A 54,564-nucleotide genomic window follows, 5' to 3' on the forward strand; every position below is an offset into this window, starting at 1 on the left:
AGATTCTGCAGATGGCGCGAGACCACGGTGTGGCTGACCGCGAGCTCGTCGCCGGCGGCGCGCACGCTGCCCTTGCGGCCGACGGCCTCGAAGGCACGCAGCGCGATCAGGGAGGGCAACCGGGGTCTCGTCATGCTCGCACAGTTCTCAGCCTGCGCGGTCTCCCTCCCCGCCCTGAAGCGGAACCGCCACGATCCGTCGGTCGCGCGGCTGATGTCGGGAGCGCCGGCGGCGATGCCGGCGTCCGTTGACCGCACAGGACGCTCCGGGCGGAGCACCCGCATCGCGGATCACGAGGGCGCTTTCGCGCGTCATGCCGCTCTTACCGTCAGCATGGGCGCAACGCCAGCCTTGAGAAAGCCACGCTCGCCGGACCGCGCATTTGCCTTAACGCCGCAGGCGACGTCGCAAGCGATCCTTAAGCGTCCTGCGACGACAGGCGGGATTTGCCTCAAAGTTTCCACAATTCGACTTTGAATCGGGGGTGCTTCGAGCAGGAGAACCCCCAAGATGCGGATCAGCCAAATGATCTACGTCGGTTCGCTGGCAGCCCTCGTCGCGACGGCCGCCCCCGCACTGGCGAAAAGCTCCCAGGCATCCAAGCCGGATGATCAGGCCACGTCGTCCCTGCCGTGCCGCGCCTACCAGCAGGCCGCGGACGGGAGCTGGATGGAGCGGCCCTGTCAGGGGCAGAGCGCAAGCGCCCCGGCGCGTCAGCGCGCGGTCACCAACGGGACCGGCAGCGCGGAACAACGTTAGCGGACTTGGAGCGGACTTGGCGCAAGAGCCGGAGCGCTTGCGCTCCGGCCTGCGCTGATGCCCGCACTCAGTAGGGTGGCGCCCTGCGCGCCCGCTGCTCCCTGCCCGCCTCGACCCACCACAAGAGATCGTCGGCAAAGCGCGGAAACGCGTGCTCGAGCGATTGGCCGGAATCGCCGGTCGGCTTGCCGTCGGCGGACAGCGCCTGACCGATCGGGCCGACGGCAAGCGTGCTCGACACCACCACCATGCCCATCTCCGACAACGTGCCGTGCCACGCCGTGGCGGCCCGTGCCCCGGAGAGGCGGCCGGCGGAATAGCTCGCGATCGCCGCCGGACGCCAGAACCATTCCTCGAGAAAGTGGTCGGTGAGGTTCTTCAGTCCCGGCTGCATGCCCCAGTTGTATTCGCCAGTGACGAACACGAAGCCGTCGGCGGCACGGATCTTGGCCGCAAGCTCGGCCATGGCTGCTGGCGCCTGGCCGGGCGGATATTCCTTGTACATGCGGTCGAGCATCGGCAGGCCGACCGCCTTGGCGTCGATCAGCTCGACGACCTGATCCCTGGCGCGCAACCCGTCCACGACGAATTGCGCGAGCCGGATGCCCATCCGGTCGGATCGATAGGAGCCGTAGAGGACGAGGATGCGGAAGCTCATGGCGGGTCAACTCCTGGCCGTACGATCCGCGCCAAGCTAACACGCCGTCATGTCATCGAGGTAGTTCTGGTCACGCCGCAGATCGAAGGACCGGCGGCGCGTGGCTGGCGGAAACGAGGCGTGGCACGCTCAGCGCGTCACGGTGGCCGAAGCGGAGCGTTCCGATGGCCGGCCGAACACGCTGCGGCAACCGTCGCTGAGGCTGGCGCGCTGCTTCATCATGCAGGCAATGATGCGGTCGCGATCGGGAATCTCCGACGAGCACAGCCGGAAGACGTCGCCCGTGCACAGCCGCCGCTGGTCGTCCTCCGTGAAGGCATGGCCCGCGCGCGGGCTGGCGACCATCGCCAGCGCAAGCCCCGCCATTGCCACATTCCAATTCCGCATCCTGAACAGATGAGTTCGCATCGCCGTCCCCAATTCGCCCGCTGTTTGTCCGGTTCACCCGCTGCCTTCGCTGATGTCGCGAAGCAGTTGCCGCCGCAGAATCAAATGATGACACGTCGCGGCGCGCCTTCAACAAGCGCTCTCGGTCCTGCACCACAATTTTGCGGCCTGTTGCATCTTCGACTCCCCTTGGCCGGCCGGAACCTGTGAGACGCCGCCAAATTGTCATTAGGCGAACGCAATCCGGCCCAGCCGCGCTCACACTCTCACGGCGTAGTGGCGGCGTCCTGATGGTGCTTCGGACCATCACGTGTCCCGAGTTCAGGTGTGGGAGTCAGGTTCATGGCGTACACGATGGTGGCTGAGCGGGAGCAGCAGACGATCCGCAAGCAGCGCGAAAGCGCCCTCATCGTTCTCGCCAACGCACAGGTGATGGAGGCTGAAGGCTGGCAGGTCGTCATCACCGACGAGGACGGCAACAGCCTGCCGCTCGCCGAGTTCGAAGCCGGCCTGTCGCAGAAATTTTCGTCCTGGTACAAGGCCAAGCAGCGGCCGGTGGTGCCCACCACCATCCCCGCCCCCAACCTGTTCGCGACGCCGGCCAATGATGACGCCGAGCCGGAGGCCGTCGTGGCCGCCGCACTCGCCGCCGAGCAGGTCGAGACGGCCGAGGTCGAGACGGCAGAAGTCCAGGAGGCTGCGGTCCCGGAGATCGCCGAGGACGATTTCGAAACGGCCGAGACCGCCAACGCTCCGGCGGCCGAGAAGGCCGAGCGCGAGGAGATCGCGCTCGACGCCGCCGAGATGGCCAACTGATCCGGCCGCCGCGCCGCAACATCGGCGGGCTTCAGTCGCCGCCGTCGTAGAACCCCTCCAGCGGCAGCTCGATCTGGGCCTTGGCCCTGCCGATGCACTCCCGCGCAATGGCGTTGGACGGCCCCACGCGTGCATCGCGGCATGCACGCGAAGGCCATCCCCGGTCGCTTCGCGTGGCGCGCATCGAGCGTGCTTCAGCCTGCCTTCGCTTCCTCGCGCGATCAGCGTGCGCCGGGCAACTAACAAACATGTTCACGCCGCGGCTCTCGGCCGAACAACGATCATCGGAACGACGCGAACGCCTGCCCGCCGGGCAAATCAAGGCGCATGTCCATCTGGTGGCGTCACCTCCGGGGCTTGAATCGGCAACAACGGCGGTGCGCGCGGAAACGATTTTCCGCAGGCCCATCAAGCTGATTTGGCCTGTCCAGTCCCTTCGTCGAAAATATTCTGCTTTTCCTAAATCGAATTCAGTGCTTTTGTCGCGCCATCTCCCGCTCGCAGGAGGGGCGGTTCGCGGTCGTCACGGACGTGGAGCGGGAGGAGCGGTGAACGCGATGGCAGCGCAGCGCATCTTTGCGCCGACGAACGCTGGTGTCGCGTACGGTCAAGTCGCGTGGTCCTGGCATCCCGACGCTGATGCCCCCGCGGTGGCGCGCCCAAAGCGCGTCATCGTGCACGGTGACCAGAACGCCCGGCGCACCGGGGAGCGCGCGAAGCAGCCGTTAAGATCATCGCGCGGGGAATGCCGGTTGCCCGGCTGAACCTGTGGTGACTGCCGCCTGCTTTTTTTCTGCAGGCGGGCCATGGGTTGCGGCCAGCATCCCGGCATTCCCCGCGCCCTCTTTTTATGGAGAGGGCAAGACGGACGGATCCCTCGGGCGCGGAGCGTCGCGAGAGCGCGAGCGCATGCGTGAACATCTCGAAGTCTGCGAAAAGGTGAGGTCATGAGCGGAGCAGCGCTTCCACAGACTCACCGTCATTCCTGGGCGCGCGCAGCGCGAGCCTGGCATCCATACTCACAGGCAGGAATGATTGAGCGAGATGGAGCGGCCAACATGCCTCACACGGCCGCTCGTGGTTATGGATGCCGGGCTCGCGCTGCACGCGCCCCTGCATGACGATGAGGCGAGATGGTGCTTCTCCCACCGCTGTCATGCCCCGCCCCCGCGTCTCGCCTTCGGCGAGCCCGAGGACAGGCTCCGGCGGGGCATCCGGTGCGCCGCGGCCCCTCGCGCAATCACGACGGCCTCGGCGTGCTGGATCGCCCGGTCCCGTCTTCGCCTGTCGGCTTCGACGCGGCAACGAGCGCCAGGGCGCGCCGCAGCTTTAACGGAGGCGGCAAGCCGGGCGATGACACCAAGTGTGAAGGGGCGGACAGTGACGCGAGCAACACGCGCGGCATGGCCCGACACGGCAGCCGTCTCGGACCAGGTTTCTCACAACAGCTTCGCGCTCACGAACAGCGTGCGCACCGCCGTGGTGGCCTGGACCGTCATGATCGCGTTGTCGGCCGCGGCCTGCAGCGCGGCCATGGCCTGGTCGTGCAGCGACTTGAACTCCATCCACTCGACGGCGTTGAGGCTGGTGAGGAACTGATGGGCCTGCCCGACCGTCGAAATCACGACCGGCTTGCCGTTCACCTTGATGTTGAAGGTGGTACGCAGACGCGTTTCCGAGTTTGCGGGATCAATCATGGGGACCTTCCGGAAGATGCGACGGGCGTCACCGCCGAGGTCGCGCCGAGGCCCAGCAACAAAACGTCACTCGGTCTTTTGCGCGGTCCGCGTCGGGGTGCCAGCCTCGAGCCCGACGACGACAACGAGTCGGTTGAACTCGCCATCATCATACGCCTTCAGGAAGCGATCGTAATTCTTGATCGAGACGCAGCCGTTCGAATCACCCTCCGGCCCCAGCATATAGGGGTGGGTCAGCAATCCGCTCCGGCCGAGGGTCGATCCCTCCACCACGTTCATGCGCAGGGCGCGCACGCCGTGAAACGGCTTTTCGCGCGGCTTCAGGTCATAGGTGGCGGGCGGGGTCGCGCCGACCATGCGCTGATTGACGTGCTCGGGGTCGTCGCGCAGGCTGCCCATGCCGGAATGGGCCTCGAGCCCGATGCCCGACGGCAGATACACCATCTTGGCCTTGATGTCGTAGACGGCGGTCTTGTCGTAGCCGAGCGCACCGAGATCGATCCCGGAGCGCACGATGCCGCTATCCGGGCCGAGCGAGGCGAACTTGGTCGGGCTCGGCAACAGGTCGGACAGCTTCTGCAGGATGGAGCGATCGTCGACGCGTCCGACGGCTTCAGGCGCACTGGCCGAAACCAGACTGGTCGGCAGGTTGGCGACGGACGGCCGCGGTCGCGGCAGCGGCACGCCCGGTGCGGGCATCGTGACGGTATTGCCCTCCGTCAACATCGGCCGCCAATCGCTGTTGCTGGGGTCGCGTGCGCCCGAATCGCGCGCTTCCATGCCCTTCACCAGCGCGGCCCGGGCATCGAGCAGTTGGCGGTCGATCGCGCCGCGAAGGGCGAAACGGTCGAGCGCGCGAACCGCGTCTTTTTCCGAATACGCCGTGGCCGAGGCGGAGGCCGGCGCGAAACGTGTTTCGAAGGTCATGGACGGCGCGGCGGCCGGAATCGCCGCGCTCGCAAGGGGCGTCTCATCGCTGTTGGCTCCGACCCATGCGGCCGCGCCCGCTGCGACCGCAAGTGCTGCAAGCACGAGTGCGATCGCTTCGGAGCGCCCGAAGCGGCCTTGCGACAACAGAACGTCTACGCTTGCTTCACTGGAAGCCATCACGTCCCCGATATACCCCCCTTTTCGGACCACCCGGGAAAGGTGCCCGACCCCAAGGGGTACGATTCGACCCGTCATGACATAGGATGGCAAGAGTGCGGCATAATCTAGACAAACGCCAGCCCGGAGTGATGGGGAATGGACCGGGATCCAAGCCTCGCAGGGCCGCACCGCGACGGTCCCAGAAAGCCGATTACATCGATGAATCAGCCGGTTGGAGGAATGGATGAACGCCGAATGGGATGATCTCGGCCGATTTGCCGACGCACAAAGTTCGATTTATTCACGGGTGACCGCCGAACTTGCGGCCGGCGCCAAGCAAAGCCACTGGATGTGGTTCATCTTTCCCCAGGTCGAGGGGCTCGGCAGCTCCGCCATGGCGCAGCGTTACGCGATCCGCTCCCGCGCCGAGGCCGAGGCCTATCTGGCGCATCCCCTGCTCGGCCCGCGACTCGTCGAATGCACCCGACTGGTGCTCGCGGTGCAAGGCAAGTCGCTGCGCGACATTCTGGGTGTGCCGGACGATGCCAAATTCCGCTCGTGCATGACGCTGTTCGATTCGATCAGCCCGAATGGGATCTTCGCGCAGGCGCTCGATCGCTATTGCGACGCGGTGCGGGATCGCCAGACGTTGGCGTTTCTGCAGCGCGGCATGGGATGACCACTCGCTGCAAAGCGCGTCGCGTCCGCGTCATCGGTAGCATGCTGATGAGTTCGCCGGCCGACCCGGCCGGATTTCGGGTGATAGGCCGAACAGGAAACTTGATCACGCCAAGATTTGCGGCTCCCATCCGCCGCATTGTTTGTCCCAAGGAGACACACTCATGAAGAAGTTGTTCCTGATTGCCGCGCTCGCGACCTTCGCCGCCGGCTCCGCCTTCGCCGAGGATAGCTGCGAGACCAAGGCCGTCGGCAAGGACGGCAAGGCACTGGCCGGTGCCGCCAAGACCTCTTTCATGAAGAAGTGCATGGCCGAGACGTGTGAAACCAAGGCGGTCGGCTCCGACGGCAAGAAGCTCGCCGGCGCCGCCAAGACCAGCTTCATGAAGAAATGCGAGGCCGGCGGCTGACCGGACGCCGGGCTGGACGACATCTGGGCCCCGCCATGGGTGGGCGGGGCCGCTCGATGATCGTCGGGTTCCATCGGCAGCGGCCTGACGGACGATCGTTGACATGTTATGACGTCAAGCGATCTCCACATCGAGCTGCATAGGCCCTTCAATGTTCTCCGCTTTGCCTGCCCCGCCTCCTCATCTGCGCGAGGCGGCGTGAGTCCCTCAGAGATCGATGCGCTCCGGCAGCGGCTGCGGGAGCTCGAAAGCGAAAATGCCCGTCTTCAGGCCCTGTTCGCCGCCGATGCCGGCAAGCGCGCGCGCGCCGAGACCGCCCTGGCGGAGAGCGAGGAGCGGTACCGGACGCTGTTCAACTCGATCGATGAAGGCTTCTGCATCATCGAGTTCTTCGACGGCCCGCACGGCCCGCTGAGCGACTACATCCATGTCGAGGCCAACCCGGCCTACGCGCTGCATGCGGGCATTCCGAACGTGGTCGGACAGAAGGTGCGGGAGATGGTGCCGGGCGAGGCCGACGGCTGGGTCGAGCTCTATGGCGGCGTGCTGCGCACCGGCGAGCCGATCCGGTTCGAGCGCGAGCTGGTCGCCACCGGACGTTATCTCGAGCTCGCGGCGTTCCGGGTGGAGCCGGCCGAACGTCGACAGGTCGCGGTGCTGTTCCAGGACATCACCGCGCGCAAGCGCGCCGAGGCCGCACTACAGGAGATCAACGACACGCTGGAGGCCCGCGTGGTCGCCGCGCTCGCCGAGCGCAAGCTGCTCGCCGACATCGTCGAAGGCACCAACGCCTTCGTGCAGGTGGTCGATACGCAATACCGCCTGATCGCGATCAACGGCGCAGCCGTGCAGGAGTTTGGACGTGTCTTCGGCCTCCAGCCCAAGATCGGCGACGACATGCTGGAGCTGTTCAAGGATCTACCGGAGCATCGGGCGGCGGTTCGCGCGGTATGGTCCCGCGCGCTGGCTGGCGAGGAGTTCGTCGCGGTCGAGGAATTCGGCGATCCCGGCCGCGACCGCCGCTTCTACGAAATGCGCTTCTCGGTGCTGCGCGACGCCGCGGGCCGACAGATCGGCGCCTATCAGTTCGCCTATGACGTCACCGACCGGCTGCGCGAACAGACCCGGCTGCACGAGGCCGAGGAGGCGTTGCGGCAGTCGCAGAAGATGGAAGCCGTCGGACAGCTCACCGGCGGCATCGCCCATGATTTCAACAATCTGCTGACCGGCATCCTGGGCTCGCTCGAGATGCTGCAGACCCGCCTGCGCCAGGGCCGCTTTGCCGATGTGGACCGTTACGTCGCGGCCGCCCAGGGCGCCTCGAAGCGCGCCGCCGCGCTGACCCATCGCCTGCTCGCCTTCTCGCGCCGGCAGACGCTCGATCCCAAGCCGACCGATGTCAACCGGCTCGTCATGGGCATGGAGGAGCTGGTTCGCCGCACCGTCGGCCCGCAGATCGCGCTCGAGGTCGTGACGGCCGGAGGGCTCTGGCCGGCACTGATCGATTCGTCGCAGCTCGAAAGCGCACTGCTCAACCTCTGCATCAATGCCCGCGACGCGATGCCCGAGGGCGGCCGGATCACGATCGAGACCGCCAACAAATGGCTGGACGACCGCGCCGCGCGTGAGCGCGACCTGCCGCCCGGCCAATATATCTCGCTGTGCGTGACCGATACCGGCACCGGCATGACGCCCGACGTGATCGAGCACGCCTTCGATCCGTTCTTCACCACCAAGCCAATCGGCCAGGGCACCGGCCTCGGCCTATCGATGGTCTACGGCTTCGTCCGGCAGTCCGGCGGACAGGTGCGGATCTATTCCGAGCTCGGTCAGGGCACCACGATGTGTCTCTATTTCCCGCGGCATTATGCCGGCGCCGTTGAGGCCGCCGATCCCGCGCGCGGCGGCGCGGCGCCGTCTTCCCGCACCGGCCAGACCATCCTCGTTGTCGACGACGAGCCGACGGTGCGCATGGTGGTGATGGAGGTGCTCGACGAGTGCGGCTACGCGGTGGTCGAAGCCAAGGACGGACCGACCGGCCTTGCGGCGCTGCAATCAGACGCGCGCATCGATCTCCTGATCACCGATGTCGGTCTGCCCGGCGGCATGAACGGCCGCCAGCTGGCCGATGCGGCGCGCGCGACGCGGCCGGATCTCAAGGTGCTGTTCATCACCGGCTACGCCGAGAACGCGATCCTGAGCAGCGGCCAGCTCGCGCCGGGGATGCAGGTGCTGACCAAGCCGTTCGACGTCGAGGCGCTGGCCGCCCGCGTCGGCGAGATGGTGGAGAGCTGAATGCGTGATCGCCGCCGTCTTGCCCTCGATCAGCCGCGCAGGCCCGGCGCTTCGTGGCCGCTGCGCGCGACATACTCGGTGTAGCCGCCGCCATACTGGTGCAGGCCGTCGGGCGTCAGCTCCAGCACGCGGTTGGAGAGCGCGGCGAGGAAATGACGATCGTGCGAGACGAACAGCATGGTCCCCTCGAAGTTCGACAGGGCCGCGATCAGCATTTCCTTGGTCGCCATGTCCAGATGGTTGGTCGGCTCGTCCAGCACCAGGAAGTTCGGCGGATCGTAGAGCATCTTGGCCATCACGAGCCGTGCCTTCTCGCCCCCCGACAGCACCCGACATCTTTTCTCGACGTCGTCGCCGGAGAAGCCGAAGCAGCCCGCCAGTGCCCGCAACGAGCCTTGACCGGCTTGCGGAAACGAATGCTCGAGCGACTCGAACACCGTCTCGTCGCCGTCGAGCAGGTCCATCGCATGCTGCGCGAAGTAGCCCATCTTGACGCTGCCGCCGATCGTCACCGAGCCGTCATCGGGCTCCGCGCTACCGGCGACGAGCTTCAACAGGGTCGACTTGCCGGCGCCATTGACGCCCATCACGCACCAGCGCTCGCGGCGCCGGATCATGAAGTCCAGCCCGTCGTAGATGCGGCGGCTGCCATAGCTCTTCGACACCTTCTTCAGCGCCACCACGTCCTCGCCCGAGCGCGGCGCCGGCAGGAAGTCGAACGCGACGGTCTGGCGCCGCTTCGGCGGCTCGACCCGCTCGATCTTGTCGAGCTTCTTGACCCGGCTCTGCACCTGCGCCGCATGCGAGGCCCGCGCCTTGAACCGCTCGATGAACTTGATCTCCTTGGCGAGCATCGCCTGTTGGCGCTCATATTGCGCCTGCTGCTGCTTCTCGTTCAGCGCCCGCTGCTGCTCGTAGAAATCGTAGTCGCCGGAATAGGTCGTGAGCTGGCCGGCGTCGATCTCGATCACCTTGTTGATGATGCGGTTGATGAATTCGCGGTCGTGCGAGGTCATCAGCAGCGCGCCCTCGTAACCTTTCAGGAAATGCTCCAGCCAGATCAGGCTCTCGAGATCGAGGTGGTTGGACGGCTCGTCGAGCAGCATCACGTCGGGACGCATCAGGAGGATGCGCGCCAGAGCGACGCGCATCTTCCAGCCGCCAGACAACAGGCCGACATCCTTGTCCATCATCTCCTCGGAGAAGCCGAGGCCGGCCAGTGCCTCGCGGGCCCGGCTGTCGAGCGCATAGCCGTCCAGCTCCTCGAACCGCGCCAGCACCTCGCCATAGCGCGCGATGATGTCGTCCATCTCGTCGGCGCGGTCCGGATCGGCCATCGCGGCCTCGAGCTCCTTGAGCTCGGCGGCGACCGACGACACCGGCCCAGCCCCATCCATGACCTCAGCCACGGCACTGCGGCCGGACATCTCACCGACATCCTGGTTGAAATAGCCGATCGAGACGCCGCGATCGATCGAGACCTGCCCCTCGTCGGGCTGCTCGCGGCCCGAGATCATCCGGAACAGCGTCGTCTTGCCGGCCCCGTTCGGACCGACCAGGCCGATCTTCTCGCCACGCTGGAGGGCGGCGGAGGCTTCGATGAAGAGAATCTGGTGGCCGACTTGCTTGCTGACGTTATCGAGGCGGATCATGAGGTCTCAGGACATGGACAGGTTGCCGCCGCTCTTAGTCGATGCGCGCCGCCGGTGGAAGGCGCAATTTAGGCGCCCTCCGCCGCTCTGTCCGCCCCATCCCGGTCAGCGGCCCTGAGGCCGAAAATCCTGGTTGCCGAACGGCTTGTCGGTCGGAATGCGGATCGCGACGTAGCCGCGATCCATGGTCGCGTGGCAGGCGTTGCATCCCGACGTCAGCTCGGTCACGGCGGAGGCGAAGCGCTTGCCATCCTTGGCGGCGATGGCGTCCGAGATCGACTGAATCGGCTGGCCCAGCGTGGTGACGTTGTCCACCGGCAGTCCCGAATAGAACACCGCGGCGTCGGTCAGGCTCTGCCTCAGTTGCGCGAGCTCATAGGACGCGAGATCCCAGTTCTTGGCCTGTCCCGCGAACCACAGTTTCGCATGCCTGACTTGGATCAGATTCATGATGTCGCCGAGCCGCGGCAGATATTGTTCTGCATTGGACTGCGACTGTGCCGCCGCCAGGGAGATGGCCGAACAGGCGATCAGAACGCCTGAAACCCACTTGCGATAATTCATTCGACGCCCCGCTTCCATAAACCGCTTCCAGAAAGACATACCGCTGCGATCGGAGACGGACTTGCGATTGATCAAGGCGGCGCCTCCCCGATCACGCCAGCCCGCCAAACGAATGATCCGCCGAAGCGGCTGCTCCGGCGGATCATCATGTCAGCCCCGGCCCCGGGGTAATGTGTTCAGCGTCTTAGGCTGCGGCTTTCGCGCCGGTCGGAACCATCGCGATCGTCTTCAGGACCTGAGACGCGATCTGGTAGGGGTCGCCCTGGGAGTTCGGACGGCGGTCTTCCAGATAGCCCTTATAGGCGTTGTTCACGAAGGAATGCGGCACGCGGATCGAGGCGCCACGGTCGGCCACACCCCAGCTGAAGGTGTCGATCGAAGCGGTCTCGTGCTTGCCGGTCAGGCGCATGTGGTTGTCCGGACCATACACGGCGATGTGGTCGGCGCGCGCCTCCTTGAAGGCGTCCATCAGCTTCTCGAAGTACTCCTTGCCGCCGACCTCGCGCATATACTTGGTCGAGAAGTTGCAGTGCATGCCCGAACCGTTCCAATCGGTGTCGCCGAGCGGCTTGCAGTGGAACTCGATGTCGATGCCGTACTTCTCGGTCAGGCGCAGCATGAGGTAGCGGGCCATCCACATCTGGTCGGCAGCCGTGCGCGAGCCCTTGCCGAACACCTGGAATTCCCACTGGCCCTTCGCCACCTCGGCGTTGATGCCTTCGTGGTTGATGCCGGCCGCGAGGCAGAGGTCGAGATGCTCTTCGACGATCTTGCGGGCGACGTCGCCGACGTTCTTGAAGCCGACGCCGGTGTAATACGGACCCTGCGGAGCCGGATAGCCGTATTCCGGGAAGCCGAGCGGACGGCCGTCCTTGTAGAAGAAGTACTCCTGCTCGAAACCGAACCACGCGTCCGGATCGTCCAGGATGGTGGCGCGGGCGTTCGACGGATGCGGGGTCTTGCCGTCCGGCATCATCACTTCGCACATCACCAGCACACCATTGGTGCGGGCGGCGTCGGGATACACGGCGACCGGCTTCAACACGCAGTCGGAGCTATGGCCTTCGGCCTGCATCGTCGACGAGCCGTCGAAGCCCCAAAGGGGCAGCTGTTCCAGGGTCGGAAACGAGGAAAATTCCTTGATCTGTGTCTTGCCGCGCAAATTCGGCACCGGCTTGTAGCCGTCGAGCCAGATGTACTCGAGCTTGTACTTCGTCATTGAGCCTCTCTGTCTTATCGAAAGGTGGGAGCCCAGCAATCGAAGGCTCCCCGCTTACCCGGCCACGATCGGCCAGCGCACTCTTAAGCATGGAACGTGCCAAGTCCCGCGACGTCCCGTCGCATGGACGAAGGCCAATCAGGGCGGAGCTGGCGCTGGTTTTTGCACGTCAGGGGTGCGGCAAAGCAGCGCGACCGGGATTGCACGGAACGCATGGCGGAAATCAGAAGCTGGTCAAAACCCGCTTGATTCCGTGGCATTTGCGGCGATGCGCAAAAACGTCCGAACAAGCTCTCAGCAAGTCCGGGACATTTTTGAAAAGACCTGAGCCTCTTTCCGCAACCTTTGGTCCAGCCCAAGTGTTGGTCAGCTGCACGTTGCTGCGGAGGAAGCAAAGACAGAAATGCCCGCAAAACGCGCAACATGTGATTTGATTTTGGTCACGTTGCATTCCCTCCGGGCAGAGCCGATATCGAGACCGCTAACCACAAGAGAACGAGTCGGGCGCAGCATGACGTGTGGCCCGATGGAAGGAGACTGAGGAATGGACACTAACGTGCACGAGGGGTCCGCAAGGATCTATCAATTTCCGCGCGGAGGGCGGGCAGGTCTTGCGCCTCGCCAATCCGCGGCATCGCCGGCGCGGCCGATCGCGCCCTCGATCCAGCCGACGATCTACAGCGGCAGCTGGTATCACGACGAGGCGATCCAGGAAGCCAAGCCGGCGTGGGACCGCTGATGTCCGACTGTACCGTGCCGCTCACGCGCCTTTGCTGAAGGGTCGGACCGACAAGGTTCCGGCCCTTTTTCTTGCCCGCTGTCAACCATGTCTACTGCTGGCGGTCACCGACGGGCTCGACGTGGCGGGTGCATACGTTCCGCCGTCCTGAGCCGCTTCATGCTCTCCCCTGCCTTGCCGTCGCGCAGGCGAAACGATGCTTCACATCAAGCCCGCATTCCCTAGAATGCGTTCATGCCCGCCCATCCGCTCCGCCATCTCGGACTTCACGGTGCCAGCAACTTCAGAGATCTCGGCGGATATCCCAGCAGGGATGGCCGGCACGTGCGATGGCGGCAGCTGTTTCGGTCGAACCATCTCGGTCAGTTGACGGAGCCCGACCTCGCGGTCCTGCGGGAGCTCGGCATTCGCGCAGCGTTCGATTTCCGCGGTCGCGACGAGCGCGCGGCCGGCCTCTGCACGATCGCCGAGATCGCCGTGCATTCCGTGCCGATCGAGCCGAGCGTCCTGCCGGCGCTGCGGGCCCTGGCGACAGGAGGACAGCTCACAACCGACCACGCCTTGGAGCTGATGCGCGAGTCCTACCGCAACTACATCCGCAGCTACACGCCGCGCTTCCGCGCGCTGTTCGAACATGTTCTCAACGGGAATGCGCCGTTGGTGATCCATTGTACGGCCGGCAAGGATCGCACCGGTGTCGCCTGTGCACTGGTCCTGCACGCGCTCGACGTTCCGGATGACGTGATCCTGGAAGACTACCTGCTCACGAACCAGCTCTATCGTCGCGAGACTGCAGCTCACGCGGATCTTCCCGCTGATGTCGTCCAGGCGATCGGGACGGTCCAGGCCTCGTTCCTCGCCGCTGCGTTCGACGCCATGCGTGATGATTTCGGCGACGTCGACACCTACCTGCGCGACGGTCTCGGCATCGACGGCGCTGCACGAAAGACGTTACAGGCGCGCTATCTCACGCTGTGAGCCAGGGCGGCGCGAATACGCTTGAGCCCGATCAGGCCGCTTCGATATCGGCTGTCTCGGCGGCTTCCATCGCGTCGAGATCGGCAATCACCTCCTCGAATGCGGAAATCGCCTGTTGAACCGCCGCGATCTGCATCAATTCCCAGCCCGTCACCGGACCTGCACGGTTCTGCAAGGCGACCACCAGATCCCGCCGCTGCTCCTTCAGTTGCACCAGCGGCAAACCGTGGTCCGGCAGATGTCTCATCATGTCAAAGCTCCAACGCCCCTCAAGCGGCATAGCGACAGGCTAGCGGGCGGCGCTGGCAATCCACTTACGAAAGTCCGACTAATTTTATCGATCAGGCCGGCACGACCGGCACCGTCATGATGGCGCTGGCCAAAACGTCGCTGATCTTCGCGGTGGCGGCCTCGCTCACATGCAAGCGGTCACCGTGCCCGTCGTCGAGCGCCGACAACGGAATCTGACCAGCCTCATGCCAGCTCTTCATCAAATTCCAGCGCCTGAAGAGATTGACGTTGGCTGCAGACGTGACCTTCTCGATCCGTCGCTGAATGTCCTCGGCACGCGCCAGCCTGTTCGGCACCGTCACGATCGCCGCCGTATATTGCAGGTCCATCACGATGGCGTCGATGGCCAGCCCCGCCAGCCATCGAAGGCCGACGCGCAGCGCCGCCTCGACCTCATCGGGACTGTAGACCTCGGGCCTGTAGGCGGCGTTGGTGCCGACCTGCCAGATGACCAGCGACGGCTGCTCCGCAATCACGTCGCATTCGAAGCGCGAGAGCTCCTCCGGGGATTCCTGTCCGCCCACACCCCGATTGAGGACGTCGATCAGGCAGCCGAAATTGGTCTTGCGCAGCGACTGCTCGATCCGGGCCGGGAAAGCGACAATTCCGTTGGTGCCGGCGGTGGAAGATGAGCCAAGCGCCACGATCCGGGTCTTGCGCTGCGCATCCAGACTCTGCCTGAACTGTCTGATCGGACGAGTAAAACTGGTGGCGACGTCGGGAAATTCGAGAGAGTCTTTCGCCGTCATGGTCACCTCTGACGAACCACGCTTTCTGATTGCAATTGCATGCCCCGGCCGTCCGGCCATTGCAACTCATCGGCAGGGCCATAGTATAACAAGCGGCGCTGTGGGGCGCGTCAACGGAGACCAGGGACGGAATGAACGGAGCAGTGATTGTCATTACGGGTGCGCAAGGGGCGCTCGGACGCAGCGTGGCCGATCTCGCGCTCGCACGGGGCGCGCATGTGGCCGGGATCGATCATGCCCAGGCCGAGATCCCGGCGAGTGACGACCGCATTGAGCTCGGAGGCGTCGACCTCTCCGACCCCGGGCAGGCAAAGGTCGCGATCGACTCCGTCGCCGCCCACTTCGGCACTCTGGATGCGCTGATCAACATCGCCGGCGCGTTCGCGTTCGAGACCACGGCCGACGGCGACGATTCCGTCTGGGAGACGATGCATGCGCGAAACCTGATGACCGCGCTGCACGCCTCGCGCGCGGCGATCCCGCATCTCGTCCGCTCCAGCACGGGCCGCATCGTCAACATCGGCGCCATGGGCGCGCTCCAGGCCGGTGCCGGCATGGGCCCCTATGCTGCGTCCAAATCGGGCGTGCATCGCCTGACGGAAGCGCTCGCGGCCGAATGGAAGGGCAAGATCACCGTCAACGCCGTTTTGCCGTCGACGATCGATACGCCGGCCAACCGCGCCAGCATGCCCAAGGCCGATTTCGACAAATGGGTGACGCCGCAGGAACTCGCGGAGGTCATTCTGTTTCTCGCCAGCGACGCCGCGAGCGGCGTGACCGGCGCACTGATACCGGTTGTCGGCCGGGTGTAGCGAAGCCAGCCGGTCACCCCGACTTGGCGCTGACATCACCGGACTCGGCGGGCTAGACTCGCGCGCGCTCTGAGTCGCACACATCGGGCAGTCCCTTGGAAACCGCGCTCTACCTTCCCGTCAAACGCTTCCTCGAAAACCTCGGCTTCTCGGTCAAAGGGGAAATCGGCGGTTGCGACGTGGTGGCGCTCAGGGGCGACGACCCGCCGGTGGTCGTCGTCTGCGAGCTGAAGCAGGTCTTCAACCTGGAACTGCTGCTGCAGGCGGTTGATCGGGCTGGGGCCTGCGATGAGGTCTGGGTCGCCGCAAATCTGTCGGCACGTGGCAAGGGTCGTGAAAGCGACTCCCGCTACCGCAATCTGTGCCGCCGGCTCGGCTTCGGCATGCTGGCCGTGACTTCAGCCGGAGACATCGAAGTGCTGGTGCAGCCGCCCACCACCGCGCCGCGCAAGAACCCCAAGAAGCGGTCGCGTCTCGTGATCGAGCATCAGCGACGCAAGGGCGACCCCGTCGCTGGCGGCTCGACCCGGGCTCCCATCATGACGGCCTATCGGCAGCAGGCGCTGGCCTGCGCCTCGGCGCTCTCGGGCGGGCCGAAGCGCGTCCGCGACCTCCGCGCGGAGATTCCGGATGCGCCGAAGATTCTGCAGCGTAACGTCTACGGCTGGTTCGACCGCGCCGAGCGCGGTGTCTATGTCCTCACAAAAGCCGGCCTCGCGGCCTTGCGCCGCTGGCCCCAGGATATCCACATGACGCAGGTACCGTTGCCCAATCGCGACATGGTGAACGCATAGCTGGGCTGCCCCGCGGAATATATATTGCAATGCAACAATCCTGCTTCTAGGTATCCCGGACGATTTACGAGGCCCCCATGAGCGAAGATTGGAACACCAAGTACGGTCCGCGTCGCGTCAGGCGTGATCCCCCGACTCTGGAGGAAGCGATCTTCGCCGCGTCAGGCATCACCGACGACGTGCAGGCCCAGGCCGAGATCGCGTCGGCGCTGATGGGTCTGCCGCTTGAGCAGGTGCTGCCCGAGGTGAAGAAGGCAGTTCGCGTTGCCGCGCGCACCAACACGCGCGTCATCACGGCCGACCAGGGCACGCAGCAGCGTGCCGTCGTGGTCGAGCGCCGCACCGTGCGCCGCTTCAATTTCGACAAGCGCACCGGCACCTGAACGCCTTCCGGGGCGCATCGGCCAATGCAATCAAACGAAAAGGCGCGGCAGCGGTGATCGCTGTCGCGCCTTTGTCATCGCAGCAACGGCTCCGCTCAGGCCGCGCGCTTGTCGCCGTACATCCGGGTCACGAGCTTCCAGCAGGCCCGGTTGAGGGTGAAGAACGCACGCGCGGCCGCGATCGGCGCATCGATCACGAGCTTCGCCAGTTCATCCTGAGGCTGCTCGCTCAGATCGATCGTACCGGTCGATTCGCCGTGACGGAACGCCAGATGCGCGCCGAATTTGGCCGCGAGCGCCCGCATCGCATGGTTCTGCGATCCGGTCGTGACACGAAGCTTGCGATAGCCCTTCCACCGCGCCTCCGAGATCACGCGCTGGAACAGCAGGCTGCCGACCCCGCGGCGGCGCACGCAAGCCTCCACGCTGAACGCAATCTCCGGAAGCCCGTCCTCGGACTGCTCCGGCGGATGCAACTCGGCGGCGCCGCGCACCATGCCGTTTTCCATGTAGGCGACGACGATCGTGCCATCGGCCGCACAGCGGGCGGCATAGCGTTCGATGAAACTGTCATCGAGGAAGCCGTTGAATCGATCGTGCCGGCTTTCCGCATCGAGCCGCAACAGATGATCGCGCAGCAACGGCAGTTCTTCGTGCTGGCTGAGCGTCCGCACATAGCCGAAGCCCGGCCGGGGACGAAAAGTATCTACCTGTGACACTGCCTGAGACTCCTCTCGAGAGCCCTCGCATACAGACGTCTTTCCCTAGACAGAAGCTATATTGTGCATCGCAACATTCATTGCAAGCCCCGCGCTCTACGGAGAGAACATGCGGCCATGCAAGGATCGCGTGAGTTAACAATTCGTTTGTGTACGAATCATCACAGCACGAGCTGAGTCTGGGTCACGATCGCGACCAGGCGCCCGTCCTCGGTCTCCACCCGCGTCTGCCATACCTGAGTGCGGCGGCCGCGGTGCACGGGCGTGGCGGTTGCGGTCACCACGGTCCCCTCCTTGGCGCCGCCGATGAAGTTGGTCTTGCTCTCGATGGTTGTGGTGCCCTTGGCATCCTGCGGCAGGTTGATCACGGTCGCAGCCGCGCCGACGGAATCAGCGAGCGCCATCACGGCGCCGCCGTGGATGGTGTGATGCAGGGTGCACAGATCCGGCCGCACCAGCATCTGCGCCACGACGCGATCGGCGCTGGCCTCGGTGAAGGTGACGCCCTTCAAGTCCGCGAACGGCATCTTCATCGCATTGATCTTGTCCAGCGGCGTCATACCGTTCCGATCCTTGCGCACGGACGACACGTCTCCCCGTGCCTTCACCGCACCCTGGATGCGCCGAGCCCAGACCGCGCGGCAATGACCTCCGAGGTCATTGCCGCGACGGCCTTGCGCTCACGCCTTCTCGACTCCACACCACTCGGCGATGAACAAGGCCATGGTCTTGGTCGCCTGGCGTAGCGAGTCGAGATCGACATATTCGTTAAAGCCGTGCATCGCCGCGCCGGTCGCGCCGAAGCAGAGGCTGGGGATGTTGTAGTTGAGCCCGTAGAAGCGGGTATCCGTGAGCGCCGTGAAGACGAGGTCCTGCACCTCCCCGCCGTAGACGGCGGTGAAGGCCTTGCCGAACGCCGCCTCCGGCTCAGCCGAATTGGTCAACTCGTATCCTTCGGACAGGAATCCGGACCACTCGACCACCGGCGGATTGTTGGAGAGGAAGCGGTGATCGCGCGAAGCCGCGGCGACGCAGGCGAGAATCTCGTTCTGGCAGTCCTTGACCGACCAGCCCGGCAGGATGGCGATGCGGCAATCGACGTCGCACCAGGCCGGCACGCTCGAGGCCCAGTCGCCGCCTTTGATGATGCCCGGATTGAAGTTGATCGGATGATTGAGCGTCTTGAAATGATGGTCGCTCTTGGCGCGCTCGTTCCAGTCCGCTTCGAGCTTCTCCAGCGCATGGATCAGATGATAGCTCGCCTGGATCGCATTGGCGCCGACGCCGGCTTCGAACACATGCGCGGGAAAGCCGCGCACCTTGAGGCGGAACCAGATCACGCCAACCTGAGAGCGCACCATCTTGCCGCTGGTCGGCTCGGGGATGAAGCAGGCATCCGCGCGGTAGCCGCGCTGCAAGGTCGACAGTGCGCCGACGCCGGTGCTCTCCTCCTCGATCACGGACTGGACATGAATGCGCGCCGTCGGCTTGAAGCCGGCCGCCTTGATGGCATCGAGCGCATAGAGTGCGCCGATCGTCCCGGACTTCATGTCGCAGGCGCCGCGGCCATACATTCGTCCGTCGCGGATCACCGGCGAGAACGGCGGCGTCTCCCACATCTCGAGCGGGCCGGCGGGTACCACGTCGCAATGCCCCTGCAAGATCAGCGATCGCCCGGCCGACGTGGCCGGCCGGTAGGTTCCAACCACGCTGCGCGCCTTCGAGAAGTCGTGCTCGATCGGGCCGTAGCCGCGCATGTCCTTCAGATCGTCGAGATCGATGTGCCAGTCGTCGACCTCGTAGCCGCGCACACGCAGGAGATCGCCGAACATGTCCTGGCACGGCCCTTCGGCGCCGCGGGTCGAGGGGATGGCGACGAAGTCGCTCGTGGTCGCAAGCTGCCGGTCGAAGTGGGCATCGACGGCGTCGACGATGCGCTGCGTAGTGTCCTGGGTGATCATGCCTGTCGCGGTTCCAATTGCCGATGACCGCACCAAATCACAATCTGATGCATAGTTGCACCGGATTCGCCGCTGCTTTCAGAATCGCAAGGCCGCTCGTACATTCGCGCATACGAACGACGGTAACATACTTTGGATTTTGGCATGTCGGACCACCGCAATATCCTCTATTTCCTCCTCGGCATTCTCAGCGCGGCGATCATCGTGCTCGGCTACAATTTATATCAGGCCAAGAAGCAGCCCGAGGGTGTCCAGATCAATCTCGGGCCCAAAGGCCTGAAGATCGAAGGGAAGTGATGCGTTCTCAAATCTTCGCGTTCGCGGACGTCGCAGCCTGCCCTCTCGGCGTCCTCGGTATCTTGCTCTTGGTTGCCGCACCCGCACAGGCGCAATATGTCGGGCGCGAGCAGGACATCACGGATCTCCGGCTCGGCCAGCGGGTGCTGGTCGATGACGGCACCTGCCCCGCCGGCCAGGTGAAGGAGGTCTTGGGCTCCAAGATGGCCGAAACCGGCATTGTCCGCACCACGAAATGCGTGCCGCGGTTCGGGCCGAAAAGGAAGTAGCTGATCTCGTTCGATTGGGCCGTCATACATAGCCGGCCTCCGGCACGTGACCTTCCGCACAGTCCTGAATCTGTGCATCGACGATGCTCCTGCCCCACGGACAATCTCGGGGACGCAGCATGTCGATGTCAGCGGTGCAGGATCACGGCTTCTTCGAAGCGGCCGACCGGCCGCAGCCGGTCAAGGCCGATTTCAGCCGCTACGCCCTGCTCGGCTATCTGTCGATTGCGCTGGTGTTCGGCGGCTTCGGCGTGTGGGCGGCCTATGCGCCGCTCGATCGTGCGGCGATCGCACCGGGCACCGTGTCCGTCTCCGGCGATCACAAGGTGGTTCAGCACCGTGAGGGCGGAATCATCAGGGAGATTCTGGCCAAGGAAACTCACGCCGTGCATCGCGGCGACCTGCTGTTTCGGCTGCAGCCGACCGAGGCCCAGGCCAACACCGACCTCCTGCGCAAGCAGATGGACGCGGCGCTGGCCGAGGAGGCGCGCCTCCTCGCCGAGCGCGGCAATGCGCGGATGATCACGTTTCCCGACGCGCTGCTCAACCGCCAGAACGTGCCGGAGGCGGCGCTTGCCATCGCCGACCAGCAGCGGTTGTTCGTCGAGCGTCGCAATGGCCTGATCAGCCAGATCAACATCCTCAACTCGCAGATCGCCCAGCAGCAGCAGGAGCTCGCCGGCCGCGACCGCCAGCGCGCAGCGCTCTCCGCGCAGCTCGCGAGCTTCGAGACGCAGATGAACAATGTGCGCCCGGCCGTCGCCGCAGGCTATTATCCGCGCAACAAGTTCCTTGAGCTGGAACGCGAGCGCGCCCGCGTCGAAGGCGATCTCGGTCAGGCGCAGGCCGACGTCGCGCGGCTGACGCAGACGGCCGCGCAGACGCGCCTGCAGATCGATCAGACGCTGCAGAAATATCTGACCGAGGTCGGCCAGCAGCTCGACGGCACCCGGGCCAAGCTGTCGGACCTGCGCGAGAAGCTGGTCATCGCCGAGGACGTGCTGCGCCGGGTCGACATCCGCGCCGAGCGCGACGGCATCGTCATGAACATGAAGGTCCACACCGTCGGCGCCGTCGTGAAGCCCGGCGATACGCTCGCGGAGATCGTCCCGGTCGGCGAAGGCGTCGACGTGATGGCGCACGTCTCGCCGCGCGACATCGAGAGCGTCGCGATCGGCCAGAGGGCCGAGGTGCGCTTCTCCAATTTCTCCTCGCGCACCACGCCGACGATCTTCGGCAAGGTCTCGAGCGTCTCGGCGGACGCGATGTCCGACGAGGCGAGCAAACAGAGCTACTATTCGGCGCGCGTGGTGATCGACTATTCGACCATCCCGCCCGAGATCGCCGAGAAGATCCTGCCGGGCATGCAGGCCGACGTCATCATCTCCACGGGAGAGCGCACCGTGCTCGAATATCTGGTCGGCCCGCTGCTCAACACGCTCGCCAAGACGTTCCGTGAGAAATGAGCCGAGAGCACCTATGCCGACCGCGCCGGTGGCGTGCCCGCAACGACTGCAAGGTCGCGGGCACGCCGCACGCCGATGGCGTCCAGTTCGCGACCCTGTTCGGGATCGGCAAGCCTCTCACGCATCGCTCCATCCAGATCAACAAGGCCGGCAGCTGTCGCCACGCCCCCGGACATTGCGAGCTGCCAGCCTCTGGTCTCCGCCAATTCAGCCAGAAGCGCCGGCCACTCCGTCCCAAGTCCGAGCACAGCCACCTGCGAGGTGCGTCCAAGGGTCAGTTGCCCGACAACGATGTCGCCAAGGTGAGCACCAATCGCCAGCTCCACGGGCCGACCGATCTCCGCGGCGATCTTTTCGTTGACGCGGTCCATAACCACGTCCATGGCGCCGATCGCCTGCAGCGCATCGCGGCAGCCTTGTTCTGCTCCCTGCTCCTCGCCGAAGACGGCGAGCACGCCGTCGCCGAGGAAACGATCGATGCGCCCGGACCGGGCTTCGATGGCTCCGCCAATGGCGCCGAAGATCTCGTTCATCATGAAGCCGAGGTCGGAGGGCAACCGGTCGCGCGCGATGGTCGCCACCGCGCGGACCCGAACATGAACCAGACACACCGCGCGGCGCTCAGCCTGGAGGCCGTCGACGGCGGGCACCCTCTCCTCTCGTTGGCCGCCGACGAGACGCGTGATCGTCAGCGGCGCCCCAGGGCGGATCTGGCAGGCCAGGCGCACATTCACCGGTGCCGCCAATTCGGCGAGCATGGCACGCTCCGCGTGGCCGGGTGGCGCCAACGTCTCCGCTCCTTCATCGACCCGGACGCGGCAGAGACCGCAGCGGGCGCGGCCGCCGCATTCGGCCTGGAGCGACAGCCCATGACTGCCGACGATCTCCAGCAGCGTCGGACCGACCGCGGCCTGCACCGTCGCGCCGCCCGTGACGGCAACGGCAATCTTCGGCGCTGCGAGCGATGCGACGTGGCGGAACACGATGATCGTCACGCCTGCAACGAGCAGCGCGACGGCCGCGATCTGCGCCGAAACCTGCAGCAGGGCAATCCACTTGGCGTCGAGTTCGCTCGGCCAATGGGTGACCTCGCGCATCTGCTCGGCCATGCCGGGATTGCCGAGCAGCGCGGCGACGGCGCGTCCGGACACCACGAAGCCCATCAGCGCCGCCAACGGCAGCGCGACGGCGAGGACGAACAGCAGCGGCTGCATCACGCGATACCAGCCACGGAATTTCAGCCAATGATGCAGGCCGACACAGCCGTGGATCCAGACCAGCAGCAGCAGCGCGGTCTGAATCCACGCCGCCTTGGGCCACAGCAGCGCCAGCGCATAGAGGTAGCCGTCCTGAACGCCGAACAGAGCATGAGCCATATGGGTCTCGATGACGTGCGGCAGCAACAACAGTGGGATCGCAAATCCGGTGGCGATCTGAACAAGCTCCCACGAGGACAGCCGCCACGTGCCGCGCTCAACCGTCTTGGTGAACGCAAGCACGGCATGCGCGAGCAGTGCCGCCGCCAGCACGATCGTTCCCGGCCACGATCGGGTGACGACCAGTCGCCATTCCTGCACCTCATCCATCGCCTCGAGGCTGAACAGCCCCACCGCATGGTTGAGAAAATGCGTCGCGGCGAACGCAAACAGGACGAGGCCCGACAGGAGCCGGATGTTCTGGGACGTTACGGCAGGCATGAGGTCACTGCGATTCAGGCAAGTGCGAAATCTGAGCACGTCTGATCCATCCGGTAGCGGCTGCAACCGGCCAACTCAAGCGCCGCCAGATCCGCCTCGAGCTATGTGAGGTCAGTCACGGTCGACGACGGGCGCCCAGGCGAAGCTCCCCAGCACCATCGCAAGGGGATCCGACATGACGAGCACCACCCGAAGCCCGCTGGGAACCGCGCTCCGCGCGTGCTTTCCCGCGCTCACCGCGACCTTCGTGCTCAGCCTCTTCATCAATGCGAGCATGCTCGCCTCGCCACTCTACTCCATGCAGGTCTATGACCGCGTGCTCACCAGCCGCAATCTCGGCACGCTGGTCATGCTGACGCTCATCGTCGGTGTTTTCCTCGTGCTGTATGGCGTCCTCGAATTCGCCCGTTCCGGCGTTCTGGCCCGTGCCGGCGTGCAGTTCGAAGGCACGCTGCGCCACCCGCTGTTCGAGACGATGATGAAGGCGGAGCTGTCGCCGCGGCATCGCTTCGGCCAGCAGATCATCCGTGACGCCGAGACCATCCGCGACTGCATCTCCAGCGGCACCGCCGCCATCGCCTGCGATCTGCCGTGGACGCCGGTGTTCGTCGCGCTGTGCTTTCTGCAGCACGCCTATCTCGGAATCCTCTCTTTGCTCGGCGCGACGGTGCTGTTCTCGCTGGCGCTGCTCACCGAATTCTACACCCGCGCCAGCGTCGAGCGCACCAACGCGCTGGCCAACGAGGCCTCGCGCTTCGTCGCGGCGGCGCTGCGCAATGGCGAGGTCGTGCGCGGCCTCGGCATGGGCGACATCGTCATGGACCGCTGGAGTTGCCGTCAGTCGGCGATGGTCGATGCCCACAGCACCCTCGTCGAGCGGGGCGCGGCGATGCATTCCGTGACCAAGTTCGCGCGCATGGCGGTGCAGACCTCGCTGCTGTGCATCGGCGCCTGGCTCGCGATCGAGCAGCAGATCTCGCCCGGCGCGATGATGGCTACGTCGATCATCATGGGCCGCGCGCTGGCGCCGGTCGAGCAGGTCGTCGGGCAGTGGAAGCGCATCATCGCATTCCGCTCCGCCTATCGCCGGCTGGAGGAGCTGTTCCAGGCGCTCCCGGTCACGGCTGCACCGACCGCGCTGCCGACGCCGCGCGGCGACATCGACGTCGAGAACGCCGTGGTGTGGCCGCCGGCGGCCGGCCGTCCCTCGGTCAAGGGCGTCAGCTTTTCGCTCAAGGCCGGCGAGAGTCTCGCGATCGTCGGCGCCTCCGCCAGCGGCAAGTCGAGCATGGCGCGCGCCATGGCCGGGGTCTGGCCGCTGCGCGAAGGTGTGATCCGCATCGACGGCGCCGCCTACAGCCAGTGGGATCAGAACCGGCTGGGCAAGCATATCGGCTATCTGCCGCAGGACATCGAGCTGTTCTCAGGCACCGTCGCCGACAACATCGCCCGGCTTGCGAAGGTCGACGAAGCAGCCGTTGTCGCTGCCGCCAAGGCCGCCGGCGCGCATGAGGTCATCCTGCGCCTGCCCAACGGCTACGACACGCCGATCGGCGAAGGCGGCGTGGCATTGTCCGGCGGCATGCGGCAGCGCGTCGGCCTCGCCCGCGCGCTCTACGGCAATCCGCGGCTCTTGATCCTCGACGAGCCGAACTCGAACCTCGACGAGGACGGCGAGCGGGCGCTGGCGCACGCCCTGGCCCAGGCGAAGACCGCCGGTCGCACCGTGATCGTCGTCACTCACCGTCCGCAGCTGTTGGCGCATGTTGACCGCATCATGGTGATGGCCTTCGGCAAGACGCTGGCATTCGGCCCGCGCGACGAGGTGATCGCCAAGATGCGCGGCCAGCGTGTCGTCATCGCCCACGACCGGGCGACCGCCAGCGCAGCGGCCTGAACGAACCCAGTGCAGATCGCACATCGCAAGGAGCCGGTCATGATCAAGTTCACATCGTCAACGAGGACCCTGCAGCTGGCCTTCGCGACCGCCGTCCTGCTGCCGATCTCGGCTTCGGCGGAGACACCAATGACCGCGCGGCAGATGCTGGCTCACGCGCAAACCCAGGCCCTCAATGTCCCCAGCGATATCAGGAAGCCCGAGTTGGACCGCAGCGAAAAGATCACCAGCGAGGCCGCCTCCGCAGGCAATGCCGCCATCGCCGCCCCGCTTCCGGTCATCGAGCCGCCGGCGGCGATCTCGCCGCCAGCCCCGGCGCTCACCTCACTGGCTGCGCCCGTCCCGGCGCCTGAGGCAGCTTCATCGCAGACGCGTACCAACTCGCTCACGGCCGCCGCGCCCGTTGCTGAAGCTGCCAAGACGTCGAATCCAGTGCTCGCGACATCCCCCGCGGCGGTCACCACCGAAGCACGCCCGATGGCACCAGCCCCGACTCCGCCCGTCACGGCCGCAGCTTCACCGGTGCTGGTCCCCGCGATCGCTGCTGTTGCCGCGCGGCCCCGGTCCGGCCTCCCGGCCGCGGCGGCCACACAGGCCACGGGGACGCAACCGGCCGCTTCGTCGTCCGCCGAAAAGCCTGCTCCTGTACGGCATCAGCCAACCCGTGCCGGCGCGGCAGCGGCCCGTCCTGCACCCAAGCCTGCTGCAAAATCGTCAAGACACAGCGACGAGGATGCCATCAGTACCCGGATCTCACGCATCATGCGCCGGCCGGACGTGCAGTCCCTGATGTCGCAATACGGCCTGGACTGACAACGAGCACCGCCGGACGATCGATGCTGATCGACATCAGGCCCGGCGGCTGATCAGTTGGCCGGATCGAACATGCACTGCAGCGCGGGTTTCGCGATCTTGGTGAACGTGGGACCGATCTCCGCTCGCTTCGGTGCGGGCACCCAATCGGTCTCTATGGTCGGCACGCCGGTCTCACTGATCCCGCGCAGCAGCGCCTCACGCAAGTCGGCATCCTCCACCATCGCGGCCGCATGATCATGCAGGCAGGAGCAGACAGCTTCGGGATGCGTCCACCGGTCGAGCATATGAGGCGCACACAGCCGTACGAACTCGCCGCGCAGATCTGGCAATCGGGTCGTCGTCCGCGCCTCGACGGAGGACCAGAAGAGGCACGACAGCGCGGCAAGCGCCGCAGCATCCAGTCGAAAACACATGGTGGACCGCTGGTTCTTGTTTTTTGTCATGTCATCCACGCGGGCCGGGACGACACGATTCTCATGTCGCTGATGCTTTCATACCCGCTTCACGTTTCAAGCGGTCTGCGGCACGGGCACAAAATGGTTTCATGGCCCCTCCGCTTCGTTTCATCGCGACCACCCGACGACACAGAATACAATCAAAACGAGAGTGACCTAAAGCGCCACCCGCTTTGACCGCGCCAGCGCCATCCAAGGCAACCGTCAATCTGCCGACGGAGAGCTTCTTAACGACCTTGCGTTAATCGTGGCCGGCAGGGCGAACCTCCCAGCTCACCACGGCAACCCAGCAGCGCGGCGCGTTGGGAGACGACGTTGCTCCCTCAGGGTCACCATGGACAAGCGCTTGCACACACCCAAGCCGAAGGTATCTCGCCGCAGCTCCCTGGCTACGCCGATGGCGCAGCAGCGGACCGAGAGCTACGCTGCCTCGGCCCCACAGAGCTTGGTGCGGCTGATCGGCTGCCACGATCCCGCCAAGCACAAATTGCCCAGCGAGGCTTTCGGCAGCCGATCGTCTCTTGGCACATCCCTTATTGAATGAAATCGCCGCACTTCTGGACTGCGCCGTCATCGGCTTTGCCCCAAGGCATGATCGGGACGGAGGAGGTCGAGTTCTTCGGCGAGCCCTCGATCAGCCTGTCCGAGTAGACCATGTAGACCAGCACGTTGCGCTTGGCGTCGCAGCCGCGAACGATCTGCATCTTCTTGAAGAACAGCGACCGCCGCTGCCGGAACATGTCGTCGGCCTGTTCGAGCTTGCGCTTGAACCTGATCGGGCCGATCTGCCGGCATGCGAGCGAGATGTCGGAGACCTCCTCGGCCAGGCCCAGCCAGCCGGCATATCCGCCCTTCTGCGGCACCGTGAAGTGGCAGGCGACGCCCTCGACCTCTGGATCATCAACGCCATAGGTCGCGAGCTTGTCATTCGGGCTGAGCAATTTGAACACGGTCGACCGACGGAAGATCAGATCCGGCTCGTCTGCGGCGTATGCTGAGATGACAGGCGAGGACAATCCGATAAGCAGTAGGTAAGCGAGGGTTTTCAGCCACAGATCAAACCGTTTGGTGGCTCTGAACGACATGTCGGTCTCCGTTATACCGCCGATGCTCGGCATACCGCCCATGTAGGGACACAAATGCCTGCAAGGAAGGCGCTCCAGCCCGTGACCTTCCACTACCCGTTTAACGGGATGTGAGGCTTTTCTGCTACGATTGGAACGAAATCACGCAGGGCAGAAGCCCCAAGCTGGTGAACGCAGACTCCGTCTGCGACACTAAAGACCAGATGGTTCTTGAGGATTTGCCGGAATGCTCTGCGTTCGTGCGGCCGCCAGGGGGCGGTTCTATTGTGCAGCAATCGTTTCAGTTCCGCTTGCCCTCGCAGCGACTTCACAGGCTGACGCAGCGTCTTATTACTACTGGAACGACTCTCAGCCCGTCGCCATTGCTCCGACCTTACGCCCGGCCGCGCCGCGCAAGGCCAAGGCGCGCCACCTCGACAAGCTGAAGACCGAGAAGGAGGCTGCCAAGCCGCAAGGGCCGGTCACGATCGCGGTGTCGATCAACAAGCAGCAGCTCAAGGTCTACGACGCAAACGGTCTGTTCGCGGAAGCGCCGGTCTCGACCGGCATGAAGGGACATTCCACCCCGATGGGCGTGTTCAGCGTCATTCAGAAGCAGAAATTCCATCGCTCCAACATCTATAGCGGCGCCCCGATGCCGTTCATGCAGCGCATCACCTGGTCGGGCGTCGCGCTCCATGCGGGCGTACTGCCCGGCTACCCGGCCTCGCATGGCTGCATCCGCATGCCGCCAAGCTTTGCAACCCGATTCTATGGCTGGACGCGGATGGGATCCCGGGTCCTGGTCACGCCGAACGAGGTGGCTCCTGCGAGTTTCTCGCATCCGATGCTCGCTGCACTGAAGGCGCCGCAGCCGAGCGCATCGGTGCAACCCGATGCGACTGCGCCGGCGGCGATCAAGTCGGACAAGGGCGCGGCCGTCACCACCGCGATCACAGTCGCGACGACGGATCTGCGCGCCACGATCGGTCATGCCGAGAGCCCGCGCTCCGGCGAAGGATCGCCCGCCGCGTCGCGCCAGGTGCAGACCGCCGACGCCGCCAACGCCAACGGACTCCCACCGATGGTCTCGGATGCTTCCCCAAGCGTCGAACCATCGCGCTCGCCACCGGTGGAGGTTCAAAGCAATACTGCCGATCTGAAGCCCAGTGTCGCCGAGACCAAGATTGAGCCTGCGACCGCCGACGCAGAGGCCAAGTCTGCCCCCGGCGACGTCGCTCCGGCGAGCGAGCCAACGAATGCTGCGCAGGTGGCCGCTCCGGCTGTCGAGAAGCCGGCTGAGGCATCGAATGCCGAAGCCACCGGTTCGACCGAACTCAAGCCTGCCGAGTCCAAGCCGCCTGAGTCCAAGTCGGTAGAGTCCAAGCCTGCCGACGCCCCGATCGCGGACCAGCCTGCGTCGCCGTCCACACCGGCGGCAGAGGCACCGGCGAAGGCGGTCGATCCCAACGATCTCGCCAAGGATCAGTCGCGTGTTGCCGCGCCGGACAAGCCGATTGCGCCCAAGCCCGAATTGAAGCGCAACAGCCAGATCGCGATCTTCATCAGCCGCAAGGATTCGAAGCTGTACGTGCGGCAGAACTTCGCTCCGGTGTTCAACACCCCGGTCACCATCGCACCGGGCGACAAGCCGCTCGGCACCCACGTGTTCACCGCGACGGCTGACAAGGCCGATCCGGCGACGATGCGCTGGTCGGTCGTCTCGCTGCCCTCCTCGGCGCGAAGCACCGCGGCGACCGATGGCGCCGCCAAGGCGGTCCGGCGCGGCAAGAAGTCCGCGGGCGCCGATGCCGAGCTGAAACAGGTCGTTCAGCTGAGCAGCGCAGCCGAGGCGCTCGATCGCATCACCATTCCCGCCGACGTGATGGCGTGGCTCGGCGAAGCCCTGTCAACCGGAAGTTCGCTGATCGTCTCCGATCAAGGCATCAACCAGGGCGAAACCGGCGAGGGCACGGACTTCATCCTTTCGCTGCGCTGAAGACCGACGCCGTCCCTCTTTCCGCCCTACGGCAAGGGTATCCCGTGCCGCAACGCAGTCTGATCCAGCGCAACGCCGAAGCCGTTCACGCATCGGCAGGTCGAGCGCGGGCACATTCATGCTGACGGGGCTGGCTCTGCTCAGGGAGATTCACATGATCAATCGCAGGATGGTTGTTCTCGGCATCGGCGCCTCGTTGTCGGGCGCGGCGCTCACGTCGCAGGCGGCTCATGCCGACAATGCGGTGACCAAGATGACCGCCTACCGCTTCTCCTTCCCGGCGCTGGCCGGTGAGCCGATTCGGCTCGCCGATTTCGCCGGCAAGCCGGTGCTGGTCGTCAACACGGCCTCGCAGTGCGGCTACACCCCGCAATACACCGGCCTCCAGAAGCTGTGGAGCGAGTTCCATGAGCGCGGGCTGACGATCATTGCCGTGCCGTCCAACGACTTCAACCAGGAGCCCGGAATCGCCGGCGACATCGCCGAGCTGGCCAACAAGGACTATGGCGTGACCTTCCCGATGACCGCCAAGGCGGTGGTCACCGGTTCCAACGCCCACCCGTTCTACCGCTGGGCCGCCGAGGCGCGGCCCAAAGAGACGCCGCGCTGGAACTTTCACAAATATCTGATCGGCCGTGACGGCTACATCGCCGACGTGTTCGCCTCCTCGGTCGAGCCGACGGAGACGCGGGTCAAGACCGCGGTCGCCCGGCTGCTGGCGAACGGCTGAGCAACACTCGGCAGGAATGCGGCGGAAGCCGGCAACTTCCCCCGTGTTTTTGCCTCGTTTCCTTTTGGCGCCACTCCGGCTGCTGGGCTAATATCCCGGCCGGATGACGGAGCGACTCTCGGCACTGGCGCTCCCGTTGCAACAACCCCGAGGAAACACGATGCGGATTGCAGCAGGATTGGTGTTCGCGAGCTCTTTGGCGGCTTCGCTGTTGACGTCTGGCGTGGCGTGGTCGCAGGCGCAGCGCACGGCGGCGGCACCGACCCCGGCTGCTGCCGCACCCGTACCCGCTCCGGCCGCTGCGGTGCAGACCCAGCCGCCGCGCGCGCCCTGCATGAACCCCGAGGCGCTCGGCGTCGGCCGCACCGTCGAAATCGACACGACCGGCGGTCCAGGCTTCGGCTTCGAGCACTTCAAGGACCTTGACTTCCTGAAGGATCACGAGGTCGTGCTGACCTTCGACGACGGCCCGTGGCCGGAGAACACGCCCAGCGTGCTCAAGGCGCTTGCCGACCAGTGCACCACCGGCATCTTCTTCATCATCGGCAAGCATGCGACCTATTATCCGGAGATCCTGAAGCAAGTCTACAATGCCGGCCATACGGTCGGCACGCACACCTGGTCGCATGCGGCGCTGACCAACAAGAAGCTGACCGAGGATCAGCGCAAGGAAGAGATCGAGCTCGGCATCAGCGCCGTGAAGTGGGCGCTCGGCGGCAACTCGCCGGCGCCGTTCTTCCGCTTCCCGGCCCTGCAGCACCCGCCGGAGATGGTGACCTATCTCGGCACCCGCAACATCGGAATCTTCTCCTGCGATCTCGACTCGTTCGACTTCAAGGCGCGCAATGCGCAGGCGGTGCTCGACGTCACCTTCAAGAAGCTCGACAAGCTCGGCAAGGGCATCATCCTGATGCACGACTTCCACAAGCATACCGCCGAGGCCCTGCCCGAGATGCTGCGCCGCCTGAAGGCCGGCGGCTACAAGGTGGTCGCGATGCGCGCCAAGGCGCCGGTGCAGTCGCTGCCGCAATATGACGAGCAGCTCGCCAAGGTCGCGAAGCTGCCGACGGTGAGCCAAAGGCCGGTCTCGAGCGTTGTGACGACAGTGTCCGAATGAGACAGGATTCCTTTCGTCAGTGACCAAGCTTCGTATCGAAGGTTACGTGATCGTGTCGGCCGACGGGATGTTGGCCGACGCGCACAATGCGATGCCGCCCGCCCTGAAATTCCCCGGCGACGCCGCATTCTTTTCCCAGGCCCTCGATGGCGCCGATCTGATCGTCCATGGCCGCAACTCCTATGAGGACCAGCCGAACTCGCCGAAGCGCCGGCGCATCGTCGTGACCCGCAAGGTCGCGGGGCTGGCGCCGGATCCGGAGAAGCCGCTCTCTACCCTTTGGAATCCGGCGGGCGCCTCCTTCGAAGCCGCCTGTGAAGCCGCGGGCGTCAGCTCTGGCACGGTGGCCGTGATCGGCGGTCCGGTCGTGTTCGAGATGTTCATGGACAGCTACGACAGCTTCTTCCTGTCGCTGGCGCCCCACGTCTCCCTGCCCGGCGGCGCGCCGTGCTTTCCAGGCGTCGGTCCCGACCGATCGCCGCAGCAGGTGCTGACGGCCCACGGCTACACGCCGTCCAATCAGCTGATGCTCGATCCCGCCGACGACGTCAGCGTGACCGCCTGGAAGCGATCCGCTTAAGGCTCCCTCCTAGATATCTCCGTAGGCGCTCTGCTCCGGTGCCTTCGGGCCCTTGCCGTAGCCGAAGATCATGAACAGCGCGCCGATGATCGACAGGTTCTTCAGCGCGTCGATCAGGGTCTTGGCGTTGTCGGGCGGGGTCTGGTTCCAGAAGTCATGGAAGTAGAAGATGGTCGCGCCGACGAACAGGATCATCAGAGCCGCGAAGAAACGCCCGAGAAAGTTGAGCGCGATCATCACACCGGCGAGCACCTCGAACGCGCCGGCCGCGATCGCCAGGATCTGCGGCATCGGCATCTTGGCGGCGGCCTCGAGCTGTGCCGCATAGGGCGCGAGCATCGTGGGAATCGTGACCTTGGCGGCGATCAGATCGGCGGTGGCGGCAATGCCGAACAGCTTGGTCGCGCCCGTGTAGATGAAGATCACGGCGAACAGAACGCGCCCGAACGTAATGAAACCCGGCATTCTCGCCCTCACGGATCAACTTCAAACGATGTGTCGCCGGCCTACAGGGCCGGATATGTGACGTCGCGAACGCTTTTCAACAATAAAGGCGGGCGGAATACGACCGAAACCGGACGAATTCCGCCACACTTCGATCACGCCAACCGCTTTACGCGAACAGCGTCGGCTGCGCCCTCCCCGCCCGCTCCTGGGCCTCGACGGCGGCCACCGCCGTCATGTTGAGAATGCCGCGCGCCGTCACCGATGGCGTGAGGATATGCGCCGGCCTGGCAGGGCCGATCAGGATCGGCCCCACCGGGACCGCATCCGCCAGCACCTTGATCATCTGATAGGCGACGTTGGCGGCATCGAGATTCGGCATGATCAGCACGTTGGCCGAGCCCTCGAGATTGGAATGCGGCAGGATCGCCTTGCGCGCGGTCGCCGACAGCGCGGTGTCACCCTGCATCTCGCCGTCGGCCTCGAGGTCGGGACGATGCTGCTTCAACAGCGCCGTCGCCTGCCGCATCTTGCGCGACGACTCCGTGTCGTAGCCGCCGAAATCGGAGTGCGACACGAACGCGATCTTCGGCTTGATGTTGAAGCGCGTGACGTGGTTGGCCGCCAGCGAGGCCATCTCGGCGAGCTCCTCGGCGGTCGGATCCGGCCGCACCTGGGTGTCGCCGATGAAATAGGCGCCCTTGCTGGTGATGGTGAGCGCCAGCGCCGCGTAGTCGCTGACCCCCGGCATGAAGCCGATGATCTCGCGGACATGACGCAGATGGCTCATGTAGCGGCCCTCGACGCCGCAGATCATCGCGTCCGCCTCGCCCCTGACGACGGCAAGCGCCGCGATCACCGTGGCGTTGGTCCGCACCACCGTGCGCGCTGCATCCGGCGTCACACCACGCCGTCCCGCAATCTCGATATAGCTCTGAACATAGGAGCGGTAGCGCGGATCGTCCTCCGGATTGACGAGGTCGAAATCACGCCCGGCCTTGATCGACAGACCGAAGCGCTTGATGCGGGCCTCGACCACGCTGGGGCGACCGACCAGGATCGGCCGCGCCAGCTTCTCCTCCAGCACCACCTGGGTCGCGCGCAGCACGCGCTCGTCCTCGCCCTCGGCATAGATCACGCGGACCGGCTGCGTCTTTGCCTTGGCGAACACGGGCTTCATCACCAGGCCGGAGCGGAACGCGAAACGCTCCAACAGCGCGGTATACTCGTCGAAATTGGTGATCGGCCGCATCGCTACGCCGGACTCCATCGCCGCCTTCGCCACCGCGGGCGCGATGCGCAGGATCAGGCGCGGATCGAACGGCGACGGGATCAGCGACCCCGGGCCGAAGCCCTGCGTCTCGCCGCTATCGAAGCCGCGGCTCACCGCATCCGAGGGCGGATCCTGGGCGAGCTGCGCGATCGCATCGACCGCGGCCTGCTTCATCGCCTCGTTGATCGCGGTGGCGCCGACGTCGAGCGCGCCGCGGAAGATGAACGGGAAGCACAGCACGTTGTTGACTTGGTTCGGGAAGTCCGAACGCCCGGTACAGATCATCGCGTCGGGCCGTGCGGCGCGCGCCTCCTCCGGCATGATCTCCGGATTTGGATTGGCGAGCGCCATGATCAGCGGCTTCTCGGCCATCTGCTTCAACAGTTCCGGCTTCAGCACGCCGCCAGCGGACAGCCCGAGGAAGATGTCGGCGCCGCCGATGACATCGGCCAGGGTCCGCTTGTCGGTCTTCTGCGCATAGACCGCCTTCCACGGATCCATCAGCGTGTTGCGGCCCTCATGGACGACGCCGTCGATGTCGCAGACCCAGATGTTCTTGCGCTGCGCGCCCATCGACACCAGCAGATTGAGGCAGGCGATCGCGGCGGCGCCTGCGCCCGACGTCACGATCTTGACCTCGGAGAGCTGCTTGCCGGACAGCGACAGCGCGTTCTTGATCGCGGCGCCGACGATGATCGCGGTGCCGTGCTGGTCGTCATGGAAGACCGGGATCTTCATCCGCTCCTTGAGCCGCGCCTCGATCTCGAAGCACTCCGGTCCCTTGATGTCCTCGAGGTTGATGCCGCCGAAGGTCGGCTCCAGCGCCGCGACCGTCTCGACCACCCGGTCGATGGTATCGGCCGCGATCTCGATGTCGAATACGTCGATGCCGGCGAATTTCTTGAACAGGACCGCCTTGCCCTCCATCACCGGCTTGGAGGCCAGGGGGCCAATATTGCCGAGGCCGAGCACAGCGGTCCCGTTGGAGACGACGGCCACCAGGTTGGCCCGCGCGGTCAGCGATGCCGCCTCGGCCGGGTTGTTGGCGATCTCGGTGCAAGCAGCGGCGACGCCCGGCGAATAGGCCAGCGCCAGGTCGCGCTGATTGGCGAGCGGCTTGGAGGCCTGGATCTCCAGCTTGCCGGGCCGCGGCAGGCGGTGATAGGCCAGGGCTGCGGAACGAAGATCTTCAGAATAGGACGACGACATACGTGCTCCAGCGTTTCCGACCCGGATTTTTGGTCTCTTGAGTCTCGGTCAGACGTCGGTTTTTCCGGCCGGTGGAAGCGCATGTGATGCACGCTGGGCGGCTTTCATGCAACATCCGAAACCATGCTCGCCGGCATCCCGGGCCAGCGATTCCCCAATTCGCAGAAGCACATCCCTACTCCATCGATTTCATTGAGACCATCACCACTTGCTGCCTAAGCCTTGGGCGGAGCACATCAAATGACCCGTATCCTGATCGGAATCTTCACGGCTGTCGCGCTGGCCGTCGCTGGCCTTGTCGGCGTGCCCTGGTACGCCCAGAGCCGCGCCGAGCGCGAGGTCGAGGCGAGCTTTGCCCAGATCCGGCAGAGTGGCGCCACGGCAACCCATGGCAAGGTCACCTTCGACCTGTGGAGCCGCAAATTGACAATCGCCGACGTCAAGCTGGAATCGGCGACCCAGCCGCCGGCCAGCGTCACGCTTGGCACCGTCACCGCGACCGGCCTGAGCCAGCCTGATTCCGAGCATGTCACGGCCGCCAGCATCGAGATCGGCGACATCGCCATGGCCGGCCAGATCCCCGGCCCCTCGCCGCTGCGCCTGAGCTACAAGCTGCCGCAACTGGTGGTGAAGGATTACGCCGGCCCGGCGCGGTTCGCGGCGATCCCGGCCGGGGCGGGTGCGCTCGAGACCACCCGCGCCCTCGCCCAACAGCTCGCCACCGTCAGCGCCACCTCGGCCACGGTGCCGCGGGTCACCGGCACGATGGAAGGCGGCGCCGCGGTCGGGCCGACCGAATTCGGCTATTCCGGGCTGGTGGTGGACGGCATCAAGGGCGGCCGCATCGACAACTACAAGATCCAGGAAGTCACCTTCAGCACGGCGGCGCAGCCGCCGAACGGCAAGGTCGAGACGGTGCGCGGCCGCATGCTCGACATCGTGACCAAGGACATCGACGTCAACGCCATCGTCGCCCTGTTCGCGACCGAGTCCGCCAAGGACGATCGTGCCATCCGCCTGAGCGGCTCCGCCGGGATGGGCCTCTACGAGATCACGTCCGATCTCGGCATGCGCATGCACATCGACGCCCTGACGATGGACGAGTTCGGCGTGCGGCCGTCGCGCATCCAGCTGCCCGCGCTGGTCGCTGCCCTGACGCCGACCTCGCCGCGAACGAGCGCCATGACGCCCGACCTCATCGACAAGGTGGCCAGCATCTATGACGGCGTCCTGTTCAAGAACGTCGAGGTCCGAGGTCTGGCGGTCGAGACTCCCGACGGCCCGGTCAAGGTCGCGCTGACGCGGTTCGACCTCGACGACGGCAAGGGCGACGTCGCGTTCGAGGGCTTCGACGGACGGACCCCGAACGGACCGGTCAAGCTCGGCCGCTTCGCGGTCAAGCGCTTCGACATGGGCGGTATGCTGCGCCAGACCGCCAAATTCGCCGTGCCCGGCGCCAAGCCCGGTGCGGCCGAAGCCCTGGCGCTGTTCAAGCTGATCGGCGGCATCGAGCTGAAGGGGCTGACGACCTCCTACAAGGCGAGCACCAAGCCGGTGCAGATCGACAATTTCAGCCTCGACTGGGGCCAGTTCGTCGGCCCCATCCCGACCAAGGCGCACCTCGTGGCCAAGATGGCCGGACCTCTGGATGCGTCCAATCCGGCGCTGCTGCCGCTCCTCGTCGCCGGCATCGACACCGCCGCGTTCGACGCCGATCTCGGCCTCGGCTGGACCGAGAGCTCGGGTGCGTTCGCGCTCCAGCCCTTCAAGCTCGAGGTCAGCAACCTCATCGCAGCCTCGGCCAATGTCTCGCTGTCGCAGGTGCCGCGCGACGTGTTCACCATCGACCTGCAGCAGGCCACGACGGCAGCGGAGCAGATCGAGGCCAGCGGGCTGGAATTGACCCTGCGCGATCTCGGCGCGGTGGACGTGCTCGTCGCCAACTACGCGCGCGGCCATGCGATCACGCGCGATGCCGCGCGCAAGGCGCTGGTCGACAGCATCAAGGCGATCGGCGCCCAGGTCGCCGCCGACAACATCGATGTCGCCAGCGCCGTCGAGGCCATAAGCCGTTTCGTCCAGACCCCGCGCCAGACCTTCACGCTGAAGCTCTCGCCGCGCGCCAAGGTCCCAGCCCTGCAGCTCGCCCAGCTCATCGCCATCGACCCGCCGAGCGCGCTGGCGCAGTTCAAGATCGAGGCCCAGACCGCACCGTGACTTGAGCCGCGAGGTGAGGGGAGAGTGAGTCCCCGCCTCTCTCCTCCGTCATTACGCATTCCGGGGCGCGCGCAGCGCGAGCCCGGAATGACAACGATGGGATTTGTGCACGGGGCTGACATCGGTACGATGGCGAGGACGGCCTTTGTCCGATGAACGTCCGCGTTCTTCGCATCCCTCATTCAAGTCAACTCGCGAGCCACGCGCGTCCCCGATCCCGCGGCGCGAGCGCCCGAGTTGTCCGGTCGTTCGGCCCTCCTTCGACGAAGAGGGCGCAGGGAATGCCGGGTGCTGGCCGCAACCCATGGCCCGCCTGCGAAAAAAATGCAGGCGGCAGGTACCACAGGTGCTGCCGATCAACCGGCATTCCCTGCGCGGTGGGCTTTTCGGCTGCTTCGCACTCTCCTCGGGGACCGGCTTGTTTGCCCCCGTCATCCGCGCGATGCCGGAAGGCATCTTCCGCGAACTTGACACCAGCATCGGGGTGTCAGGACCACGCGACTTGACCGTCTGCACCGTGCCGTTCGTCGACGCGCGCTATCAGCACGTTGCGAACACGATGCAGCCACCGCCTCCCCGCCTCACGTCTCGTGACGACCGCGAACCGTCCCTCTTCATCGAGGCGGGATGGCCGGAAATGTGGAGGTGATTTGCCCGACGGTGCAAGCGGAATGATTGCGACAAACTAACACGACGGGCAGTTTGCGCATGAGTGAGATGCGGAGATTGCCCGTCGGGCTGGCATCGGCACGATCGGCAACTATCAGTCACGTTCCTCGACAAATCACGCACTATGGGTCCCGGCGTTCGCCGGGACGACAGTTGTGTTTGGCGCTCGACCGCGGCCTGGTGAGCCGGCTACGCGCGCCACTCGCACCGAAGGATGATCAATCGCATCAGCCTTCTGCTGAAAAGGGCCGCCTGCGGTGATAATACGAACGTCATGCCCGACCTCCCCACCTTCCTCCTGTTCCTCTCCGCCGCACTCATCGTCGCGCTGACGCCCGGCCCCGGCATCTTCTATATCGTGGCGCGGACGCTGGCCGGCGGGCGGAGCGAGGGGCTGGCGTCCAGCGTCGGGCTTGGGCTCGGAGGGCTCGTGCACGTGACCGCCGGCGCCGTCGGGCTGTCGGCGCTGGTGATGGCGAGCGCTGAGGCGTTCGCGGTGTTGAAGATCGCGGGCGCGTTCTACCTGATCTGGCTGGGCATCAAGACATGGCGGGAAGCGCGGGTCGCAGGGCCGGCCGAGGTGACGACGACCGGCAGCCGGCCCGCTTTCCGCGAGGGCATCGTCGTCGAGGCGCTCAACCCGAAGACGGCGGCGTTCTTCCTCGCCTTCATTCCGCAGTTCGTCGATCCCACGGGCCACGTCGCCGCGCAGTCCATCGTGTTCGGGCTGATCTCGGTCGCATTCAACACCAGCGTCGACCTGGTCGTGACGTTCTGGGCCGCCAGAGCACGGCACGGTCTCGTCACGCGCCCGAGCCTCGTGACGCGGATGCGGCAGGCGTCGGGCGCCGTCATGTGCGGCCTCGGCGGCGCGCTGCTGTTTGCACGCCGCGCAAGCTGACGCAAACCAGCAGCTCGTTCGCTGTCAGGAAGCGAGCCCGCGGGCAGCGGTGCGGTCGGTGCCTCATCAGCCGATGCTGTCGCAACCGCCCTCACCTAGTCACGGTAGCGACAGAACTCGTCGCCATTTTCGTACTCGTAGCAGATCTTGATACGGCGATACGGCCGGTCCTCGTCGAAGCTGCTTGAACGGCGATCCATGTCGTCGTCGCGCTGCATGCGCGAACTCCTTCCCGTGGTGCGATGGTCCATGTCCTGGTCCATCATGCGGCCCATGCGGTGCTGGCGCATGCGATCCATGCCCATCCGATCGTCGTCGCGCTGTTGCGTGGTCCAATCGCGGTTCACCTTGGTATCTTCGGCGCTCTGCCGCTCGCGCTCCCGGGCCTGGTCCGCCTGCTGGGGCGTGCGTTCGGGCTGCACAGGAACGGCTTGGGACTGGCCCGTTCGAGGCGTGGTGTCGGCCTGCTCAGCCAGAGCTGCGGCGGACACGAAACAAGAGGACAGGAACAGAACGGTCGCTGCTGCTGAAACGCGCATGGTTCATCCTCCATGAGAATGCTCTCTAACCGTGCGGCTCAGGGTTGGTTCTAACGAACTGCCGGCTTTCGATATTGCGCCGCAACGACCGTCGCGGCGCCGCTGTGTCGCCCTATGCGGCGGAGTGAAATCGTGGGCGAACGACGCCGGTTTGAGTATTCCGCAGCCGTTCTTTGTTGCCGTGGCCGCGGCGAAGGCCAGGCACACCAGTCCGAAAGCAGCGTTGCACCTGCCGTCCGGAGCCCGGCGTCCCGCGTCAACCCGAGATCAGGTCGTGGGTGGTTCCACGCCGCCGCCAGTATCTCGCACGCAGCCGCGGTGCGATCTGCCAGGAGAGAATGGCGGCCAGCGCCACGCTCGATGCGATCATGACCGGCATCGCGATCATCGCGTGATCGCTCAGCGGCGTGAGGAGAATGGTCAGGACTCCCGCGCCGAACAGCACAGCCTGAACCATCATGAAGATCATCGCCGAAATCTGTGTTCGCACGGACATTGCAGTCGCCCACAGTTGTTGCGCATGCAATCCAAACCCGAAATCCGGCCAACTGTTCCGCCTCACCATGAGCTCAGGACGGCAGGCCGCAGCCTCGTCCGCCCGAACTCATCGCAGCGGCACCGGAAGTCAGCGGGAAGCGTGGGCGACGCGGCAAGGCCCGGCGATGGCCGTCTTGCCGCGCCCCCCTCCGCGCCTCATTCCAGCTCGATCGCCTGGTAGGTGCCGGTCTCGTCGAGCGCGGTGCCCCAGATCTTGTGCGAGGCCTGGTGCTCGGCGCGTCCGAAGGAGAGCTTGCTGCCGAGCCCGAGGTCGATGCTCTGCATCGACTCCAGCGTATCGACCAGCCGCTCGGTCTCGAGCGGCGTGGTCTGCTTCAGCGCCTGGATCAGGATGCTCGCCGAGATGAAGCCCTCGAGCGAGGTGTAGTCCGGCGCTTCGCCCGGGAAGTACTTCTCCAGCGCGGTCTTGTAGTCGAGCACCAGGCTCGAATAGCCTGCGACCGAGGGAACGCCCTGCGTGACGATGACGCCGTTGGTGTATTTCGCGCCGAGCAGCTTCAGCTCGGCCGCGAGCGACGACGATCCGACCGCCGAGATGTTGGCGTAGATCAGCCCTGGAACCGCCTCGTGGGTCTTCTCGATGAATTTCGCCGCCGCGCGGTCGGTCGCGATCATGATCACGGCCTTGATCGGCGGCTTGGTCTGCGCCTTCAGCTTGCCGACGGCCTCGTCGACGTCCAGCGTGCCGCGCGGAAAGCCGTAGCGGATGATCGGATCGTTGATGCCGTTCGCGCGGAACGCCTTGGCGACACCGTTGGCACCGTCGTCGCCATAGGCGTCGTTCTGCGCGAACACGGCGATCTGCTTCGCCGGGATGCGCTTGACCTTCATCAGGTAGCGCACGATCGCCGCGGTCTCTTCGGCGTAGCTCGCACGATAGTTGAAGACGTAGCGGTCGGGCGGATCGCGGCGGACGACGGCGGAGCCGCTATAGGGCGCGAAGAACAGCGCGCGGCGCTCCAGCGCGTAGGGAATCGCCACCGCGTTGTTCGCAGTGCCCATGTTGCCGATATAGCCGAACACCTGGTCCTTCTCGTACAATTGCGTCATGGCGCCGAGCGTCCGCGTCGGATCATAGCCATCGTCGGCAGCGATCAGCCGCAGCTTGCGGCCGTTGATGCCGCCGGCATCGTTGGCGCGTGCGAACGCGGTCTCGATGCCGAGCTTCATCTGGCGCGCGGACTCCTTGCGGACTCCAGAGAACGGGATGACGGTGCCGAACCGGATCTCAGTATCGCTGACGCCGTGCGGAAGCGGAGGCGGCAGGTTGGCCGTGGGCTGCGTCGACGCGGCCGCGGTCGAGGGAGCCAGCGCGAAGGACAGCGAGGGAGCCGCCGACTGCTGCTGGCTGAGCGACCGCTCCAGCTCTGCCAATTGGCGCTCTGCGGTCTGACAGTTCACCTGCGAGGACGCGACCCGCCCGCGGCCCTCGGCGATGTAGCTGTTGAAGGTGCGGATGAGCCCATCGCGCTCGCCGCCGTTCGAAGAGCCCTGGCGGATCACTTCGCTGAATTGATCGATGATGGTCTGGACGCGTCCCTGGGCGATCTCGCGACACGTCGCGGCCTGACCGACGACCGGACCGACGCGGGCGGCGAGATCACGAACGACATCGGGGGAAATGGGGACAGCAGAGGCGGCAGGGACGAAGAAGCAGGTTCCGAGAAGGAGCGCACACCAGCGAACGGTCATTTTGAACTATCCGTCTTCTTGTGATTGGTTGGCTATGTTCACTACATGAGTCAGACAGGCTTCTATTAAGGACAGGTTGCATAACACCGCAACCGCCATTCGACTGATCGCTGTCGCCTGGAACTCATAGCGAGCCGCACTGCTCGATCGCGTTCTGCGTTGGGTCTCGCAACGCGCCGAACTAACAGCCGGCGCCATCGATTAGTTCTCAGAATCAACACTTTGCCGCGGGGCACGACGGCCCGATCCTGTGGCCGTTCGAAGAGCTCGGCGCGATGCGCGAGAGCGCATCCGGAGCCGCCTCGACGCAATCGAAGGCCCGGACGAAGTTGTTCGCAGTGTTAACCAGCATTAACGCGAGAACATCAAATACGGAGCGACGCCTTCAAGGCTGGGTCATCTTGCACCGGCGTGACGTCCTAACCGGCGACGACATGCCGCAGCTCGGGGCCGATAACGACGAGCCGAGACGGATTGCGCTGTTCAGCTGGATCGAGACGCGCTCGGGGATCGCCTGAGAGGCGTTCGAGCCGCCGGTCGACGCGATCCACCATTTTGTCGGCAAATGGATCGCGTGGGTCGTGGTGGCCCTGCACGTCGCCGCCGCACTGTTTCATCACGCCGTCCGCCGCGACGACGTCCTGACGCGGATGCCGCCGGGCCGTTCGGTGGCATAAGGGAGAACACTGCCGTCGGGTGGGCAAAGGCGCTGCCCTGCTCTCTCCTCACGGCAATCTGCTGGAGCGCCGTGCCCTCCATCTCGCGGCGGATGCGCCGATGGATGGTGGGCACGCCGCCGCTTGACGGCGGCCGCTTTGCCCACCCTACATCGAGCCCTGCCGAACTACTTGTTCGGCAGATTGGTCCTGATGTGCAGCTCGCGAAGCTGCTTGGTCGAAGCCTCGGACGGGGCACCCATCAGCAGGTCCATGGCCTGCTGGTTCATTGGGAACAGCGAGATCTCGCGCAGGTTCGTAGTGCCACACAGCAGCATCACGATGCGGTCGACGCCGGCGGCCATGCCGCCATGCGGCGGGGCGCCGTACTGGAAGGCGCGGTACATGCCGCCGAAGCGGTCGACCACCTCCTGCTCGCCGTAACCTGCGATCTCGAACGCCTTCACCATCGCCGCCGGCTTGTGGTTGCGGATGCCGCCGGAGGCGATCTCGTAGCCGTTGCAGGTGATGTCGTACTGGAACGCCTTGATCGTCAGCGGATCCTGGGTCTGCAGCGCCTCCAGGCCGCCCTGCGGCATCGAGAACGGATTGTGCGAGAAGTCGACCTTCTTGTCGTCCTCGTTGTACTCGTACATCGGGAAGTCGACGATCCAGGCCAGCTTGAACTGATCCTTGTCGGCGAGGTTCAGCTCGTCGGAGACCTTGTTGCGGGCGAGGCCTGCGAACTTCCAGAACTTGTCGGGATCGCCGGCGACGAAGAAGGCGGCGTCGCCTTCCTTGGTGCCGATCTGGCTGCGGATCGCAGCGGTGCGCTCCGGACCGATGTTGTTCGCCAAGGGACCCGCGCCCTCGCCGCCCTCGCGCCACATGATGTAGCCGAGGCCTGGCTGGCCTTCGCCCTGCGCCCACGAGTTCATCCGGTCGCAGAACGCGCGGCTGCCGCCACCCGATGCGGGAATCGCCCACACCTGGTTCTTGGGGTCCTCGAGCATGCGCGCGAACACCTTGAAGCCTGAGCCGCGGAAGTGCTCGGAGACGTCGGCCATCTCGATCGGGTTGCGCAGGTCGGGCTTGTCGGAGCCGTATTTGCGGATCGCTTCCGCGAATGGGATGCGCGGCCAGCCCTTGGTGACCGGCTTCCCCTTGGCGAAATCCTCGAACACGCCGGTGATCACCGGCTCCATCGCCGCGAACACGTCCTCCTGCTCGACGAAGCTCATCTCGACGTCGAGCTGATAGAACTCGCCGGGCAGGCGGTCGGCGCGCGGGTCCTCGTCGCGGAAGCACGGCGCGATCTGGAAGTAGCGGTCGAAGCCCGACATCATCAGCAGCTGCTTGTACTGCTGCGGCGCCTGCGGCAGCGCGTAGAACTTGCCGGGATGGATGCGCGACGGCACCAGGAAGTCGCGCGCGCCCTCGGGCGAGGACGCGGTCAGGATCGGGGTCTGGAATTCGAAGAAGCCCTGCTCCTTCATGCGCCGGCGCATCGAATCGATGATCGCGCCGCGCGTCATGATGTTCTGGTGCAGCTTCTCGCGGCGCAGATCGAGGAAACGGTATTTCAGCCGGATGTCCTCGGGGTAGTCCTGCTCGCCGAACACCGGCAGCGGCAGCTCGTCGGCGGGGCCGAGGACCTCGATGTCGGAAACGTAGAGCTCGATCTTGCCGGTCGGCAGATCGTCATTGTCGGTGCTCTTGTTGTCGGCGCCGGCCGGGCGGCGGCGCACCTTGCCCTCCATGCGCACGACCCACTCCGAGCGCAGCTTCTCGGCCAGGCTGAACGCCGGCGAGTCCGGGTCGACGACGCACTGGGTGATGCCGTAATGGTCGCGCAGATCGACGAACAGCACGCCGCCATGGTCGCGGATGCGATGGCACCAGCCGGACAGCCGGACCGTCTCTCCGATGTTGCTCTCGCGGAGCGCGCCGCAGGTGTGGGTCCGGTAGCGATGCATGGTCGTCCTGAATGGTCGTCGTGAGGAAAAGGGAATCGGCGCAGCCGCAAGGGCGCATTGCCGAATGCGCGCAGGGTTTAGCCGAGCCGCCCCGGCGCGGCAACCGCATGCGCGGCCCCTTTTCCGCCTCGTTGCGGAAAAGGCCGCCTCCCCGGCGCACCGGAGCAACCGGCCGCGCTGCCGCCGAATTGAGCTGGCGCTGAAACGCTCATCTGGCAGCCGTTTGGGCTCGAAAAGCGGCCTCAGCGGGCCTATCTTGGAGCCATGACCGTGCATTTCCCCTTCCAGAATTCCTACGCCGCGCTGCCGGACAATTTCTTTGCCCGGGTGGCGCCGACCCCCGTCGCGGCGCCCCGCCTGATCAAGCTGAACCGGCCGCTGGCCGAGGAGCTCGGCCTCAACCCGACGGAGCTGGAGACGCCGGAGGGCGCCGAGATCCTGGCGGGCAAAACCGTGCCCGAGGGTGCCGAGCCGATCGCGATGGCCTATGCCGGCCACCAGTTCGGGCATTTCGTGCCGCAGCTCGGCGACGGCCGGGCGGTCCTGCTCGGCGAGGTCGTCGACCGCAACGGCGTCCGCCGCGACATCCAGCTCAAGGGCTCCGGCCCGACGCCATTTTCGCGCCGCGGCGACGGCCGTGCGGCGCTGGGGCCGGTCTTGCGCGAATACATCGTCAGCGAGGCGATGGCGGCGCTGGGAATCCCGACCACCCGGTCGCTGGCCGCTGTCGTCACCGGCGAGCAGGTCTATCGCGGCACGGCCCTGCCCGGCGCGGTGCTGACCCGCGTCGCCACCAGCCACATCCGGGTCGGCACGTTCCAGTACTTCGCCGCCCGCCAGGACGTGGACGCCGTGCGCCGGCTCGCCGACCACGTCATCAGCCGGCACTATCCTGATATCGCCGGCACCGAGCGGCCCTACCACGCCCTGCTCGACGCCGTGATCGCGCGCCAGGCCAAGCTGATCGCCGACTGGCTGCTGGTCGGCTTCATCCATGGCGTCATGAACACCGACAACACCTCGGTGTCGGGAGAGACCATCGATTACGGCCCCTGCGCCTTCATGGACGCCTACGACCCCAAGCAGGTGTTTTCCTCGATCGACGAGTTCGGCCGCTACGCCTTCGCCAACCAGCCGCGCATCGCTCTGTGGAACCTGACCCGGCTGGCCGAATGCCTGCTGCCGCTGTTCGGGGACGACAAGGACCAGGCGATCAAGGAGGCCGAGGCGGCACTCGACGGCTTCGCCGCGGAGTTCACCGACGCCCACCAGGCGGGACTGCGGCGCAAGCTCGGCCTGTTCACGCAACGCGAGGGCGACCAGCCGCTGGCGCAGGCGCTGTTCGACGCGATGGCCGCGGCCAAGGCCGACTTCACGCTGACGTTCCGCCGTCTCAGCGACGCCGCCGGCAACGGCGATCTCGGCGAGGTCCGTTCGCTGTTCGAGGATCCCGCCGGGTTCGACGAATGGGCGGCGCGCTGGCAGCAGCGCCTGACCGAGGAACCGCAGAGCCCGGCCGAGCGGCGCGCGGCCATGCGCAAGGTCAATCCGGCCTTCATCCCGCGCAACCACCGCATCGAGGCGGTGATCACGGCGGCGGTCGAGAACGACGACTACGCGCCGTTCGAGGAGCTGCATGCGGTGCTGGCCCGGCCCTATGACGACCAGCCGGACCGGGCTGATTATGCCGATCCGCCGCAGCCGGAGGAGCAGGTGTTGCAGACGTTCTGCGGCACCTGACACGCAGTCTTAACCTCGCGTCCACCATCGCCCTGACAGCGCCCGGGTCCTTAAGAAACGATCAACGCAGCCCCGACAAGTTGAACCAACAAGTCGGGGAGGTCTGAGACGTGGAAGCGCTGGTGTTCGAATTCATGGGTCTGGCGATGATCGCCTTGTGCCTGATCGTGCTCGCGGTGCCCTCGGCGCGCCGGCCTGCGGGCCGCGTCCGGCATCACTGACCGGCCCCCTGCCCGCCCATCATCAACCATAGAGCGATCGGCCGAGACACTGGCGCTTGCGTTCGGGGCGGATTGGGCCGACAAGCGGAGACGAATTTCGTCCCTTACCCTTTGCCGACACCCTTGACTTGTCAGCGTTTTCGGACGACGGCGTAAGAGCCTCGTCATGGATCGTTCATGGACTTGATCACCACCACCGCGGACCTCGCAGCCGCCTGCGCCCGCCTCGCCCGCCACCCGGTCGTCACCGTCGATACCGAGTTCCTGCGGGAAACCACCTACTATCCCCTGCTCTGCGTCGTGCAGATGGCGAGCCCGGACGAGGCCGTGGTGATCGATGCGCTGGCCGAGGGCATCGATCTCAAAGCCTTCTTCGAGCTGATGGCGAACGAGAAGGTCCTGAAGGTCTTTCATGCCGCCCGCCAGGACATCGAGATCATCTGGCACCGCGCCGGCATCGTGCCGCACCCGATCTTCGACACCCAGGTCGCTGCGATGGTGCTGGGATACGGTGACAGCATCGCCTACGACCAACTGGTCGAGCGCATCACCGGCCACCGCCCCGACAAGACCCACCGCTTCACCGACTGGTCGCGCCGGCCGCTGACCAAGGAGCAGGCGCATTACGCCGAGGCCGACGTCACCCATCTCCGCGACGTGTTCGCCGCGCTCGATGCCGACCTGAAGAAGCGCGGACGCAGCGACTGGGTCAGCGAGGAGATGGAGGTCCTGACCTCGCCGAAGACCTACGACTTCCACCCCGAGCGCGCCTGGGAGCGGCTGAAGACCCGCGTCCGCAAGCCGAAGGAATTGGCCGTGTTGATCGAGGTCGCGGCCTGGCGCGAGCAGGAGGCGCAGAGCCGCGACGTGCCGCGCAGCCGCGTGATGAAGGACGACGCCGTCGGCGACATCGCCACCCATGCCCCGACAACGATCGAGAAGCTCGGCAATCTGCGCTCGCTGCCCAAGGGCTTCGAGCGCTCCAAATGGGGCTCCGACATCGTTGCCGCCGTGCAGCGCGGACTGGCGCGCGATCTCGCCGCCCTGCCCAAGCTGGAAAAGCCGCGCAACAACTCCAATGGCGCTGCGATCGTCGAGCTGCTCAAGGTCCTCCTGCGCATGACCTCGGAACGGCACGCCGTGGCGAGCAAGGTCATCGCCACCGTCGATGATCTCGAGCAGATCGCCGGCGATGACAATGCCGACGTCGCTGCGCTGCAGGGATGGCGTCGCGAACTGTTCGGCGAGGCCGCGCTGGCGCTGAAGCACGGCAAGCTCGCGCTCGCCATCGAGAAGGGCCGCGTCGTCCGGGTCGACCGGGCCTGATGGGCGTCGCAGCGGCTATGGCCGGCCGCGTCTTCCCCGAGTCTGCCGAGTTGATTGCAGCAGGCGGCACGGGTGTCCATGATCTCGCCAATCATTCGGCGCTGGTCTGCCCCCTCAACTCCGCCTCGATTGTCTGGGACACCTCAACCAGAGCCATCGAGAGAATGTAGACGCTGGTCGGCAGATTGAGCTGGCGCGCCTTCGCGATGGCTGCCCGGAGGCTGCTCGCCAGCTCTTTGAGCTCTTCCTCTCGGGTCATGTCGTGGTCTCGGTCCTGGAGCTGCCGCGTGAGCAAAGACAATTGCGAACCGCCGGAACAGAAGCTGCTGCGGCTGCTCAGCGAGAATCCGGTCGACCTGCACGTCGTCGAGGCCCTTCGCCTCGTCGTCGCGTTCAACAAGATCAGTGATCCGGCCGATCGTCGTATGATTATCGATCTGGCCGAACGACTCGCCTCAGGATGATACCGCCAATAGCCGCCGCGGTCACACCGCGAGCCGGCCGCCAGCGCCGATAAGCTCGGCGCTGTCGAGGACACCGGCAAAATTGCCGATCACCTTGGTTACAACCAACTTGTACAAGGCGGCGTCGCCGGCGCAGGCCTGCCGGCAGGCGACGGCGTCTCCGATCACCTGATAGCGGTGACTGCGGTGAAAGCCGTCCACCACCGTCGAGAGGATCGTCTCGTCCAGCGAGAAGCCGAGCAGCACGCAGCGCATGCTGCGCATGTTCGCCATGTACTCGGCGAACCGGGCCGAACTGTAGGCGGACGGCAGCGGATGCTCGAACGCGAGCTCCCCCGGGGTCGGCTTGAAGTCCGGAAGCCAGTTCGTCAGGTTGGAAGCCGGGTTGAACCAGGCTGCCTGTGCGATCCGCTTGAGATGGACGACCGGCCACAGGTTGTCACGCCAGAGCGCGATCAACTGCCGGCAGCGCGCCATGACGACGTCGCCATCGGCGATCAGATGCCTGCGTCCCTCGGCGAGATATTCGCACTGCAGATCGGCGCAGACGAGAACAGGCGGATCCGCCTCGGTGGCACCGAACAGATCTCGGCCCGACATCATGGTCTCGCTGCGGAGAAGTCGTGCAAGGGCGAGGATGCCGGCCGGCCAGCCGAGAGATCGAGCACGCCCGGCCGATCCCAGTCGCCTTCCGGACGAATGATCATGTAGGGATCGCTGTCGAGCGTGATCGCATCGTCGCACGGCTCGAGGTCCAGCACCATCTCCGTGTAGGAGAAATCGGAGAATGTGAGCTTGCGATTATGGCCGAGCGGCTTGGCGCCGAAATGCGCCCAGAAATCGACGAGACGATCCTGCGCGTGGCCATAGGCCTTCTTGAAGCCCTTGCGCCTGCAATAGTCGAGCGCCTCGCGAACCAGCTTGAACGACAGCCGCGAGCGCCGGTACTGATGGCGCACCGCGAGCCGCTCGACCTTGGCGAAGTCGCCGAAGAAGCGCACACGAACGCATCCAGCCGGCTCCTTGCCGACGAAACCGAGGAAGTGGGCTGCAACCAGATCGTTGCCGTCGAACTCCTCCTCCATGGGACAATCCTGCTCGGTCAGGTAGACCGCGGAGCGGATCGCGGTGACGAGCATGAGGTCATTCGGATCGCGCGCGATGCGCACGGTGATCGCGCGGGGATTCGTCTTTGCTGTCCTGGCCGAACTAATGCTGTGCATCCGCAATGCTCCCTTGTTCGAAACCCTTCATCGACTGGATCGAAGGCGCGATCATCTCGGGCATCCGGTTCCACGGCCGCTGATACCACCAGAGATCGGGCTGAAAGCTCGGCACCGGCGTGAAGCCGAGCGCGCCGAGAAAGGCGCGCCCTTCCGGACTCGATGGTTGCGCGTAGTAATCGGCGGCGCGAAATCTCGCGCCTTGCAGCGCCTGCGCGACGTTGCCGAGACCGATCGCTCCCCGCCCTTGCGCGACGAGCGCCCAGACATAGATGGCGGCTACGTCTTCGTCCGGCCGCGCCAGAAATCTGCGCGGCGGATCATTCAAATTGAACTCATCCAGGAGCAAAGCATCGAGGCCTGAGCAGTTGAGATAGAGGAAGGCGATGCCGCCGAGCAGGTTCCTGCCGCGGTAGAGCGCGAAGATCGAGTCCGGATCGTGCCGCAAGAACTCCGCAAGCTCGTGTTCTGAGGCACGAACGCCCGGTATTTCCCGGCGTGCGAGCGCCGCGAGCTCACCGAGCCGATCGAGCGTGACCGCCCGCGCCGCGACCCGATCCGTCCGCGGCAGCGCGTCGAGCTGATGTCGCGGCGTGAATTCTGTGCTTCCGCGGTAGGGGTTCTGCATCTATGTTTCCAGCTTGGCTTTGATGACGTCATCATACTTGTCGGGGCTGGAGTGTATGCGGCAACATTTGCATCGGGGTGCTGCATCTACGCAGCGCAGGAAGTCTGACGAAACGCTTAACCCCTCGTGGGAGGATTTGAGAGCATTTCTGCTCTGTACGCGTCACCGCAGCTTCCGCAACGCGGCGGATGTGCTCGGACTGACCGGCACAACCCTGATGCGCAAGATCGACCGGCTCGAGGACGAGCTCGGATGCAAGCTCTTCATCCGTGATCAATCCGGCCTGTCGCTCAGCGACGAGGGACGATCGTTGCTGTTCGACGTCGAGCAGATGGAGCGGCTGAGCTTCAACATCTTCCGGCGTGCCTCGCTGTCGACCGACACTCAGGGGTCGGTGCGCGTCGCCGTGACCGAAGGCCCTGGCAATTTCTGGATCCTGCCGCGACTGATCGATTTCCAGAAGACCTATCGCAGGATCACCGTCGATCTGAGCTGCGCGATGCAGCAGGCCGACGTGTCGCGGCTGGAGGCCGACATCTCGATCCAGTTCGAACGGCCGACCAACCCCGACGTGATCGTTGCAAAGCTCGGCCGTCTGCACATCTACGGCTTCGTGTCGGAGGCCTATCGCGACGCGCATGGACTGCCGACGTCGCTGGCGGATCTCAAGAACCACCGCATCATCAAGCAGCACGGCGTGCAGCTCGACGAGACCGGCTATGCGCGCATCCTCGGCCTGGACTCCCTCGAAGGCATCGTCGGCATCTCAACCAATTCGAGCGTTGCCGTGCTCTACGCGGTCGAGCGCGGCGCCGGCATCGGCTTTCTGCCGACATCGGCAGTCGCGCTCGGGGCGCCGCTCGTTCCTGTCGATCTCGGCATCAACTACCACATGGATCTGTGGCTGACCTATCACAAGGAGTTTCGCAACTCCGACCGGCACAAGGTCGTCATCGACTGGTTGAAGCGCATCTTCGATCCGAAGGTCCATGCCTGCTTCCGGGACGAGTTCATCCATCCGCTGAATCTCGTGCCTCTGATGGCGCCCGCGCGGGATGTCGTCGGCTTCAACGGCTACGTCGCGCCGAAACCCGTATGACGGGCTACCATTTGAGCTCGACGCCGAGCGTGCCCTGATGCGATTGCAGCACCGAGCGAAGCTTTGCATCGTAGTTGAGATAGAGGCGTGCCGTTCGGTTCAGGGATAGCGACAGTGCCGCGCCGGCGTCGGCGCCGTAGCGGCCCTCGCCAAGGCCCTGCAGCGTGATGCTTTGCGGACCGAGGCTGACGGTCAGCGCGCCGAGATTCTGACTGAAATTGTCGACCAGCTTGCCATAGGCCGAGACGTCGAGGATCTTGCCGTCGACGATGAAGTAGCGGCCGAACTCGGCGCCGACGAGAACGCGGGCGCGCTCCAGCGAGGTGCCGCTGACCGACAGCGGGTCGAGCCCGCCCGCTTCCTGGAATGCCGCCGTCGTGGCGCGCGTGTATTCGAAGGCGAGCTTCGGAACGATCCGGCTCTCCCCGATGCTCCAGTAGTAGTCGAGCTCGCTCAGCACGCCCGTGACGTGGGCGCCGTAGACCGACGTCGCCGCACCGAGGCTGGTGTCGCGCCGCGCACTGATCCCGCCGACGCCATGGACGACCGCGATCGCCCAGGTCCAGGGTCCCTGGTCGACCGAGGCGTTGAAGCCAAACTGCGTGAGATCGAGCGTCGCCGCTTGCAGCGCCAGCGGCACATCGACCCAGGTCCGGCTCTGGTCGACGGATAGTCCGACATTCACGCCCGGCACGAGGCGCATGCCGATACCGGCGACGCCGCCCCCAGTCGTCCTCTTGTCGCCGACGAAGTCGCGTTGCGCATCGCTACGGACGGTGACGCCATACATCTCGCCCCAGGTCCGGAACCGAGGCTGTTCCGAAGCCTCCGGCGCGCCGCCGCCCCCGGGATTGCTCCGCTGCAGCCGGGTGACGCCCTGCGTGGCCTGAGTCCCGAGCCGTTCGAGGAAGCTCGAGCCGAGATCGAGCACGGCTCGGCCGGCCGAACGTTCGGAACTGATCGCGCCTGGCGCAGGGCTGGGCAGTGGGCTCGGCGTTGGTGTCGGCGTCGGGCTGGCGGCGATGCTCGGCAGGCTGGCCTGCGCGACGCACGGCGAAGACGCGGCGGCCGTGCCGAGCGCGACGATGAGCAGCATCGCGCCCGACGCACCACTACGCATTCGCCGATCCGGCCTGGCTTGAGATGCCCCGCGCATCGATGCCCCGTTTCACCGCCGCTCAAATTCGCTTCAATATTGCCGCGATGATTTGCCCGCAGTTCCCGATCGCGGTCAATGAGGATTGCCCGTGCCGCGGCTTCCCTGCAGGGATTTGTGGTTCCAGCACCACAAGCCTCGCAATTGCAGCAACAGCCGGCGACGCGACGTCGCGACGCGTTCTCATCAGTCCGCCAACCTTGATATCGGCGGAAAATCGTGTTGCAATCTCCCGTACAATCGGATTGGCCGTTCGACTGTGCGTTTCGCGACTTTGGAAATTGAGCAGATCCCGGGAAGCCCGTTTGTGGCGTGGCACGCGTGAGCGTGGCCGCGTCTTTTTTTCGTCTAGACGAGGAGACAGCGATGCCGACCTACAAGGGCAGCGTGAAGTGGTTCAACCCGACCAAGGGATATGGCTTCATCAAACCGACTGGCGGAGACAAGGACGTGTTCGTCCACATCTCGGCCGTGGAGCGTGCTGGACTGACCACGCTCAACGAGAACCAGACGATCGAATATGATCTGGTGGAGAGCCGCGGCAAGACGTCGGCAGAGAACCTGAAGCTCTCGTGAGCATTGTCCCGGCGGAGGTCGCCACAGCGCGGGTTCGTAAACCAACTCACGAGCTCCGCGTCAGGTTCGCTCGCCGCCGATGATCAGACTTCGTCAGCCTTGATGTGCCCCCGGCCCCGCCGGGGATTTTTTTGTCCGCGACAGCTAGCGGACGACCGGCCAGATCAGCGTATGATCGCCTTGCTCCACGGACGACGTCCGGCAGAGATCGCCTTCGAGCCGCACCAAACCCTTGGCCAACAGCTTCAGCGCCTCCGGATAGATCCGATGCTCGACGCCGAGAATGCGCGTCGACAGCGTGTCCGGCGTGTCGTCGTCCCTGACCACGACCGCGCCCTGCATCACGATCGGACCTGCATCCGTCTCCGGGATGACGAAATGCACGGTGGCGCCTGACAGCTTGACGCCGGCGCGCAGCGCCTGGCCATGCGGATCGAGGCCGGGGAATGATGGCAGCAGCGACGGGTGAATGTTCAGCATCCTGCCATACCAGCGCTGCACGAACTCCGCCGTGAACAGGCGCATGAAACCGGCCAGGCAGATGATCTCGATGCCGCGTGCATCGAGCGCCTGCTGCAGTCTGGCTTCGAACCCTGCGCGGTCCTTGCCGAACGGCTTGCTCTCGATGATTTCGATCGCGACGCCGCTCTCCTGCGCTTTCTGCAGCCCGGCCGCATCGGCCCGGTTGGAGATCACGACGGCGATCTCGGCCGGAAATTCCGACTGCGCCGCCGCGTGGATCAGCGCGGCCATGTTCGACCCACGGCCCGAGATCAGGATGGCGACGCGGCGCTTCATCGGCACACTCGTCTCACAGAGCCAGATCGAGGGCGCCGGTGTAGATCACCCGCTCGTCGCCTGTCGCAGCAACGACCTCGCCGAGCCGCGCGACGTGCTCGCCATTCGCGGTGAACACCTCGATGACGGCATCGACGGCCTCGGCCTTGACGATCGCGATCATGCCGATCCCGCAATTGAAGGTGCGCAAGAGCTCGCGCTCGGCAATGCCGCCCTGCTCCGCCAGCCATTTGAAGACCGGCAGCACCGGCAGGCCCGTCAGGTCGATCGAGACGCCGAGATGCTTCGGCAGCACGCGTGGAATGTTGTCGGTGAAGCCGCCGCCCGTGATGTGTGCGAGCCCCTTCACCGCACCGGTCTCGCGGATGGCGCGAAGGCATGATTTCACATAGAGGCGGGTCGGCGTCAGCAGCGCCGCGCCGAGGGTCAGGACCGGCGCGAACGGCGCCGGCGCATCGAAGCCGAGGCCGGACTGGGCGACGATCTTGCGCACCAGCGAATAGCCGTTGGAGTGGACGCCGGAGGATGCGAGCCCCAGCACCACGTCACCGGCCGCGATGTCGGGAGACGGCAGCAGCGTGCCACGTTCCGCCGCGCCGACCGCGAAACCGGCAAGATCGTAGTCGCCGTCCTTGTAGAGGCCCGGCATTTCCGCGGTCTCACCGCCGATCAGCGCGCAGCCGGATTCCCGGCAGCCTTCGGCGACACCGGCCACGATCGAAGCCGTCGCCTCCGGGTCGAGCTTGCCGCAGGCGAAGTAGTCGAGGAAAAACAGCGGCTCGGCGCCCTGCACGACGAGATCGTTGACCGACATGGCGACCAGGTCGATGCCGATGCCGCCATGCAGCCCGGTCTCGATCGCGATCTTCACCTTGGTGCCGACGCCGTCGGTCGCCGCGACCAGCACCGGATCCTTGAATCCAGCGGCCTTGAGGTCGAACAGGCCGCCAAAGCCGCCGATCTCGGCATCCGCGCCGGCGCGGGCGGTTGCGCGCACCATGGGCTTGATCAGATCGACCAGACGGTTTCCGGCATCGATATCGACGCCCGAATCTGCATAAGTGAGCCCGTTCTTGCGCTCGGTCATGGTAAAAACCCCTAATCTGGCCGCTGGTTACGTCGGAATCCAGCCGCGCGCAATGGCTCGCAAGGGGCTCGTCCC

The 54,564-nt window shown here is 65.5% G+C and carries 58 protein-coding genes (1 of these 58 only partly in view); 28 read left to right on the plus strand and 30 right to left on the minus strand.

What is annotated here, in order from left to right:
• Positions 1-134, minus strand: partial view of a LysR substrate-binding domain-containing protein gene (locus tag ACQR1F_RS05915; protein ID WP_434912669.1) — the 5' portion only. 754 nt of this gene lie to the left of the window's left edge; the window shows 134 of its 888 coding nt (coding positions 1-134); its start codon is at positions 132-134; the stop codon falls past the left edge of the window.
• A gap of 376 nt (positions 135-510) precedes the next feature.
• Here ACQR1F_RS05915 and ACQR1F_RS05920 point away from each other — a divergent pair, with 376 nt between their 5' ends.
• Complete coding sequence (locus ACQR1F_RS05920; protein ID WP_434912670.1) at positions 511-759, plus strand: hypothetical protein; 249 nt, start codon at positions 511-513, stop codon at positions 757-759.
• Positions 760-826: 67 nt separating this feature from the next.
• Here ACQR1F_RS05920 and ACQR1F_RS05925 read toward each other — a convergent pair whose 3' ends face one another.
• Together ACQR1F_RS05925 and ACQR1F_RS05930 are read right to left on the minus strand one after the other, a co-directional pair.
• Complete coding sequence (locus ACQR1F_RS05925; protein WP_315800224.1) at positions 827-1,417, minus strand: NADPH-dependent FMN reductase; 591 nt, start codon at positions 1,415-1,417, stop codon at positions 827-829.
• A 129-nt stretch (positions 1,418-1,546) separates the two neighbouring features.
• Positions 1,547-1,783 (minus strand): hypothetical protein, encoded by a 237-nt coding sequence (locus tag ACQR1F_RS05930; RefSeq protein WP_315712310.1) that lies wholly within the window; start codon positions 1,781-1,783, stop codon positions 1,547-1,549.
• A 363-nt stretch (positions 1,784-2,146) separates the two neighbouring features.
• On the opposite strand from ACQR1F_RS05930, the gene ACQR1F_RS05935 reads away from it, so the two are divergent.
• On the plus strand, positions 2,147-2,620 hold the full coding sequence (locus ACQR1F_RS05935; protein ID WP_434883166.1) for a hypothetical protein: 474 nt from the start codon (positions 2,147-2,149) through the stop codon (positions 2,618-2,620).
• A gap of 1,439 nt (positions 2,621-4,059) precedes the next feature.
• Here ACQR1F_RS05935 and ACQR1F_RS05940 read toward each other — a convergent pair.
• Together ACQR1F_RS05940 and ACQR1F_RS05945 are read right to left on the minus strand one after the other, a co-directional pair.
• A complete protein-coding gene (locus tag ACQR1F_RS05940) occupies positions 4,060-4,317 on the minus strand; it encodes a hypothetical protein (protein ID WP_315800226.1) in 258 nt (85 codons plus the stop codon).
• A 66-nt stretch (positions 4,318-4,383) separates the two neighbouring features.
• Positions 4,384-5,424: a DUF2778 domain-containing protein gene (locus ACQR1F_RS05945; protein ID WP_315800442.1), complete on the minus strand. Its 1,041-nt coding sequence runs from the start codon at positions 5,422-5,424 to the stop codon at positions 4,384-4,386.
• A gap of 226 nt (positions 5,425-5,650) precedes the next feature.
• Between ACQR1F_RS05945 and ACQR1F_RS05950 the strand changes: the two genes are divergently transcribed.
• The 3 genes from ACQR1F_RS05950 to ACQR1F_RS05960 all read left to right on the plus strand — a co-directional run bounded on the left by ACQR1F_RS05950 (position 5,651) and on the right by ACQR1F_RS05960 (position 8,789).
• The gene (locus ACQR1F_RS05950) at positions 5,651-6,085 is read left to right on the plus strand and encodes a DUF1810 domain-containing protein (RefSeq protein ID WP_434912671.1); all 435 of its coding nucleotides are present in this window, start codon (positions 5,651-5,653) and stop codon (positions 6,083-6,085) included.
• Positions 6,086-6,248: 163 nt separating this feature from the next.
• A complete protein-coding gene (locus ACQR1F_RS05955; protein WP_008961253.1) occupies positions 6,249-6,494 on the plus strand; it encodes a hypothetical protein in 246 nt (81 codons plus the stop codon).
• 198 nt (positions 6,495-6,692) lie between these two features.
• On the plus strand, positions 6,693-8,789 hold the full coding sequence (locus ACQR1F_RS05960) for a PAS domain-containing protein (protein ID WP_434912672.1): 2,097 nt from the start codon (positions 6,693-6,695) through the stop codon (positions 8,787-8,789).
• Between the two features lie 29 nt (positions 8,790-8,818).
• Here the strand turns inward: ACQR1F_RS05960 and ACQR1F_RS05965 are convergent, their stop codons facing one another.
• From ACQR1F_RS05965 to ACQR1F_RS05975, 3 genes are all read right to left on the minus strand, one after another.
• On the minus strand, positions 8,819-10,441 hold the full coding sequence (locus ACQR1F_RS05965) for an ABC-F family ATP-binding cassette domain-containing protein (protein WP_315800229.1): 1,623 nt from the start codon (positions 10,439-10,441) through the stop codon (positions 8,819-8,821).
• 105 nt (positions 10,442-10,546) lie between these two features.
• Entirely contained in the window at positions 10,547-11,005 is a 459-nt protein-coding gene (locus tag ACQR1F_RS05970; protein ID WP_315800230.1) for a hypothetical protein, read from the minus strand.
• A 184-nt stretch (positions 11,006-11,189) separates the two neighbouring features.
• Positions 11,190-12,224: a glutamine synthetase beta-grasp domain-containing protein gene (locus tag ACQR1F_RS05975; protein ID WP_315712320.1), complete on the minus strand. Its 1,035-nt coding sequence runs from the start codon at positions 12,222-12,224 to the stop codon at positions 11,190-11,192.
• A gap of 544 nt (positions 12,225-12,768) precedes the next feature.
• On the opposite strand from ACQR1F_RS05975, the gene ACQR1F_RS05980 reads away from it, so the two are divergent.
• On the plus strand, positions 12,769-12,963 hold the full coding sequence (locus tag ACQR1F_RS05980) for a DUF2735 domain-containing protein (RefSeq protein WP_315800231.1): 195 nt from the start codon (positions 12,769-12,771) through the stop codon (positions 12,961-12,963).
• A 234-nt stretch (positions 12,964-13,197) separates the two neighbouring features.
• Positions 13,198-13,941, plus strand: coding sequence for a tyrosine-protein phosphatase (locus ACQR1F_RS05985; RefSeq protein WP_316180848.1), 744 nt, complete (start codon positions 13,198-13,200; stop codon positions 13,939-13,941).
• Between the two features lie 31 nt (positions 13,942-13,972).
• Here ACQR1F_RS05985 and ACQR1F_RS05990 read toward each other — a convergent pair whose 3' ends face one another.
• Entirely contained in the window at positions 13,973-14,191 is a 219-nt protein-coding gene (locus ACQR1F_RS05990; RefSeq protein ID WP_012044361.1) for a hypothetical protein, read from the minus strand.
• A gap of 91 nt (positions 14,192-14,282) precedes the next feature.
• Entirely contained in the window at positions 14,283-15,041 is a 759-nt protein-coding gene (locus ACQR1F_RS05995) for an SGNH/GDSL hydrolase family protein (protein WP_434840034.1), read from the minus strand.
• Positions 15,042-15,112: 71 nt separating this feature from the next.
• On the opposite strand from ACQR1F_RS05995, the gene ACQR1F_RS06000 reads away from it, so the two are divergent.
• The 3 genes from ACQR1F_RS06000 to ACQR1F_RS06010 all read left to right on the plus strand — a co-directional run bounded on the left by ACQR1F_RS06000 (position 15,113) and on the right by ACQR1F_RS06010 (position 16,970).
• Positions 15,113-15,793 (plus strand): SDR family oxidoreductase, encoded by a 681-nt coding sequence (locus ACQR1F_RS06000; protein WP_316236615.1) that lies wholly within the window; start codon positions 15,113-15,115, stop codon positions 15,791-15,793.
• Between the two features lie 95 nt (positions 15,794-15,888).
• The gene (locus ACQR1F_RS06005; protein ID WP_434840033.1) at positions 15,889-16,587 is read left to right on the plus strand and encodes a DUF2161 domain-containing phosphodiesterase; all 699 of its coding nucleotides are present in this window, start codon (positions 15,889-15,891) and stop codon (positions 16,585-16,587) included.
• A 77-nt stretch (positions 16,588-16,664) separates the two neighbouring features.
• Positions 16,665-16,970: a hypothetical protein gene (locus ACQR1F_RS06010; protein ID WP_172109527.1), complete on the plus strand. Its 306-nt coding sequence runs from the start codon at positions 16,665-16,667 to the stop codon at positions 16,968-16,970.
• A 95-nt stretch (positions 16,971-17,065) separates the two neighbouring features.
• Here the strand turns inward: ACQR1F_RS06010 and ACQR1F_RS06015 are convergent, their stop codons facing one another.
• The 3 genes from ACQR1F_RS06015 to ACQR1F_RS06025 form a co-directional block, all read right to left on the minus strand.
• Positions 17,066-17,689 (minus strand): GNAT family N-acetyltransferase, encoded by a 624-nt coding sequence (locus ACQR1F_RS06015; protein ID WP_316236716.1) that lies wholly within the window; start codon positions 17,687-17,689, stop codon positions 17,066-17,068.
• 161 nt (positions 17,690-17,850) lie between these two features.
• Positions 17,851-18,249 carry a PaaI family thioesterase gene (locus tag ACQR1F_RS06020; RefSeq protein ID WP_315800237.1) on the minus strand — a complete coding sequence of 133 codons (399 nt, stop codon included), beginning with the start codon at positions 18,247-18,249 and terminating at the stop codon, positions 17,851-17,853.
• A 120-nt stretch (positions 18,250-18,369) separates the two neighbouring features.
• Positions 18,370-19,650 (minus strand): ArgE/DapE family deacylase, encoded by a 1,281-nt coding sequence (locus ACQR1F_RS06025; RefSeq protein ID WP_434840032.1) that lies wholly within the window; start codon positions 19,648-19,650, stop codon positions 18,370-18,372.
• A gap of 144 nt (positions 19,651-19,794) precedes the next feature.
• Between ACQR1F_RS06025 and ACQR1F_RS06030 the strand changes: the two genes are divergently transcribed.
• The 3 genes from ACQR1F_RS06030 to ACQR1F_RS06040 all read left to right on the plus strand — a co-directional run bounded on the left by ACQR1F_RS06030 (position 19,795) and on the right by ACQR1F_RS06040 (position 21,682).
• Positions 19,795-19,947 carry a hypothetical protein gene (locus tag ACQR1F_RS06030; protein WP_315800239.1) on the plus strand — a complete coding sequence of 51 codons (153 nt, stop codon included), beginning with the start codon at positions 19,795-19,797 and terminating at the stop codon, positions 19,945-19,947.
• A complete protein-coding gene (locus ACQR1F_RS06035; RefSeq protein WP_315800240.1) occupies positions 19,947-20,216 on the plus strand; it encodes a DUF6719 family protein in 270 nt (89 codons plus the stop codon). Before ACQR1F_RS06030 ends, ACQR1F_RS06035 begins: the two co-directional genes overlap by 1 nt.
• 119 nt (positions 20,217-20,335) lie before the next feature.
• The gene (locus tag ACQR1F_RS06040; RefSeq protein WP_434840031.1) at positions 20,336-21,682 is read left to right on the plus strand and encodes an HlyD family type I secretion periplasmic adaptor subunit; all 1,347 of its coding nucleotides are present in this window, start codon (positions 20,336-20,338) and stop codon (positions 21,680-21,682) included.
• A gap of 11 nt (positions 21,683-21,693) precedes the next feature.
• Here ACQR1F_RS06040 and ACQR1F_RS06045 read toward each other — a convergent pair whose 3' ends face one another.
• Positions 21,694-23,418, minus strand: coding sequence for an adenylate/guanylate cyclase domain-containing protein (locus ACQR1F_RS06045; RefSeq protein WP_434840030.1), 1,725 nt, complete (start codon positions 23,416-23,418; stop codon positions 21,694-21,696).
• A gap of 136 nt (positions 23,419-23,554) precedes the next feature.
• On the opposite strand from ACQR1F_RS06045, the gene ACQR1F_RS06050 reads away from it, so the two are divergent.
• Positions 23,555-25,276 carry a type I secretion system permease/ATPase gene (locus ACQR1F_RS06050; RefSeq protein WP_434840029.1) on the plus strand — a complete coding sequence of 574 codons (1,722 nt, stop codon included), beginning with the start codon at positions 23,555-23,557 and terminating at the stop codon, positions 25,274-25,276.
• Between the two features lie 39 nt (positions 25,277-25,315).
• Positions 25,316-26,089 (plus strand): hypothetical protein, encoded by a 774-nt coding sequence (locus ACQR1F_RS06055; protein WP_434840028.1) that lies wholly within the window; start codon positions 25,316-25,318, stop codon positions 26,087-26,089.
• 53 nt (positions 26,090-26,142) lie between these two features.
• Here the strand turns inward: ACQR1F_RS06055 and ACQR1F_RS06060 are convergent, their stop codons facing one another.
• Both ACQR1F_RS06060 and ACQR1F_RS06065 read right to left on the minus strand, forming a co-directional pair.
• A complete protein-coding gene (locus ACQR1F_RS06060) occupies positions 26,143-26,505 on the minus strand; it encodes a hypothetical protein (RefSeq protein WP_316181020.1) in 363 nt (120 codons plus the stop codon).
• A 575-nt stretch (positions 26,506-27,080) separates the two neighbouring features.
• On the minus strand, positions 27,081-27,632 hold the full coding sequence (locus ACQR1F_RS06065; protein WP_434840027.1) for a CreA family protein: 552 nt from the start codon (positions 27,630-27,632) through the stop codon (positions 27,081-27,083).
• Between the two features lie 226 nt (positions 27,633-27,858).
• On the opposite strand from ACQR1F_RS06065, the gene ACQR1F_RS06070 reads away from it, so the two are divergent.
• The 4 genes from ACQR1F_RS06070 to ACQR1F_RS06085 all read left to right on the plus strand — a co-directional run bounded on the left by ACQR1F_RS06070 (position 27,859) and on the right by ACQR1F_RS06085 (position 32,037).
• Positions 27,859-29,610 (plus strand): L,D-transpeptidase family protein, encoded by a 1,752-nt coding sequence (locus ACQR1F_RS06070; RefSeq protein WP_434912673.1) that lies wholly within the window; start codon positions 27,859-27,861, stop codon positions 29,608-29,610.
• A 154-nt stretch (positions 29,611-29,764) separates the two neighbouring features.
• Positions 29,765-30,340 carry a glutathione peroxidase gene (locus ACQR1F_RS06075; RefSeq protein ID WP_316180865.1) on the plus strand — a complete coding sequence of 192 codons (576 nt, stop codon included), beginning with the start codon at positions 29,765-29,767 and terminating at the stop codon, positions 30,338-30,340.
• Between the two features lie 160 nt (positions 30,341-30,500).
• A complete protein-coding gene (locus ACQR1F_RS06080; RefSeq protein ID WP_315800249.1) occupies positions 30,501-31,457 on the plus strand; it encodes a polysaccharide deacetylase family protein in 957 nt (318 codons plus the stop codon).
• Between the two features lie 19 nt (positions 31,458-31,476).
• Positions 31,477-32,037 (plus strand): dihydrofolate reductase family protein, encoded by a 561-nt coding sequence (locus tag ACQR1F_RS06085; protein WP_316180866.1) that lies wholly within the window; start codon positions 31,477-31,479, stop codon positions 32,035-32,037.
• 9 nt (positions 32,038-32,046) lie between these two features.
• Here ACQR1F_RS06085 and ACQR1F_RS06090 read toward each other — a convergent pair whose 3' ends face one another.
• Both ACQR1F_RS06090 and ACQR1F_RS06095 read right to left on the minus strand, forming a co-directional pair.
• Complete coding sequence (locus ACQR1F_RS06090) at positions 32,047-32,502, minus strand: DoxX family protein (protein WP_315800251.1); 456 nt, start codon at positions 32,500-32,502, stop codon at positions 32,047-32,049.
• Between the two features lie 148 nt (positions 32,503-32,650).
• Positions 32,651-34,963, minus strand: coding sequence for an NADP-dependent malic enzyme (locus ACQR1F_RS06095; RefSeq protein WP_434880873.1), 2,313 nt, complete (start codon positions 34,961-34,963; stop codon positions 32,651-32,653).
• Positions 34,964-35,203: 240 nt separating this feature from the next.
• On the opposite strand from ACQR1F_RS06095, the gene ACQR1F_RS06100 reads away from it, so the two are divergent.
• The 3 genes from ACQR1F_RS06100 to ACQR1F_RS06110 all read left to right on the plus strand — a co-directional run bounded on the left by ACQR1F_RS06100 (position 35,204) and on the right by ACQR1F_RS06110 (position 38,750).
• A complete protein-coding gene (locus tag ACQR1F_RS06100; RefSeq protein WP_434912674.1) occupies positions 35,204-37,180 on the plus strand; it encodes a hypothetical protein in 1,977 nt (658 codons plus the stop codon).
• Between the two features lie 304 nt (positions 37,181-37,484).
• Positions 37,485-37,829 (plus strand): hypothetical protein, encoded by a 345-nt coding sequence (locus ACQR1F_RS06105; RefSeq protein WP_434912675.1) that lies wholly within the window; start codon positions 37,485-37,487, stop codon positions 37,827-37,829.
• A gap of 294 nt (positions 37,830-38,123) precedes the next feature.
• Positions 38,124-38,750, plus strand: a complete 627-nt coding sequence (locus ACQR1F_RS06110) for a LysE family translocator (protein WP_434872688.1) — start codon at positions 38,124-38,126, stop codon at positions 38,748-38,750.
• 95 nt (positions 38,751-38,845) lie between these two features.
• On the opposite strand, the gene ACQR1F_RS06115 is transcribed toward ACQR1F_RS06110, so the two are convergent.
• From ACQR1F_RS06115 to ACQR1F_RS06130, 4 genes are all read right to left on the minus strand, one after another.
• The gene (locus ACQR1F_RS06115) at positions 38,846-39,289 is read right to left on the minus strand and encodes a hypothetical protein (protein ID WP_315800255.1); all 444 of its coding nucleotides are present in this window, start codon (positions 39,287-39,289) and stop codon (positions 38,846-38,848) included.
• Between the two features lie 256 nt (positions 39,290-39,545).
• Positions 39,546-39,785: a hypothetical protein gene (locus ACQR1F_RS06120; protein ID WP_315800256.1), complete on the minus strand. Its 240-nt coding sequence runs from the start codon at positions 39,783-39,785 to the stop codon at positions 39,546-39,548.
• A gap of 197 nt (positions 39,786-39,982) precedes the next feature.
• Positions 39,983-41,539, minus strand: a complete 1,557-nt coding sequence (locus ACQR1F_RS06125) for an ABC transporter substrate-binding protein (protein ID WP_434912676.1) — start codon at positions 41,537-41,539, stop codon at positions 39,983-39,985.
• A gap of 419 nt (positions 41,540-41,958) precedes the next feature.
• Entirely contained in the window at positions 41,959-42,156 is a 198-nt protein-coding gene (locus ACQR1F_RS06130) for a hypothetical protein (protein ID WP_434840041.1), read from the minus strand.
• Between ACQR1F_RS06130 and ACQR1F_RS06135 the strand changes: the two genes are divergently transcribed.
• The gene (locus ACQR1F_RS06135; protein WP_316181021.1) at positions 42,124-42,216 is read left to right on the plus strand and encodes a hypothetical protein; all 93 of its coding nucleotides are present in this window, start codon (positions 42,124-42,126) and stop codon (positions 42,214-42,216) included. The genes ACQR1F_RS06130 and ACQR1F_RS06135 overlap by 33 nt on opposite strands.
• A 167-nt stretch (positions 42,217-42,383) precedes the next feature.
• Here ACQR1F_RS06135 and aspS read toward each other — a convergent pair whose 3' ends face one another.
• Positions 42,384-44,171, minus strand: a complete 1,788-nt coding sequence (gene aspS / locus ACQR1F_RS06140) for an aspartate--tRNA ligase (RefSeq protein ID WP_434883179.1) — start codon at positions 44,169-44,171, stop codon at positions 42,384-42,386.
• Between the two features lie 264 nt (positions 44,172-44,435).
• On the opposite strand from aspS, the gene ACQR1F_RS06145 reads away from it, so the two are divergent.
• Both ACQR1F_RS06145 and rnd read left to right on the plus strand, forming a co-directional pair.
• Complete coding sequence (locus tag ACQR1F_RS06145) at positions 44,436-45,911, plus strand: protein adenylyltransferase SelO (RefSeq protein ID WP_434912677.1); 1,476 nt, start codon at positions 44,436-44,438, stop codon at positions 45,909-45,911.
• 398 nt (positions 45,912-46,309) lie between these two features.
• Positions 46,310-47,458, plus strand: a complete 1,149-nt coding sequence (gene rnd / locus ACQR1F_RS06150; RefSeq protein WP_315800260.1) for a ribonuclease D — start codon at positions 46,310-46,312, stop codon at positions 47,456-47,458.
• A 91-nt stretch (positions 47,459-47,549) separates the two neighbouring features.
• Here rnd and ACQR1F_RS06155 read toward each other — a convergent pair whose 3' ends face one another.
• Positions 47,550-47,717, minus strand: a complete 168-nt coding sequence (locus ACQR1F_RS06155) for a hypothetical protein (protein ID WP_315800261.1) — start codon at positions 47,715-47,717, stop codon at positions 47,550-47,552.
• A 28-nt stretch (positions 47,718-47,745) separates the two neighbouring features.
• Here ACQR1F_RS06155 and ACQR1F_RS06160 point away from each other — a divergent pair, with 28 nt between their 5' ends.
• Positions 47,746-47,922 (plus strand): hypothetical protein, encoded by a 177-nt coding sequence (locus ACQR1F_RS06160; protein ID WP_315800262.1) that lies wholly within the window; start codon positions 47,746-47,748, stop codon positions 47,920-47,922.
• A 21-nt stretch (positions 47,923-47,943) separates the two neighbouring features.
• Here the strand turns inward: ACQR1F_RS06160 and ACQR1F_RS06165 are convergent, their stop codons facing one another.
• From ACQR1F_RS06165 to ACQR1F_RS06175, 3 genes are read right to left on the minus strand one after another with little or no spacing between them, the layout of a single operon-like run.
• On the minus strand, positions 47,944-48,525 hold the full coding sequence (locus ACQR1F_RS06165) for an isochorismatase family protein (RefSeq protein ID WP_434880867.1): 582 nt from the start codon (positions 48,523-48,525) through the stop codon (positions 47,944-47,946).
• Entirely contained in the window at positions 48,522-49,145 is a 624-nt protein-coding gene (locus ACQR1F_RS06170) for a GNAT family N-acetyltransferase (RefSeq protein ID WP_316180880.1), read from the minus strand. Before ACQR1F_RS06170 ends, ACQR1F_RS06165 begins: the two co-directional genes overlap by 4 nt.
• The gene (locus tag ACQR1F_RS06175) at positions 49,132-49,773 is read right to left on the minus strand and encodes a hypothetical protein (RefSeq protein WP_315800265.1); all 642 of its coding nucleotides are present in this window, start codon (positions 49,771-49,773) and stop codon (positions 49,132-49,134) included. Before ACQR1F_RS06175 ends, ACQR1F_RS06170 begins: the two co-directional genes overlap by 14 nt.
• A 55-nt stretch (positions 49,774-49,828) precedes the next feature.
• Between ACQR1F_RS06175 and ACQR1F_RS06180 the strand changes: the two genes are divergently transcribed.
• Positions 49,829-50,872: a LysR family transcriptional regulator gene (locus ACQR1F_RS06180; protein ID WP_315800266.1), complete on the plus strand. Its 1,044-nt coding sequence runs from the start codon at positions 49,829-49,831 to the stop codon at positions 50,870-50,872.
• Between the two features lie 4 nt (positions 50,873-50,876).
• Here ACQR1F_RS06180 and ACQR1F_RS06185 read toward each other — a convergent pair whose 3' ends face one another.
• Positions 50,877-51,992, minus strand: coding sequence for an autotransporter outer membrane beta-barrel domain-containing protein (locus ACQR1F_RS06185; protein WP_434912678.1), 1,116 nt, complete (start codon positions 51,990-51,992; stop codon positions 50,877-50,879).
• A gap of 402 nt (positions 51,993-52,394) precedes the next feature.
• On the opposite strand from ACQR1F_RS06185, the gene ACQR1F_RS06190 reads away from it, so the two are divergent.
• Positions 52,395-52,604 (plus strand): cold-shock protein, encoded by a 210-nt coding sequence (locus tag ACQR1F_RS06190; RefSeq protein ID WP_284423192.1) that lies wholly within the window; start codon positions 52,395-52,397, stop codon positions 52,602-52,604.
• A 144-nt stretch (positions 52,605-52,748) separates the two neighbouring features.
• On the opposite strand, the gene purN is transcribed toward ACQR1F_RS06190, so the two are convergent.
• Positions 52,749-53,402, minus strand: coding sequence for a phosphoribosylglycinamide formyltransferase (gene purN / locus ACQR1F_RS06195; protein ID WP_434912679.1), 654 nt, complete (start codon positions 53,400-53,402; stop codon positions 52,749-52,751).
• Positions 53,403-53,415: 13 nt separating this feature from the next.
• Positions 53,416-54,489, minus strand: a complete 1,074-nt coding sequence (purM, locus tag ACQR1F_RS06200) for a phosphoribosylformylglycinamidine cyclo-ligase (RefSeq protein WP_315712369.1) — start codon at positions 54,487-54,489, stop codon at positions 53,416-53,418.
• Positions 54,490-54,564: the final 75 nt, after the last annotated feature.

The organism is Bradyrhizobium sp. HKCCYLS3013, from assembly GCF_051167615.1.
Classification (GTDB): domain Bacteria; phylum Pseudomonadota; class Alphaproteobacteria; order Rhizobiales; family Xanthobacteraceae; genus Bradyrhizobium.

Coding starts and splice junctions, on each gene's coding strand:
- ACQR1F_RS05920 (WP_434912670.1), top strand. CDS start 511: ATGCGGATCAGCCAAATGATCTACGTCGGTTCGCTGGCAGCCCTCGTC.
- ACQR1F_RS05925 (WP_315800224.1), bottom strand. CDS start 1,417: ATGAGCTTCCGCATCCTCGTCCTCTACGGCTCCTATCGATCCGACCGG.
- ACQR1F_RS05930 (WP_315712310.1), bottom strand. CDS start 1,783: ATGGCGGGGCTTGCGCTGGCGATGGTCGCCAGCCCGCGCGCGGGCCAT.
- ACQR1F_RS05935 (WP_434883166.1), top strand. CDS start 2,147: ATGGCGTACACGATGGTGGCTGAGCGGGAGCAGCAGACGATCCGCAAG.
- ACQR1F_RS05940 (WP_315800226.1), bottom strand. CDS start 4,317: ATGATTGATCCCGCAAACTCGGAAACGCGTCTGCGTACCACCTTCAAC.
- ACQR1F_RS05945 (WP_315800442.1), bottom strand. CDS start 5,424: ATGGCTTCCAGTGAAGCAAGCGTAGACGTTCTGTTGTCGCAAGGCCGC.
- ACQR1F_RS05950 (WP_434912671.1), top strand. CDS start 5,651: ATGAACGCCGAATGGGATGATCTCGGCCGATTTGCCGACGCACAAAGT.
- ACQR1F_RS05955 (WP_008961253.1), top strand. CDS start 6,249: ATGAAGAAGTTGTTCCTGATTGCCGCGCTCGCGACCTTCGCCGCCGGC.
- ACQR1F_RS05965 (WP_315800229.1), bottom strand. CDS start 10,441: ATGATCCGCCTCGATAACGTCAGCAAGCAAGTCGGCCACCAGATTCTC.
- ACQR1F_RS05970 (WP_315800230.1), bottom strand. CDS start 11,005: ATGAATTATCGCAAGTGGGTTTCAGGCGTTCTGATCGCCTGTTCGGCC.
- ACQR1F_RS05975 (WP_315712320.1), bottom strand. CDS start 12,224: ATGACGAAGTACAAGCTCGAGTACATCTGGCTCGACGGCTACAAGCCG.
- ACQR1F_RS05980 (WP_315800231.1), top strand. CDS start 12,769: ATGGACACTAACGTGCACGAGGGGTCCGCAAGGATCTATCAATTTCCG.
- ACQR1F_RS05985 (WP_316180848.1), top strand. CDS start 13,198: ATGCCCGCCCATCCGCTCCGCCATCTCGGACTTCACGGTGCCAGCAAC.
- ACQR1F_RS05990 (WP_012044361.1), bottom strand. CDS start 14,191: ATGATGAGACATCTGCCGGACCACGGTTTGCCGCTGGTGCAACTGAAG.
- ACQR1F_RS05995 (WP_434840034.1), bottom strand. CDS start 15,041: ATGGCCGGACGGCCGGGGCATGCAATTGCAATCAGAAAGCGTGGTTCG.
- ACQR1F_RS06000 (WP_316236615.1), top strand. CDS start 15,113: ATGAACGGAGCAGTGATTGTCATTACGGGTGCGCAAGGGGCGCTCGGA.
- ACQR1F_RS06010 (WP_172109527.1), top strand. CDS start 16,665: ATGAGCGAAGATTGGAACACCAAGTACGGTCCGCGTCGCGTCAGGCGT.
- ACQR1F_RS06020 (WP_315800237.1), bottom strand. CDS start 18,249: ATGACGCCGCTGGACAAGATCAATGCGATGAAGATGCCGTTCGCGGAC.
- ACQR1F_RS06025 (WP_434840032.1), bottom strand. CDS start 19,650: ATGATCACCCAGGACACTACGCAGCGCATCGTCGACGCCGTCGATGCC.
- ACQR1F_RS06030 (WP_315800239.1), top strand. CDS start 19,795: ATGTCGGACCACCGCAATATCCTCTATTTCCTCCTCGGCATTCTCAGC.
- ACQR1F_RS06035 (WP_315800240.1), top strand. CDS start 19,947: ATGCGTTCTCAAATCTTCGCGTTCGCGGACGTCGCAGCCTGCCCTCTC.
- ACQR1F_RS06040 (WP_434840031.1), top strand. CDS start 20,336: ATGTCGATGTCAGCGGTGCAGGATCACGGCTTCTTCGAAGCGGCCGAC.
- ACQR1F_RS06050 (WP_434840029.1), top strand. CDS start 23,555: ATGACGAGCACCACCCGAAGCCCGCTGGGAACCGCGCTCCGCGCGTGC.
- ACQR1F_RS06055 (WP_434840028.1), top strand. CDS start 25,316: ATGATCAAGTTCACATCGTCAACGAGGACCCTGCAGCTGGCCTTCGCG.
- ACQR1F_RS06060 (WP_316181020.1), bottom strand. CDS start 26,505: ATGTGTTTTCGACTGGATGCTGCGGCGCTTGCCGCGCTGTCGTGCCTC.
- ACQR1F_RS06065 (WP_434840027.1), bottom strand. CDS start 27,632: ATGTCGTTCAGAGCCACCAAACGGTTTGATCTGTGGCTGAAAACCCTC.
- ACQR1F_RS06070 (WP_434912673.1), top strand. CDS start 27,859: ATGCTCTGCGTTCGTGCGGCCGCCAGGGGGCGGTTCTATTGTGCAGCA.
- ACQR1F_RS06075 (WP_316180865.1), top strand. CDS start 29,765: ATGATCAATCGCAGGATGGTTGTTCTCGGCATCGGCGCCTCGTTGTCG.
- ACQR1F_RS06080 (WP_315800249.1), top strand. CDS start 30,501: ATGCGGATTGCAGCAGGATTGGTGTTCGCGAGCTCTTTGGCGGCTTCG.
- ACQR1F_RS06090 (WP_315800251.1), bottom strand. CDS start 32,502: ATGCCGGGTTTCATTACGTTCGGGCGCGTTCTGTTCGCCGTGATCTTC.
- ACQR1F_RS06095 (WP_434880873.1), bottom strand. CDS start 34,963: ATGTCGTCGTCCTATTCTGAAGATCTTCGTTCCGCAGCCCTGGCCTAT.
- ACQR1F_RS06100 (WP_434912674.1), top strand. CDS start 35,204: ATGACCCGTATCCTGATCGGAATCTTCACGGCTGTCGCGCTGGCCGTC.
- ACQR1F_RS06105 (WP_434912675.1), top strand. CDS start 37,485: ATGGCCCGCCTGCGAAAAAAATGCAGGCGGCAGGTACCACAGGTGCTG.
- ACQR1F_RS06110 (WP_434872688.1), top strand. CDS start 38,124: ATGCCCGACCTCCCCACCTTCCTCCTGTTCCTCTCCGCCGCACTCATC.
- ACQR1F_RS06115 (WP_315800255.1), bottom strand. CDS start 39,289: ATGCGCGTTTCAGCAGCAGCGACCGTTCTGTTCCTGTCCTCTTGTTTC.
- ACQR1F_RS06120 (WP_315800256.1), bottom strand. CDS start 39,785: ATGTCCGTGCGAACACAGATTTCGGCGATGATCTTCATGATGGTTCAG.
- ACQR1F_RS06125 (WP_434912676.1), bottom strand. CDS start 41,539: ATGACCGTTCGCTGGTGTGCGCTCCTTCTCGGAACCTGCTTCTTCGTC.
- ACQR1F_RS06130 (WP_434840041.1), bottom strand. CDS start 42,156: ATGAAACAGTGCGGCGGCGACGTGCAGGGCCACCACGACCCACGCGAT.
- aspS (WP_434883179.1), bottom strand. CDS start 44,171: ATGCATCGCTACCGGACCCACACCTGCGGCGCGCTCCGCGAGAGCAAC.
- ACQR1F_RS06145 (WP_434912677.1), top strand. CDS start 44,436: ATGACCGTGCATTTCCCCTTCCAGAATTCCTACGCCGCGCTGCCGGAC.
- rnd (WP_315800260.1), top strand. CDS start 46,310: ATGGACTTGATCACCACCACCGCGGACCTCGCAGCCGCCTGCGCCCGC.
- ACQR1F_RS06155 (WP_315800261.1), bottom strand. CDS start 47,717: ATGACCCGAGAGGAAGAGCTCAAAGAGCTGGCGAGCAGCCTCCGGGCA.
- ACQR1F_RS06165 (WP_434880867.1), bottom strand. CDS start 48,525: ATGATGTCGGGCCGAGATCTGTTCGGTGCCACCGAGGCGGATCCGCCT.
- ACQR1F_RS06170 (WP_316180880.1), bottom strand. CDS start 49,145: ATGCACAGCATTAGTTCGGCCAGGACAGCAAAGACGAATCCCCGCGCG.
- ACQR1F_RS06175 (WP_315800265.1), bottom strand. CDS start 49,773: ATGCAGAACCCCTACCGCGGAAGCACAGAATTCACGCCGCGACATCAG.
- ACQR1F_RS06180 (WP_315800266.1), top strand. CDS start 49,829: ATGCGGCAACATTTGCATCGGGGTGCTGCATCTACGCAGCGCAGGAAG.
- ACQR1F_RS06185 (WP_434912678.1), bottom strand. CDS start 51,992: ATGCGTAGTGGTGCGTCGGGCGCGATGCTGCTCATCGTCGCGCTCGGC.
- ACQR1F_RS06190 (WP_284423192.1), top strand. CDS start 52,395: ATGCCGACCTACAAGGGCAGCGTGAAGTGGTTCAACCCGACCAAGGGA.
- purN (WP_434912679.1), bottom strand. CDS start 53,402: ATGAAGCGCCGCGTCGCCATCCTGATCTCGGGCCGTGGGTCGAACATG.
- purM (WP_315712369.1), bottom strand. CDS start 54,489: ATGACCGAGCGCAAGAACGGGCTCACTTATGCAGATTCGGGCGTCGAT.